Below are 46,373 nucleotides of genomic sequence, written 5' to 3'. Positions count from 1 at the left end.
TCACCGGTCCCGCGCGACCCCTCCGCCGCCCGGCCGCCGGCGGCCGGGCGGCGGAGGGGTCGCGCGGGACCGGTGACGGCCGCCGTGCCGGACCGTCACCGCGGGCAGGCGGGACCGGCTGGGGGTCGCCCGCCGGACCGGCCGCCGGCGTGGGCGGGGGCGAGGTGGTCATCGTCATCACCGCCAGGGTCGGCCAGCCGGGGGAACGTCCGGGGAGGAGCGGTTGAACGCTAACCGGTGGGACCGGTTCGCGGAGGGGACCGGGAGCCGGAACCGGTCCGTCCACCCAACGTTGGGGGTCGGCCGGGCCCCCCGGCCTGGCCGACCCGCCGCGCTACCGCCCGCGCAGCTCCCGGCGGAGGATCTTCCCGGTCACCGTCTTGGGCAGCTCCTCGACCAGTTCCACGCTGCGCGGGTACTTGTAGGCCGCCATGCGCTCCTTGCAGTGCGCGATGAGCTCCTCCGGGGTGGTGCTCGACCCCGGCTTGAGGCTGACGAACGCCTTGACGGTCTCCCCGCGCTTCTCGTCGGGGACACCGACCACCGCCGATTCGCGGACCGCCGGGTGCTCGGCCAGCACGTCCTCCACCTCGCGTGGCCAGACCTTGTATCCCGAGGCGTTGATCATGTCCTTCTTGCGGTCGACGATGAACACCCAGCCCTCGGCGTTCATGAACCCGACGTCGCCGCTCTTGAGCGCTCCGCCGGGCAGGCCGGCCGCGGTCTCCGCGGGCTTGCCCCAGTAGCCGGCGACCACCTGCGGCCCCTCGGCGACGATCTCGCCGATCTCGCCGATCGGCAGGTCGCGCCCCTCGTCGTCCTGGATGCGCACCACCGTGTTCGGCGCGGGGACGCCGACCGACAGCGCGCCCGACACGGGGTCCACCGGGGACGGCGACCCGAACGGGGTCACCGTCATCGGCGAGGTGGTCTCGGTGAGGCCGTAGGCGTTGTGCACCTGCTTGCCGGTGGCCGCCAGGAAGTTCTGCTCGGCGGTGGGCGAGATCGCCGCCCCGCCGGAGTAGATCGAGGTGAACGAGGCGAAGTGGTCCTTGCTGGACCCCGGCGCGTTGAGCAGCGCGGTGAAGGCCGTGATCGCCCCGATGGTGAAGGCCGGGCGGTGCTCGGCGAAGGCGTCCAGCACGACCTGGGGCTCGAACCGGTAGGCCAGCACGAGCGGCGCCGGCACCAGCAGGCTGACGGCGATGTGCCCGATCAGCCCGGTGATGTGGAACAGCGGGGCGACGCCGAAGATCGCGCCGTCCCGGCCCGCGTGCACCCAGTCCCGGTAGACCTGGGCGGTGAACACCACGTTCCGGTGGGTGTTCATCGCCCCCTTGGGCACGCCGGTGGTGCCCGAGGTGTAGGTCAGGAACGCCACGTCGTCCGAGCGCAGGCCGACCGGCGGCGGCGCCTGCCCCCGGTGGACGGCGACGAACTCCGCGAAGTCCGTGGTCCCCTCGTGCCGCTGCCGGGTGACGCCGGCGAACAACCGCTCGTCGTCGCGGGTCTGGAACTCCAGCTCGCTGGTGGTGAGCACCAGGCGCACGCCGGTCCCGGGGACCACCTCCCGCGCCACCTGGTCGTACAGCGTCTCCAGGGACAGCAGCACGGTGGCCCCGGAGTCCTCGAGCAGGTAGGAGAGCTCGCGGGCCCGGCTCATCGGGTTGATCGACACCATGATGCCGCCGGCCTTCCAGGCGGCGACCATGGCGATCACGAACTGCGGCACGTTCTGCAGGTAGACCGCCAGCCGGTCGCCCGGGCCGAATCCCCGGGCGAGCAGCCCGACGGCGAGGGCGTCGCTGAGCTCGTCGAGCTCCCGGCGGGTGATCGTCCCGTCGAAGTACCGCAGCGCCACGCCGTCGGGGTCGCGCTCGACGCCCGCCCGGAACATGTCCAGCGCGGTCTCGTGCTCGATGGCGTAGTCGGCCGGCTGGTCGCCGTAGAGCGCCAGCCACGGCCGGTCGTCGTAGCCGCTCACGGCGCTACTTGATGACGACGGGGTTGACGGGGGTGCCCGCGGCCTTGGCGACCTTCAGCGGGGCCGCGACGTAGAGGAAGGCGTACTGCCCGTCCCCGGCGCAGTCGGCGGCCAGCTGCTCCAGGTCGGCGATCTCGGTGAGCGTGACGCCGAGGTTGCGCATCAGCGCGTTGTGCAGCACCAGCGCCACCCCGTTGTTCGGGTCGAAGGTGACCTCGTTGGCGATCGTGTCGGTGACCAGGTTGGGGATCTCCATGTCCTGGAACCACTGCACCAGCTCGGGGGAGTAGACCAGGCCGGGCTCGTTGAAGCCCTCGTAGAAGGCCTCGCCCTGCTCGTGGAACAGCTGCAGGAAGTTGGTGCGCACGACCAGGATGTCCCGCTTCTCGATGGGCGTGCCCTGCGCCTCGGCGCAGGCGACGAGGTCCTCGTGGGTGAAGGTCTCGCCCTTGTCGAGCGTGGGCTTGCCGCGGAAGCGCGCCATGTCCAGCAGCACGGCCCGCCCGACGACGCCGCGCTGGGCGATCGGCTCCACGCTGGCCTTCTCCAGCCCGCCGACGGTCGTGCGGGCGTCGTAGCCGTTCCAGATCTTGCCGTCGTACCAGAGGTGGCCCAGCGCGTCGTACTGCGTCGAGCCCTGCAGGTAGGCGTCGATCTTGTCGTCGGCGTAGTGCAGGCCGCCGGGGTACTGCGCGCCCTTGCCGCCCTCGTCCCAGTCGCTCTCGTCGAGCACCTGGGTGCGGACGGCGGGGGTGCGACCGGGCCAGACCGGGTCGCCCTTCGGGTCGCCGATGAGCCGCTGCAGCGTGAAGACCTTGCCCGAGCGCACCAGCTTCACCGCGGCGAGCACCTGCTCCGGGCCCAGGTAGTTCAGCGCCCCGACCTCGTCGTCGGGCCCCCACTTGCCCCAGTTGGTGGGCGCGTCCTTGAGCAGGTCGCCGAGGTACGGGGCGGTCGCGGGGGTGTCGGTCACGGGTGCCTCCCGGGCTGGTCGGAGGCCCGCCCGTCGGGCGGGCGGGGCAGTCCACGGAGTGTTGCGCCGGTGTGGTGGGAGCCACAACCGGTGTGCAACATTCGGTGCAACCGCGCACCGCCGTCGCACCTGAGCAGTCCAGGGGAGAGACCGATGACCAGCAGCACCGTGCCCGGCAACCCGGAGTCCGTCTTCACCTACGGGGCGCCGCAGCTGAAGTTCGGCAACGGGGCCTCCGACGAGATCGGCTTCGACCTCAGCCGGTACGGCGTGCGCCGGGTGCTGGTCGTCACCGACCCCGGCGTGGCGGCCACCGGGCACCCGCAGCGGGTGGCCGACCAGATGGCGCAGTTCGGCATCGAGGCGCGGGTGTTCGACGGCGTGCACGTGGAGCCGACCGACGTGAGCCTGGTCGAGGCCATCGACGAGGCCCGCTCCTCGGGCCCGTGGGACGCCTTCGTCGCCGTCGGCGGGGGGTCGAGCATCGACACCGCGAAGGCGATCAACCTGCTCACCACCAACCCCGGCGAGCTCATGGACTACGTCAACGTGCCGGTCGGGAAGGGGCAGGCACCGTCGCAGCCGCTCAAGCCCCTGGTCGCCGTCCCGACGACGACCGGCACCGGCTCGGAGAGCACCACGATCTGCGTGATGGACGTGATCGCCCAGCGGGTGAAGACCGGCATCAGCCACGCCTGGCTGCGGCCCACCCTCGCCGTCATCGACCCCGACCTCACGCTGAGCCAGCCGCCCGGGGTCACGGCGGCCTCCGGCATGGACATCCTCTGCCACGCGCTGGAGAGCTACACCGCCCGCTGGTACACGACCTACGACCGCAAGAGCCCCGACCAGCGGGTGCCCTACTGCGGCTCCAACCCCATCTCGGACATGTGGTCGGAGAAGGCGATGAGCCTGCTGGCCGGCTCCTTCCGCACCGCCGTCCGGAACGGGGAGGACGCGCAGGCCCGTTCGGACATGGCGATCGCCGCCACCTTCGCCGGCATGGGCTTCGGCAACGCGGGCGTGCACATCCCGCACGCCAACGCCTACCCGATCGCCGGGCAGGTGAAGGACTTCCACCCCAAGGACTACCCGGCCGGCGAGCCGATGGTGCCGCACGGGATGTCGGTGGCGCTGACCGCACCCGAGGCGTTCCGCTTCACCTTCGAGGCATCGCCGGAGCGGCACGTCCGCGCCGCGGAGCTGCTCGCGCCCGGCGCCGACCGCCCGTCGGACGCCGCCGAGTTCCTGCCCACGGTGCTGGCCGACCTGATGCGCGACATCGACATCCCCAACGGGGTGGGCGCGGTCGGGTTCGGCGAGGGGGACATCCCCGACCTGGTCGACGGCGCGATGAAGCAGCAGCGGCTGCTGGCCACCTGTCCGCGGGCGGTCACCGAGGACGACCTCGCCGGGATCTTCCGCCGGTCGATCGCCCTGTGGTGAGGCGGCTCAGCGGGGGGCGACGACGGTCTTGGTGACCTGGCCGGTGGCCACCAGCACGCCCTCCACGGTGGCCTCCGCCCGCATGAACGCGACCGCGCGGCCGCGCCGCAGCACGGTGGCGGTGACCTCCACCTCGGCCCCGGCGCCCACCGGCCGCAGCAGCGATGCCGAGACGTCGTGGGTGACGGCGTGCTCGCCCTCGCCCAGGTGCGGGAACAGCGCGAGGAACGAGGCGACGTCGAGCAGGGCGTAGACGACGCCGCCGTGCAGCATCCCGGCCGGGTTCTGCGCGGCCGGGCCCACCGGGAACCGGATGCCGGCCGCCGGGTCGGCCTCGTCGCGCAGCCCGACACCGAGGAACCGGTGCAGCGGGATGTCGAGGACGGTCTGCACGAGGGCTCGGGGGACGGGGGCGCCGGTCACCGGGTCAGCATCCATCAACAGCCCCGACCGCTTCCCACAGCCCCCGCCCGAGCGCCGCGAGGAGGCGTCCGGCGCTCCTAGGCTCCGCCCTGGTCCGGGGACCGGGAGGAGGCTGCGGTGGGTGCGTACGGGGATCCGGAGGGCCTGGACGAGCTGGCCGCGGAGCTGGCGCAGCGCGCACGGGCGGTGCGGGCGGCGGGGGAGGAGCACCGCCTCGCGGGGGCGCGCACCCGCTGGGTCTCCGACGCGGCCACGGCCCACCGCCGTCAGCTGGCCCGCGACTGCGCGGAGGTGCAGGCCGCGGCCGACGCCCTCGAGGGGGTGGCCGGCCTGCTGCGCCGGCACGCCGACGAGGTCCGCGCCCGGCTGGCGGCGATCGACCGTGCGGAGCAGGCGGTCCGCTCGTGGCTCGCCCGGCAGGCGGCCCGGGGCGGCGACCTGCTGGACGACGTCGTCGGGGAGCTGCCCGAGGCGGGCGCGGACGCCTGGCGGGCGCTCTCGGCCCGGTTGAGCCGGGCCGGCCTCTGGTGACCGGCGCACCGGTCACCGGGATCGCGGTCCGCGGCGGCGCGGGCGGCGTGGAGGCCGACCTCGCCGACCTCGCCGCCCTGGCCGGGAGCAGCCTCGCCCTCGCCGAGGCGCTGGCGGCCACCGGCGCGGCCTGCCACGCGGTGCTCGCCGATCCCGACCTGCTCGCCTCGGCGCTGCTCGACCCGGTCGCCGTCGCGCGGTTCCAGGCGGCGCTGCTGACCGCGCTCGACGGGCCGGGCGGCCTCACGGCGCTCGCGGTGACCCTCACCGCGCGGGCGGCGACCCTGCGGGCGGCGGCCGAGGCGTACGCGGCCGCGGACGCCGCCCTCGCCGCGCTGCTCGACGACCTGCACTGGGCGGCCGGGTTCGTCCCGGAGGCCGCGGTGGGCGGGCTGCTGCTCGCCGGGGCGGGGCAGGTGGTGACCGACCCGGCGGGCGCCGTGGTGGCGGCGCGCGACCTGGCCGGCGACCCCGAGCGCTGGCTGACCGAGCACCCGGGCGTGGTGGGCCACGTCGTCAACGCCGCCCCCGGCACGGCGTCGCGGGCGGCGGTGGGCACCGGGGGGCTGCTCTCCCCGTGGCTCGGTGGGGGCGACGTCCGGTCCGCCGCCGCCCGGCTGGGCCGGCTCTGGCCGGACGGGGCGCCCGTCGTGGCCCGCCGCCCCGACGACCGGCGCCCCGCCGCCGTGCGACCGCCCCGGGGCACGGCGGATCTGCTCGCGGCGCTGCACCTGCGGTCGGCGGGGTCCGGCGCCGACCGCGACCACATCGGGGTCCGGGTGCTCACCCGCGCCGACGGCACGACCGCCTACGTCGTGGACATCCCCGGCACCGGCGACTGGGCCCTGCCGGGAGGTGAGGTGAACCCGGCCAGCAACGACCTGGGCACCAACCTGCGCGTGCTCGGCGGGGAGGTCACGACGCGGCAGCGGGCGATCGCCGAGGCGCTGCGGCGGTCCGGCGCGGGCCCCGCGGACCCGGTGCTGCTCGTCGGGCACAGCCAGGGCGGGATGGTGGCCGCGCAGGCCGCCCACGACGCCGGGACGCCCGACTTCCCCTACGACGTCCGCGGTGTGCTGGCCGCCGGCGCGCCGATCGGCCGGGTGGAGGTCCCGGCGCGGGTCCAGGTGCTGGCGCTGGAGAACGCGCACGACGTCGTCGCCCACCTCGACGGCCGCGGCAACGACGACGACCCGAACGTGACCACCGTGACCTTCGCCCGGCCGACCGGGGCCGTCGCCACCGCGCACGGGCTCCAGGGCAGCTACCTGCCCGGCGCCCGGGCCGTCGACCGCACCGACGGTCCCTCGCTCGCGGCCTTCCGCGCGAGCGCGGCGCCCTTCCTCGCCGGGCCGGGCGAGGACGTGACCGTCGTGGCCCACGTCTACGCGATCGGCCGGGGGTGAGCGCTGGCTAGGCTGCCCGCGTGGCGGCGGCGGCGGTGGTGCTGCCGGAGTTCTCGCTCATCGTCCTGGGCGTGGTGCTGCGCCGCTGGGCCTGGCGGGCGCCGGGCTTCTGGGTCGACCTCGAGCGCCTCGTCTACTTCGTGCTGTTCCCCGCCCTCCTCGTGCGGACCACGCTGGCGGCCGACCTCGCCGCGGGCGGCACCGGCAGCGCCCTGCTGGCGGCTCTCGGGGCTCTCGCCGCCGGCGCGCTGGTGGGCGCGCTCGTGCGCTGGTTCCCCGGCGTCGACCGGGTGACCGCCGCCTCGGGCTGGCAGACGGCGTTCCGCTTCAACACCTTCCTCGCCCTGGCCCTGGTCGACGACCGCGGTCCGGCCGCGCTCGCGCTCATGGGGGTGCTGCTGGGCGTCACGGTGCCCGCGGTCAACGTGCTCGCGGTGGTGGCCCTCGCCAACGGCACCGCCACGACGAGCGGTCGCGGGGCGGTGCTCGGCGCGCTCGGTGCCGTGGTCCGCAACCCGCTCATCGTCGCGACCGTCGTGGGCCTGCTCGGCAACGTCGCGGGCCTCGCGCTGCCGGACCCGGTCGACGCCACGCTCGGCCGGATCGCGGCCGCGGCGGTGCCGCTGGGGCTGCTGACCGTCGGTGCGGCGCTCCGCCTGCGGGGGATGGACCGGAGCGGCTGGCTGCTCTCCGGCTTCCTGGCGGCGGTCAAGCTGCTCGTGGTGCCGGCGACCGCCCTGGCCCTGGTGGTGCTCCTCGGGGTGGAGGGCGATCAGCGGGCGGTGGTGCTGGCGTTCGCGGTGGTCCCCCCGGCCACCGCGTCCTACGTCCTGGCGGCGCGGATGGGCGGCAACGGCGGCTTCGTGTCCGCGCACATCTCGGTGGCGACCACCGCGGCGCTGGTCACCGTGCCGCTCTGGCTGCTGCTCACCGGGTGACCGGGGGCGGTCCCGACCGCGGTCACCGCCCGCCCGGTGAGCGGCGCTGCGACATGTCGTAGCTGGCGACGACCTCGAGCAGGAAGTCCGACGCGGCCTCGGCGACCGCCGGCACCTCGTCGGGGGAGGTGGTCCGCAGCACCTCGACGAGGACGTCGTGGTGGACGCGGACCACCTCGAGCAGGCTGATGCCCCCGGCCAGCGCCTTGCGCCCCAGCTCGTACCCGGCGTGCAGCGATGACTCCTGCCGGTGGCCGAGGTGGCGCAGCAGGGCAGCGCGGTGGTCCCGGCGCAGGTCCTCGACGGGCGTCACCGGTGGGGCCCCGCCGTCGGCAGGGTGGCGCCCGCGAGGTGCTCCAGCCCCTCCTCGAGGTCGAGCGCCGTCACCAGGGAACCGGTGTCCATGCCGAGCCGGACGATCACGAACGCGACCTCGGGCTGGATGCCGACGACCACCGTCCGCGCGCCCCGCAGCCGCGCCATCTCCGCGATGTCCCGCAGCACCCGCGTGGCGAAGGAGTCGAGGACGTCCAGCGCCGCGAGGTCGATGATCACCCCGCGGGCGCGGTCGCGTCCGATGCGGTCGACGAGGTCCTCGCGGAAGCGCTCGAGCTGGGAGTCGTCCAGCGCGGTGTGGATCGAGGCGATCAGCGTCGGGCCCTGCTTGAGGATGGAGAACAGCCGTGGCCCGGAGCTCATGGCCCCATCGCCCCGTCGGGGTGCGCCGACGCGTACCCGAGCATCCGCTCGGCCTCCTCCAGCCCCCCTTGCAGGTCCCCGACGGTGTCCATCTTGCTCAGGTCGACGCCGATGGTCACCAGGGTCCGGGCGATGTCCGGTGACAACCCGGTGATGATCACGTTGGCGCCCATGAGGCGGGAGGCGTCGACGGTCTGCACGAGGTGGTTGGCCACCGTCTGGTCGATTGCGGGGACCCCGGTGATGTCGATGACGACGACCTTGGCCCGGTGCGTGCGGATGCCGTTGAGGAGCTGCACCGTGAGCTGCTTGGCGCGCTCGCTGTCGAGCACCCCGATGATGGGCAGGATGAGCAGCCGCTCCCGGACGGGCAGCACCGGCGTCGACAGCTCGAGGATCGCGTCCTGCTGCTGCCGGATGACCCGCTCGCGCTCGTCGACGAAGCTCACCGCCACGGTGTTGGCGATGCGGTTGGCGGCCGGCTCGTAGGCGTCCAGCACGCGGTTGAGCAGAGCGAAGTCGCGCTGGTACTTCTCGAACAGCGAGCGCGCCAGGACGTCCCTCAGGAGCAGGACGATGCCCACGACCTCGTGCGTCTCCACGCCCCTCGGGATGATGCGCTCCGAGAGGTCGCGCGCGTAGTGCTGCAGCGCCTCCACGCTGCCGGTCTCGAGCACCTCGACGTAGTTGTCGTAGACCGACGTGGTCTCCGCCGCGACCTCCTGGCTGGTCATGGCCTGGAGCAGGTGCGCGTCGCCGATGCGGGTGGTCCACTCCTGGCGCAGCCGGGTGCGGTGCTCGCGGAGGTGCGCGACCAGTTCCGGGAGCAGCACGTCGGCGTCCCGGGACTTCTCCGCCGGTCCGCGCCCCGTCGCGCGGCCGTCCTCGTTGCTGGTCATCGCTCACCCCACCACTTCGTCATGGTCACGGTGGTGCCGCGACCGACCTCCGACACGACCGTGAACTCGTCCATCAGGCGCCGGGCGCCCGGCAGGCCCAGGCCCAGGCCCGCGTAGGTGCTGAAGCCGTCCTGCAGGGCCTGCGCCACGTCGGGGATGCCCGGGCCGACGTCGCGCACGACGACGCGGATGCCCCGCCGCGGCTCCTCGAGCAGTTCGATCACCGCCTCCCCGGCCTCGGCGAACTTCACGACGTTGCGGGTCACCTCCGACACGGCGGTGGCGATCGCGGTGAGGTCGGTCGGCGGGAAGCCCAGGCGGGCGCCCGCCTCCCGGGCGGCCTGCCGGGCGGCCACGACGTCGGCGTCGGCCCGGACGGCGACGTGGATCTCGTCGTCCCGCGACCGGCCGCGGTCCACCAGCGGCTGGCTCAGCCCTGCGCAGAACCCGCACTCGAGCAGGTGCCGGGCGGCGTCGACCTCCCGCTGCCGGCGCCGGTCGCCGGAGGAGAGCGCGAGCAGCACCGGTCGGCAGCGGTCCGTCGGCGGGTCGGTCGCCTCCAGGGCCAGCAGGTACTCGACGCGCAGCCGCGCCCGGGTGCGGTTGAGCTGGGCCGCCACCGCACCGGCGGTGGACCCCAGCTCGGCGGCGAGCGAGCGGGTGTCCTGCCCCGCCACCTCGTGGGCCAGCAGGGTGGCGCGCTCACGCTCCCCCAGCCGGCGCAGCGCCGCGCTCACGGCGTCACGGTCCTCCCGGGCCAGCACGTCGGCGTCGGGCGCCTCGGAGGGGTGCAGGTCGACGACGCGGTGCTGGTTGCGCCGCTGCCGGTCCTGCTCCCGCCACAGCGAGGTGACGACGTTGCGCGCGGTCACGATGGCGTAGGGCTCCAGCATCCCCGGCTCGATCCGGCCGGCCGCGGCCAGCACGCGGGCCAGCGTCTCCTGCACCAGGTCGTCCACCGTGGCGGCGTCCCGGACCCGGGACGCGACGATCCGCCGGACGAGCGGCACGAGCGCCGTGATCTCCACCGATCCCGGTCGCTCCTCGGCGGAGCCAGCGGGCCCCGCGGCTGGCATGGCCGGACGCTACCGCCGGCGGGCGGGCACCGCCTCCCCTCGCGCGCGCCCGCCCCCGGACGGGTCCGCGAGCAGCCGCTCCCCGAGGGACCGCCGCCGCCCGGCGCGCTCGCGCAGCAGGGAGGCCAGCACGGGGCTGGTCGTGCGGTCGGCGCGGCGTTCGAGGAGCTCCGCGGTCGCCAGCTGCCCGGCCGCCTGCCGGGTCCGGGCGCACCGGAGGAGCTCCTCCCGGCGGTGGGGGATCCCGTCCCTCGGATCCGTGGTCATGGCCCACCTCGCATCATGTCTGCCCCGTGCGCAGGTGAGGACGCGGCGACGGGGACGGCATGACGCGGGGTGGGGCGGCCCGTCCCGAGCACCGCGCCCCGCCCCCGGGGACGGGGGGCGCACGGTTGCTTCGTGCGGCCGCGTCATGCACCGGGTCTCACCGCGTGTCAGTCGTGGCCGACCTCCCGCGCAGGGCGGGGGACCGGGCCGCGCGGAGGGCGGGGGAGCGGTGACCGAGATCCGGGTCGTGGTGGTGGACGACCACCCCTTCGTGCGGGACGCGCTCACTGACCTGCTGCAGGCAGCCGGTGGCATCTCCGTCGTGGGGCAGTGCGCGGACGGGAGCGAGGTCGCCGATGCCGTCCGGCAGCTGCACCCCGACGTGCTGCTGCTGGACCTGCAGATGCCGGTCGTGGACGGCCTGACCGCGGCGAGCGTGGTCCGCACCTCGCACCCGGAGGTGCGCATCGTGTTCCTCACCGGGGGCCTCAGCTCGGCCAGCGTGCGGCGGGCGCGGGCGATCGACGCGGCCGGCTACCTGCTCAAGGACGACGACCCGGCCGACCTCCCCGGCCACGTCCGGGCGGTCGCCGCCGGCGGCGCGGCGTGGCACCCCCGCGCCGCCGCTCTCCTCCACGACGCGGGACGCGCATGATCTCCGGCACACCCCGGCACACCCCGGCCGGTGGCCGGCGCCGGTCGCGCGGTGGGGCGGGTGGGGCTCGAACCCACGACCCAGGGATTATGAGTCCCATGCTCTGACCAGCTGAGCTACCGCCCCGGACGTACCAGCCTGCCAGACGGGACCCCACCAGCAGCGTCGCGACCCGGTACCCGAGTGGTGGACCGAGAAGGTTCGTTACCACCCTGTGACATCTGCAGGTTTGGCTTGTACCGTCTCTCGCGGCCCACCCGATGCCGCCCCCGACCCGGGGGCTCGGGCGGGCCCCGCCGAACTCCGCGGTCTGACCGCCGCGGGGACCGGGGACCCACGTTCTCTGGGGTGAATCCCGCCTGCGCCTCCACGGGCAGGCAGGTAGGGCACGTTCCGGCCCGAACCCGTCAGCTGACCTGGTAGGCGGACCGAGGAACGGAGACCGTCGCCTTGGCGACCACGCACCACCTGACGGGCGTCCTGCGGCGCCCACGCCGGGCAGCCGGCCGGGCGGCCATCGCCCTCACCGCACTGCTGTCGCTGTCCCTGCTCGGCGCGCCGGCCTCGTCGGCGGCCCCCAGCGCGGCCCAGAGCGAGCACGACCGCGTCGCCGCCGAGGTCCAGGGCCTGGAGCAGCGCGTCCGCGAGGCCGAGGAGCGGCTGCAGCAGATGACGCTGCGGGCCGAGGAGGCCAGCGGTGCCGTCCTCGCCACGCAGGCCGAGCTGGACCGCGCCCGGGAGCACGCCGACGCGATCGCCGCCGAGCTCGCCGCCGTCCGGGAGGCCGTCGGGCGCACCCAGGAGGACGTCGCCACCCTGGGCCGGGAGGCCTACATGGGCAGCGACGAGGCGTTCACCGAGCTCGAGATGGTGCTGCACGCCGAGGGGCCGGGGGAGCTGCTGCAGCAGGCGGCGACGCTGGACCTGCTCGGCGAGGACCGCGCCCGGGTGCTCGAGGAGCTGCGGGTCGCCGAGGCGCGCGAGGCGCGGCTTGACCGGGAGGCCAAGGCCGCCGTCGCCGAGCGCGACGCCGCGGCGGGCAAGGCGCGCGAAGCCCAGGCGGAGGCCGACCGCCTCCTCGGTGAGGCGCAGGCCGAGTTCGACGCCCTCACGGCGGAGAAGGCGGGGCTCGACCAGCAGCTCCGCGACGCCGAGATCCGGCTGCTCGAGGTGAAGGGCGCCGAGGACGCCGCCCGCGCGTACGACGAGGCGCAGGCCGCCGAGCGCGCCGTCATGACGGTGGCCGCCGCCCCGGGTGGCAGCGGCGCCGCGCTCACCCAGGGCCGGGTCACCTCCTGCTACGGCGCGCGCTGGGGCACCATGCACCTCGGCGTCGACATCGCCGCGCCGATCGGCACCCCGATCTACACGCCGGAGCCGGGCGTGGTGCTCCAGGCGGGGCCGGCCAGCGGCTTCGGGCTCGCCGTCGCGATCCAGCACCCCGACGGGGTCATCACCGTCTACGGCCACGTCAACCAGTTCTTCGTGTCGCCGGGCCAGGTGGTCAGCGGCGGGCAGCAGATCGCCGAGGTCGGCAACCGCGGCCAGTCGACCGGGCCGCACCTGCACTTCGAGACCCACCGGGGTGGCCTCTACGCCGACCGGGCCAACCCGGTCCCGTGGCTGGCGCAGCGCGGCATCTCCCTGGGCGGCAGCTGCAGCTGACCCGTCCGGCGCGCGCCCTGGGGCAGGATCAGGGCGTGCGGACGGCGGATCGGACAGGGCTGCGGGCAGCGGCGCTCGGCGCCCTGCTGCTCGGTGGCGGGGCGGCGGCGCTGACGTCGGACCTGCCGTCGGCGGAGCAGCTGCGGGCGGTCGTGGCCGGCGCCGGCGCCGCCGCCTGGCCGGTGCTGGTGGTCGCCGTCGCACTGGTGCTGCTGGCGCCGGTGCCGCGGTCGGTGGTCTCCGCCCTCCTCGGCGGGGTCCTCGGGTTCACCGCGGGGCTGGCGGTGTCCTTCGCCGGCGGGCTGCTGGCCGCCCTCCTCGCGTTCGGGCTCGCCCGCTGGCTGGGGCGGCCGGCGGTCGCCCGGCTGGCCGGTCCGCGCCTGGACCGGCTGGCCGATGGCCGGACGTTCGTCGTGGTGCTGGGGAGCCGGCTGGTGCCGGTCGTGCCCTTCGTCGCCGTCAACTACGGGGCGGGCCTCGCGGGCCTGCGGCCGGCGCCCTTCGCCGCGGCCACCGCCGTGGGGCTGGTCCCCAGCACGGTGGTGCAGGTGGGCGTGGGCGCCTCGGCCGGCGCGCTGCTCGCCCAGCTCGACACCTCCGTCCTCGTCCCTCTCCTCGCGGTCGCGCTCCTCGTGGTCGCGGCCGGAGCCGCGTGGTGGTGCCGGGGGCGGGCGGCGCGCGCGAGGGCCTAACCCCGGCCGAACAGCCGGCCGAGCACCCCGCCGGCGCCGCCGACGGTGCGCGCGGCGAGCTGGAGGATCGGTCCCCCCGGGATGCCCGGCACCTGCTGCACGATCGGTGCCAGCTGCAGCAGGCCGGGCACGTCGTGCACCTTCAGCCTGCGCCGGGCGGCCGCCGGGACGGGGTTGACCCGGCCCGACGCGGCGTCGAGCAGCAGGTCCGCCGCGGCCTCGACGGCCGGCCCCTCGACGACCCCCGCGGGCACCCGGCGCACCTGCCAGCCGCCGCCGGCCGAGGTGAACCCCCACCCGCCGTCCGGGGTGACCAGGCTGACCCGCCCGGGGATGCCGCTCGAGGCGGCCAGCGCGCCCGTGACGTCGGTCAGCGCGGCCAGCCCGGACTGCAGCACGGAGGCCGGTGGCGGCTCCGCGCCGCAGGAGACCAGGTCCATCCCGTGGACGGCGAGCTCGTAGGCCTGCCCGAGGACGACGCTGAGCAGCGGCAGCCGGCCCACGACGGAGACCGCCGGCGCGGTGTCCAGCGCCACGGGCTCGTCGGCCAGGTAGCGGGCGGTCGCGTCACGGTTGCGGCGCAGCCCGGCCAGCACCTCCTCGCGGGAGGCGTCGCGGTGGGCGGCGACGACCCGGGCGTTGACCGCGTCGGGGTCCGGTGGGGTTCCCGTGCCACCGGAGCGCGCCGACGTGACGAGGTCGTGCAGGGCGGCGTGGTCGTCCCAGCAGCCCAGGTGCACGCAGATCTCGCGGGCCCGCCACCCCGGCAGGCGTGAGGGGCGGTCCAGCTCCACCGACGCGGCCTGCGCCAGGAAGACGTCCCACGCCTCCAGCACCATCGGGGCGACGACGTCCCGCCCCGCCTCGGCCATCCCCTGGTGTGCACCCACGCCGCGGCCCTACCCGGTGGGCTCCCCGGGCAGGCATCGCCTCCCGTGCGCGCTGGACGCCTGAGCCTGGCCGTCGACGCCGCGTGGCCCAGGGGCGACGCAGGGTGAGCAGCTGGTCAGCTGGATGCGCTGGTCGCACCCTCCGGCGCCACGCCGCAGCCGGGGCGCCGGTCACACAGCGTCACCGAACCTCGCACGCCGCCTGACCGGTTCCGGATCGATCCGGGCCGGAGCGGCACCCGTCGATCGGGCGGACCTGTGAATACGCTGACACCGCTGGACGTGCCCGGTGACGGATGGTATTGGCCGCTGACCAGCAGCAAGACGCCGGGTGGACGCGGGATCGCCACTTTCGTCCCAGGAGTCGCACCCGGGCTGGCGCGATCGGGTCCCCATCGTGCAAACTTGTCGCGGGAGCCCTGCTCCGCCACTGCCGATGACGGCGCGTCACCGAATCGATGGGTCCGTAGGGGAAGACGAGACCGATCGAGTCGATGGAGGTGCCCGGTGCAGCGACGGTCAACCCAGGGTGTCGTCTTCGTGCACTCGTGCCCGAAGGCGCTCTGCCAGCACGTCGAGTGGGCGCTGGAACGCGTCGTCGGCGCGCCGGTCTCCCTGTCGTGGGCTGAGCAGCCCGCGGCGCACGGTGCCTACCGTGCCGAAGTGGCGTGGACGGGATCGCCCGGCACCGGCGCCAAGCTCGTCGCTGCCCTGCGGGCGTGGCCGATGCTGCGGTTCGAGGTCACCGAGGAGGCCAGCCACGGCAACGACGGCGAGCGCATGTCCTACGTGCCCGGGCACGGGGTCTTCCGCGCGCCCACCAGCGCCAACGGCGACCTCATCGTCACCGAGCAGCAGTTGCGGCACCTGGCCGCCACGGCCACCTCGATCGAGGCGTTCCGCCACGGCGTCGACGAGCTGCTCGGCGCGGCGTGGGACGCCGACCTGGAGGTCTACCGGCACGCCGGCGACGGCAGCCCGGTGACCTGGCTGCACCAGGTGGTCTGAAGGTCACGATCGGGGCACGACACCCCCGCCCCGGCGGTGCGGTCGTCGTAGCCTGGAGCGGGCCGTCCGGGCGCCGTCGGGGAAGCGGCGCCGGGACGGCCTTTCCACGTCAGAGCGGGATGTTGCCGTGGGCCCCGCGACCGTGCGGGGCGGTGGCGAGCGCCTCGACCAGCCGCTGCCGGGTGCGCACCGGCTCCACCACCTCGTCGACGACCCCGATCTGCAGTGCCCGGTTCACCCCGCCGGCGATGCGCTCGTGCTCCTCGGCCAGCTGGGCGTGCAGCGCCTCGCGCTCGCCGGGAGGGGCCGCGGCCAGCTTCTTGCGGTGCAGGATGCCGACGGCCGCCTTGGCGCCCATGACGGCGACCTCGGCGCCGGGCCACGCGAACACCGCGGTCGCGCCCAGCGAGCGCGAGTTCATCGCGATGTAGGCGCCGCCGTAGGACTTGCGGGTCACCAGCGTCACGCGCGGCACCACCGCCTCGGCGAAGGCGTGCAGCAGCTTGGCCCCCCTCCGGACGACGCCGTCCCACTCCTGGCCGACGCCGGGGAGGTAGCCGGGCACGTCGACCAGCACCACCAGGGGGACGCCGAAGGCGTCGCACATCCGCACGAACCGCGCCGCCTTCTCCGCGGACGCCGAGTCCAGGCACCCGCCCAGCCGCAGCGGGTTGTTCGCGATGACGCCGACGGTGCGCCCGGCCAGCCGGCCCAGCGTGGTCACGACGTTGGGCGCGAACCGCGGGTGCAGCTCCAGCCCCGGCTCGTCGAGCAGGGAGGAGACCAGCGGCTTCACGTCGTAGGCCCGGTTGGTCTGCTCGGGCAGCAGGGCCGCCAGGTCTGTGCCCGGCTGGTCGCCGGCCGGGCCGAAGCTGCCCTGGGCGGCGAGCAGGTCGACGGCCAGCCGCGCGGTCTCCAGCGCCGCGGGCTCGGAGTCGGTGACCACGTGGACGACGCCGCTGCGCCGGCCGTGGGTGTCCGGCCCGCCCAGGCTCTCCATGTCGACGTTCTCGCCCGTGACCGAGCGGACCACCTCCGGCCCGGTGACGAACACCCGGCCGGCCGGCCCCATGACCACCAGGTCGGTCAACGCCGGACCGTAGGCCGCACCTCCCGCGGCCGGGCCCAGCACCACCGAGATCTGCGGGATCCGGCCGGAGGCCCGCACCATGGCCGCGAACACCTCGCCGACGGCGTGCAGGGCGGTGACGCCCTCGGCCAGCCGCGCCCCGCCGGAGTGCCAGATGCCGATGACCGGCACCCGCTCGCGCAGGGCGGCGTCGATGGCGTCGACGATGTGCCGGCAGCCGTCGACGCCCATCGCCCCGCCCATCACCGTGGCGTCGGTGCAGAAGGCGATGGCGGGGCTCCCCGAGACCGTGCCGCGGGCGGCCAGCACCCCCGAGGTGTCGCGCGTGCCGAGCAGCTGCACCGAGCCCGCGTCGAAGAACCGCCGGAGCCGGTCCTCCGGATCGCGGGGGTCGGGCGCGGTCACGGTGGGCGCGGCCTGGACTGTCGTCACGGGTACCTCCGGGTCGGTGTTCAGGCGGTGGTGAACACGAGCGCGATGTTGTGCCCGCCGAAGCCGAACGAGTCGTTGACGGCCGCAGTGAGCTGGGCCTTGCGCGGCTCGCGGCGCACGATGTCGAGGGCCTGGACGGCGGCGTCGTCGTCGGGGTCGTCGAGGTTCGCCGTGGCCGGCACGACCTGCTCGCGCAACGCCAGGATGGTGAACACCGACTCCAGCGCCCCGGCCGCGCCGAGCAGGTGCCCGGTCTGGCTCTTGGTGGCGGTGACCAGCACGTGCTCACCGAGCGACGAGCGGATCGCGGCGGCCTCGGCGGTGTCGCCGACCGGGGTGGAGGTCGCGTGGGCGTTGACGTGCCCGATGTCGGTGGGGGAGAGCCCGGCGTCGCGCAGCGCGGCGGCGATGGCGCGGCCGGCGCCCTCGCCCTCGGGGTGCGGGGCGACCAGGTCGTAGCCGTCGGCGGTCGCGCCGGCGCCGGCGAGCCGGGCGTGCACCCGGGCACCGCGGGCGGCGGCCGAGTCGGCGCGCTCCAGGACCAGCGCGGCCGCGCCCTCGCCGAGCACGAAGCCGTCACGGCCCTTGTCGAACGGGCGGGAGGCGCGCTCGGGCTCGTCGTTGCGGGTGGACATGGCGCGCATGGCCGCGAAGCCGGCCATGGGGAGCGGGTGGACGCAGGCCTCGGCCCCGCCCACGAGCACGACGTCCGCGCGGTCGAGGCGCAGCAGGTCCAGGCCCCAGCGGATCGCCTCGGCGCCGGAGGCGCAGGCGCTCACGGGGGCGTGCACGCCACCCTTGGCCCCGACGGCCAGGCCGACGGCGGCGGCGGGCCCGTTGGGCATGAGCATCGGGATGGTGAAGGGGGAGACCCGCTTGGGACCCTTCTGCTCGAGCACGTCGTCCTGCCCGAGCAGCGTGAGCGCACCACCGATGCCGGTGCCGAAGACGACGGCGATGCGCTCGGGGGCGACGCCGGACCCGGCCACGCCGGACTCGGCCCAGGCCTGCTCGGCGGCGACGACCGCCACCTGCTGGCTGCGGTCCAGGCGGCGGGCGCGGACGCGGTCGATCTGCTCCGCGGGGTCGGTGGCGAGGCGGGCGACCAGCTGGGCCGGGAACTCCTGCACCCACTCCTCGGTGATCCGGCTGACGCCCGAGCGGCCGGCGAGCAGGGCGTCCCAGGTGCCGGCCACGTCCCCGCCGAGGGGCGTGGTGGCCCCGAGGCCGGTGACGACGACGTCGGTGGTGGACGGGCTCATGGGTCTCTCCTCGTGCGGACGACGGCCCGGTCGGGCCGGATCGGGGGTCGGGTCCCGCCGGCGGCCGGCCGGCGGGACCCGGGGCTCAGCCCTGGTTGCTCTCGATGAAGCTGATGGCGTCGCCGACGGTCTTGATGTTGGCGAGCTGGTCGTCGGGGATGGCGACGCCGAACTTGTCCTCGACGGCGGTCGCGATCTCGACCATCGACAGGGAGTCGACGTCGAGGTCCTCGGTGAAGGACTTCTCCGGAGTGGCGTCGGCGGGGGTCACGCCCGCCACCTCCTCCAGGATCTCGGCGAGTCCGGCCTGGATCTCCTGGGTGCTGGCCAACGCGGGGTCCTCTCTCTCGGATGGGACGGCGTCCCCGGGCGGGGGCGCCGTCGACGTCCGGGACGGGTGTCCCGGGGTTCTGGGGGGAGCGGTGGCGCTCCCGGCCGGAGGCGTCACGGCAGCACGACGACCTGCCCGGCGAAGGTCAGGCCCGCCCCGTACCCCAGCAGGAGCGCGACATCACCGCTCTTCGCCTCGCCGCTCTCCAGCAGGGCGTCCAGGGCCAGCGGGACCGAGGCCGAGGAGGTGTTGCCGGAGCGCACGATGTCGCGGGCGATGACGGTCCCCTCGGGCAGCTTCAGCCGCTTGGCCATCAGCTCGATGATCCGCAGGTTGGCCTGGTGCGGCGCGAACACGTCGATGTCCTCGGGCCCGACGCCGGCGCGGCGCATGGCCTCGACCAGGGTGTCGGTGAGCTTCGTCGTCGCCCACCGGTACACCGCCTGGCCGGCCATGCTCATGCCGGTCTCGTCCGGGGGGATCGCGATCGCCTCGTGCAGGTCGCCGTCGCTGCCCCAGACCGCCGGGCCGATGGTGGGCTCCTCGGACGCGGTGACGACGGCGGCGCCGGCGCCGTCGGCGAAGATCACCGCCGTCGCCCGGTCCTCGAGGTTGGTGTAGTCGGTGAGCCGCTCCCCGCCGATGACCAGGGCGTTGCGGGCGGTGCCGCTGCGGATCGCGTCGGAGGCGGCGCTCAGCGCGTAGCACCAGCCGGCGCAGCCGGCGTTGACGTCGAAGGCGCCGGGGCGGGGCACCCCGAGCTGGTGGGCGATCCGCGGGGCGAGCCCGGGGATCGCCTTCGGCGGGCTGGTGGTCGCCAGGAGCACCAGGTCGATCTCGCCGGCGTCCAGGCCGCTGGCCGCCAGCGCCTTCCCGCCCGCGGCCACCGACATCTCCACCAGCGTCTCGTCGGGCTCGGCCCACCGGCGCTCGGCGATGCCGACCCGTGCCTGGATCCACTCGTCGTTGGTGTCCATGCGCTCGGCGAGCTCGTCGTTGGTCACCCGTCGACGGGGGCGGTAGCTGCCGAACCCGAGGATCCGGGCGCCCGGGGCGCCCCGGTCGAGCTTCAGCGTGGTCACGCGGTCACCTCCGGGTAGAGCCGGGCGATGGGGTCGCCCGCGTCGACGAGGTCCCCGTCGTGCACGAGCCACTCGGCGAGCACGCCGTCGTAACCCGCGGAGACGTTGACCTCCTCGCGGCGGCCGCGGATGCAGCCCAGCGGGGTGCCGGCCGGCAGGTGCGTGCCCTCGGCGATCTCCGCGGGGCTGACCGTCCCGCGGGCGGGGGCCACGACCATGCGCCAGTCGGGCAGGTGCTCGGCCTCGCTGCGGCCGCGCTCGGCCTCGATCAGCTCGCGGGCGCGGTCGAGGTCGGCGGGCGTGCTGACGGCGAGCACCTCGATGCCCGCGCCCTTCCACTCCCGCTTGGCCAGCCCGGCGAGGGCCCCGGCCGGCGGCAGCTCGATGACGGCCGTGACGCCGAGCTCGCGCATCGTCGCCAGGCAGGAGTCGAAGCGCACCGGGCTGGTGACCTGGCTGACCAGGCGGGCCAGGACCTCCGTGCCGGAGTCGACGGCCGCGCCGTCGGCGTTGGAGAGCAGCAGCCGGCTGGGATCGGCCGGGCGGAGCCCGCCGACGAGGCCCTCGAGCTCCTCGCGGGCCGACGCCATGTACGCGGTGTGGAAGGCGCCGGCGACCGGCAGCGGCATGATCCGCGCCCTGGCCGGCGGCTCGGCCTTGAGCGCGGCCAGCCCGTCGAGGGGGCCGGCGGCGACGACCTGGCCGCCGCCGTTCATGTTGGCCGGGGTGAGCCCGTGCCGCTCCAGGGCGGCGAGCACCTCGCCGGGGTCGCCGCCCAGGACGGCGGACATGCCGGTGGGCGTCTGCGCGCAGGCGGCGGCCATGGCCCGGCCGCGGACGGCGGTCAGCGCGATCGCCGCCTCGACGCTCAGCACGCCCGCCAGCGCGGCGGCGGTGAGCTCGCCGACGCTGTGGCCGGTGATGACGACGTCGCGCCCGGTGTGCGGGGTGTGCGCCACCGGGCCCGGCAGCCCGCCGAGCTCGCGGGCCACGAACAGGCTCATCGCGACCACCAGCGGCTGGGTGACCGCGGTGTCCTTGATCGCCTCGGCGTCACCCGTGGTGCCCAGCGACAGCAGGTCGGCGCCGGCGATGGCGCCGGCCCAGCGGAAGAAGGGTTCGGCGCCGGGGAGGTCGAGCCAGTCGGTCAGCATCCCGGGCTTCTGCGCACCCTGACCCGGGGCGAGGACGGCGAGCACCTGCTCACCGTGCCAGTGATCACCGGTCCCGCGCGCGGCGACCGGGCACGAAAGGACACCGGTGATCTTTGTAGGATTCCTCCAAAACCCGCGCCCTCTGGGGGCCTGTGTCCGGCGATCCGTGGTGGGAACCGTACGTCCGGGTCAGTGCCAGAGGGAGCGGTCGCGGTCCAACGCGGCGAGCGCGAGGGCCACCTGGAGCGTCCAGCTGCCCCGCGGGTCGGTCGCCGAGAGCCCGGTCAGCTCGGCCGCGCGGCGCAGCCGGTACCGCACCGTGTTGGGGTGCACGAAGATCGCCCGGGCGCTCGCCTCCAGGTTGCCGCCGGTGCTCAGCACGGCCCGCACGGTCTCGAGCACGCCACCGCCGGCCGAGCGCAGCGGTGCGGCGACCTGGTCGTGCAGCGCGGTGCGGGCCAGCGGGTCGCCGGCGAGGGCGCGCTCGGCCAGCAGGGCGTCGGCGGCGACGGGGCGCGGCGCCTCGGGCCACGCGCCCGCCGCCCGCAGGCCGGCGAGCGCCGCCGCGGCGGAGTGGGCCGCCCGCCCCAGCCCGTCGACCACCGGCCCGGTGACCACCGGGCCCTCCCCGCACTCGTCGGCGACCCGCTCCGCGACCGCCTCCAGGTCGCCGGTGCCGCCCAGGACGACCACCAGCTGGTCGGCGTGCACGCCGACCAGCACGTCGCAGTCGAGCGAGCGGGCGGCCCGGCGCACGGCGCCGTGCGGGTCGTCGACCCCGGTCGGCGTCGCGCCGACCACGACCAGCGCCGGGGTGCCGGCGGCCCAGCCCAGCGCCGCGGCCCGGCCCGAGAGCTCCTCCGAGCGCTCGCCGCGGACCAGCGCGTCGACCACCAGGGCCTCGAGCCGGGCGTCCCACGCGCCCCGGCTCTCCGCGAAGCTCGCGTAGACGTGCGCGGTGGCGAAGGCGACCTCGCGGCTGAACTGCAGCACGGCCAGCCGCAGCGTCTCCTCGTCCCCGGGCTCGGCGACGGAGGTGACCCGCTCCTCCATGACCTCGACGGTGACCTTGATCAGGTCGACGGTCTGCTTCAGCGCCACCGCCCGGACCAGCTCGCGGGGTGCCGCGCCGAACACCTCGCCGGTCAGCCGCGGCGGCCGGCCGGGGTGGCGGCACCACTCGACGAGGGAGGCGATCCCCGCCTGGGCCACGAGGGTGACCCAGGAGCGCTGGTCGGCGGGCATGGCCCGGAACCAGGGCAGGTCCTCGTCCATGCGCGCGACGGCCTGCGTGGCCAACGACCCCGACGCGCGCTCCAGCCGCCGGAGCGTCGCGTCGCTCGGCGGGTGGTTGCTCACCCGGCTCACCGGGTCAGCGTGTCACGCCGCCCGGCTTCGGGGAGAGTGGCCCCGTGGACGTTCCCCCGGCCGGGGTTCCCGCGGAGGGCCCCGGCGACCCGGTGTCCCGGGTGGTGCTCGCCCCCGGCGACGGCTCGCTGGGCCCGCTGCTGCGGGTCGCCGACGACCGGCTCGCCCCCGGTCAGGGCTACGGCCGGCACGACCACCGCGCCGTCGACGTCGTCGCCGTCGTCCTGGCGGGGGAGCTGCACCACCGGTGGCGGGCCGGTGCGGACCTGGCCGCCGGCGACGTCGCCGTGCTGCGCGCGGGGGCCGGGCTGGCCCACGACGAGGTGGCCGGCGGCCGGGGGGCCCGGGTGCTGCAGTGCTACCTGCGCAGCGCCGCGCCGGCGGAGCCGGCGACGCACGCGGTCCACCGGTCGCCCGGTGGCTGGGTGGAGCTCGGGCGGGCCGACGCGCGGCTGTGGGTGGGCCGCGCGGCGCCGGGGGAGGAGCTCGTGCCACCCGCCGGCCTGGTGCTCGTCGCCGGCGACGACGGTGTCCGGCCGCACGTGGGCGGCCCGGTGCGCGCCCCCGGTGCGGTGACCGTGCTGGCCTGGCGGCTCGACGCCGGCCGGCCGAGCTGGGCGGGGTGACCGGGCTGACCGGGCGATGGGCGCGACCCCGACCCCGTGGGTGAGAGTGGGGGCATGCCGATCAGCCCCGCCGAGGTCCTCGCCGCCGCGTACTCCGACGCCGACCGCACGATCGAGCTGCGCCGGCGGCTGCACCGGCACCCGGAGATCGGGCTGCACCTGCCGAGGACGCAGGCGGCGGTGCTGGATGCGTTCGCCGAGCTGCCGCTGGAGGTCAGCACCGGCACCACGACCAGCTCGGTCGTCGGCGTGCTGCGCGGCGCCCGGCCGGGGCCGACCTTCTTGCTCCGCGGCGACATGGACGCGTTGCCGGTGCAGGAGGACAGCGCCCTGCCGTTCGCCTCGGAGGTGCCCGGGGTGATGCACGCCTGCGGGCACGACACCCACGTCGCGATGCTGGTCGGGGCGGCCCGGCTGCTCGCCGACCGCCGCGAGGAGCTCGCCGGTCAGGTGGTGTTCATGGCGCAGCCGGGGGAGGAGGGCTTCCACGGCGCCCGCTACATGCTGGACGAGGGGCTGCTCGACGCCGTCCCCGAGGCGCCGGTGAGCGGCGCGTTCGCGCTGCACGTCTCGTCGACGCTGCCCAGCGGCACGGTGAACCTCCGGCCCGGCCCGGTGATGGCCGCGGCCGACCAGTGGCGCATGACGCTGCGCGGCCGCGGGGGGCACGCCTCCGAGCCGCACGCGGCCGCCGACCCGGTCCCGGTGGCGGCCGAGATCGTGCTCGCCCTGCAGTCGATGGTCACCCGCCGCGTCGACGTCTTCGACCCGGCGGTGGTGACCGTCGCGCACATCGAGGCGGGCAGCACGAACAACGTCATCCCCGACACCGCGTTCCTGGAGGGGACGATCCGGACGCTCTCCGCCGAGCGGCGGGCCGACGTCGTCACCTCCGTGCAGCGGGTGGCCGCGCACGTCGCCGCCGCGCACGAGATGGAGCTGCACTGGGAGCACATCGAGGGCTACCCGGTCACCATGAACGACCCCGGCATGGCCGCGCACGTGCTGACGACGGCGGCCGAGCTGCTGGGCCCGGAGGCGGCCGTGCTGATGCCGGCGCCGCTCATGGGTGCCGAGGACTTCTCCTACGTGCTGCAGCGGGTGCCGGGCGTGATGGCGTGGCTCGGCGCCCGCCCGCACGGCGTGGACCCCGCCACGGCGCCCCCGAACCACTCCAACCTCGTCGTGTTCGACGAGGAGCCGCTGCCGGCCGGCGTCGCCCTCTACGCGCAGATGGCGCTGCAGGCCCTCCGCGGCTAGGCCGAGGCGCGCCGGACCAGGGCGGTGCCGCAGACGCGGGACCCGGCGGCCGCTGACCCGCCCGAGCCGATCTGCTCGAGAAGCAGGTCGATCAGCCCCCCGGTCATCTCGTCCAGGGGCTGGGCCACGGTGGTGAGCGGCGGGTCGCAGGTGGCGGCGACCTCGGCGTCGTCGAAACCCACCACCGCGACGTCCTCGGGCACCCGCCGCCCGGCCGCCCGCAGCACGCGCAGCGCGCCGACCGCCATCGGGTCGGAGGCGACGAAGACGGCGTCGAGGTCGGGCACGTCGCCGAGCAGCCGGGTCATGGCGCGGGAGCCCCCCGCCTCGGTGAAGTCGCCCTCGGCGACCAGTTCTGGACTGGCCGGCGCGCCGGCGGCGGCCAGGGCGGCGCGGTACCCGGTCAGCCGGTCGAGGCCGGCCACCATGTCCAGCGGGCCGGAGACGGTGCCGATGCGGGAGCGGCCCAGCCGCAGCAGGTGGCTGGTGGCGGCCCGGGCCCCGCCGACGTTGTCGGCGTCGACGTACGGCACCGGCCGGCCGTCGAAGGGGCGCCCGGAGAGCACGAGCGGCACGGGGGAACGGGCGAGCAGGTCGGGCAGGAGGTCGTCGCGGTGCAGGGAGATGAGGATGACGCCGTCGACGTGCCCCTGCCGGACGTACCGGGCCACCTTCTCCTGCTCCCGGCGCCCCCGGGCGGCCAGGAGGACCAGGTTCTGCTCGGTGTCGGCCAGCCGGGCGGACAGCCCGCGCACGATCCGCGCGAAGAAGGGGTCGGCGAAGATCTGGGTGTTCGACTCCGAGAGGACCAGGGCGATGGTGTCGGTGCGCCGGGTGACGAGGCTGCGGGCCATCCGGTTGGGCACGTAGCGCAGCGCCTCGACCGCGGCGTGCACGGCGTCCCGGGCCTCGGGGCTGACGCGCGGCGAGTCGTTGATGACCCGCGACACCGTGGCGCGCGAGACCCCGGCGAGCGCGGCCACCTGCTCGAGCGTGGGCGTCGGAGGGCGCGGACCGGTGGTGGTCATGTCAGCTCCTCACGGTGACGGGCGGCGACGGCTCGCGACCGCCGGGTGGTCACCGTAGTGCCGGTGCGGCCACCGCACGAGGTGTGAGAGCGTTCTCACCACGCCCGGCCGGACTCGCGCCGGCCGGCGCCCCGGACCGATCGACCGCCAAGGAGCAGCGCGCCCATGTCCTCGACCGACAGCCGTCCGGAGCTCGCCGGAGGGCTCACCTTCCCGCCCGGGTTCTTCTTCGGCGCCGCCACGGCCGCCTACCAGATCGAGGGCGCCGTCGACGTCGACGGCCGGGGCCCCTCGATCTGGGACACCTTCAGCCACACCCCGGGCCGGACCTTCCAGGGCCACACCGGCGACGTCGCCGTCGAGCACTACACCCGGTACCCCGAGGACGTCGCGCTGATGAGGGAGCTGGGCCTGTCGGCCTACCGGTTCTCCGTCGCCTGGCCGCGGGTGCTGCCCGAGGGTGCCGGCCGGGTGGAGCAGCGGGGCCTGGACTTCTACCGCCGCCTGGTCGACGAGCTGCTCGAGCAGGGCATCGACCCGTGGCTGACGCTTTACCACTGGGACCTGCCCCAGGCGCTGCAGGACCGCGGCGGCTGGACCTCCCGAGACACCTCGGCCCGCTTCGCCGACTACGCCGGGATCGTCCACGACGCGCTCGGTGACCGGGTGCGGCACTGGTCGACGCTGAACGAGCCGATGGTCAGCGCGCTCCTGGGCCACCAGTCCGGGGCGCACGCGCCGGGCGTCCGGGACGCCGTCTCGGCCTCGCGGGCGGTGCACCACCTGCTGCTCGGCCACGGCCTGGCCGCCGGCGTCCTGCGCGGGCGCGGCGTCGACCACCTGGGCATCACGCTGAACTTCACGCCGATGTCCCCGGCCAGCGACCGGCCCGAGGACGTCGACGCCGCGCGGCGGCTCGACGGCCAGCAGAACCGCATGTTCCTGGTGCCGCTGGTCACCGGCGCCTACCCCGAGGACGTCGTCGCCGACCTCGCGGCCGCCGGCGCGCCCCTGCCGGTGGAGGACGGCGACCTCGAGGTCATCGGTGCGCCGCTGGACTGGCTGGGCGTCAACTACTACTTCGAGGAGACCGTGCGGGCCGGGGTCCGCCCCGAGGGCATGCCGCCGACGTCGTTCATCGGCGGGGAGGACGTCGTCGAGCTCGACCCCGAGGGCGTCACGACCACGATGGGCTGGGGGGTGAGCCCCGAGGCGTTCACCCGGCTGCTGCGGTGGATCGGGGAGCAGGCGCCCGGACTGCCGCTGGTCATCACCGAGAACGGGTCGGCATGGGCGGACGAGGTGTCGCCCGACGGGGCCGTGCACGACCCCGAGCGGACCGACTTCCTGCTGCGGCACCTCGCGGCGCTGCGCACCGCCATGGACGAGGGCGTCGACGTCCGCGGCTACTTCGCGTGGTCGCTGCTGGACAACTACGAGTGGGCCCGGGGGTACGCCCAGCGGTTCGGGCTCGTGCACGTGGACTACGACACCCAGCGCCGCACCGTCAAGGACAGCGGCCGGGTCTACGCCGACGTCATCCGCCGCCACCGCGAGCAGGGCTGAGACGGGGAGCGGGGCCCGTCACGGGCCCCGCTCCCCGTCTCAGGTCGCCGGGCTGGGGTCGGACCGCTCGTCTGCCGGCGCGGCCTGCACGTCCCGGATCCGGTACTTCTCCACGGCCTCGCGCACCTTGGCGCGGTCGACCTGCCCCTCGTCGGCCAGCGAGGCGAGCGTGCGCACCACGATCGACTCGGCGTCGACGTGGAAGTGCCGCCGCAGCGCCGGGCGGGTGTCGGAGAGGCCGAAGCCGTCGGTGCCGAGGGTCGCCATGCCGCCGGGCACGAACGGCGCGATCAGGTCGGGCACCGCCCGCATCCAGTCCGACACCGCGACCACCGGGCCGACCGTCTCCTGCAGCCGGGAGGTCACGTACGGGGTGCGGGGCTCCTCCTCCGGGTGCAGGAGGTTGTGCTCCTGGCACTCGTCGGCCTGCCGGCGCAGCTCGTTCCACGAGGTGACCGACCAGACGTCGGCGCTCACCCCCCAGTCCTGCGCCAGCAGCTCCTGCGCCCGCAGTGCCCACGGCACGGCGACGCCGGAGGCCAGCACCTGGGCCTTGGGCCCCTCGGTGCCCGGACCCGCGGCGTAGCGGTACATGCCGGCGAGCAGGCCCTGGACGTCGAGGTCCTCGGGCTCGGCCGGCTGGTTGAACGGCTCGTTGTAGACCGTCAGGTAGTACATGACGTCGGGGGAGCGGGAGCCGCCCAGCGGGGCGCCCGGGTCCTCGCCGTACATGCGGGCCAGCGCGTCCCGGGTGATGTGCGCGACCTCGTAGGAGAACGCCGGGTCGTAGGAGACCACCGCGGGGTTGGTCTGCGCGAGCAGCAGCGAGTGCCCGTCCTCGTGCTGCAGCCCCTCGCCGTTGAGCGTCGTCCGCCCGGCCGTGGCACCCAGCATGAAGCCGCGGGTCATCTGGTCGGCGGCGGCCCAGATCGAGTCGCCGGTCCGCTGGAACCCGAACATCGAGTAGAAGATGTAGATCGGGATCATCGGCTCGCCGTGCGTCGCGTACGAGGTGCCGACGGCGGTGAACGACGCCGTCGAACCGGCCTCGTTGATGCCCTCGTGCAGGATCTGCCCCTGCTCGGACTCCTTGTAGGTGAGCATGAGCTCGCGGTCGACCGAGGTGTAGCGCTGGCCGGCCGGGTTGTAGATCTTCTGGGTCGGGAAGAGGGAGTCCATCCCGAAGGTGCGCGCCTCGTCGGGGATGATCGGCACGAACCGCGGGCCGAGCTCCTTGTCCTTGAGCAGCTCCTTGAGCAGGCGGACGAACGCCATCGTCGTCGCCACCTCCTGCTTGCCCGAGCCGCGGCGCAGGACGTCGAGCGCCTTGTCGTCGGGCGCCTTGAGCGTCTTGAACTCCGAGCGGCGGCGCGGGACGGCCCCACCGAGGGCCCGGCGCCGCTCGAGCATGTACTGCATCTCGTCGGAGTCCGGGTCGGGCCGGTAGTACGGCGGCAGGGTCTTGTCCAGCGCCGAGTCGGGGATGTCCAGGTAGAGCCGGTCGCGGAAGGCGGCGAGGTCCTCGGCGGTCAGCTTCTTCATCTGGTGGGTGGAGTTGCGGCCCTCGAAGTGGCTGCCCAGGGTCCAGCCCTTGATGGTCTTGGCGAGGATGACGGTCGGCTGGCCCTTGTGCTCCACCGCCGCCTTGAACGCCGCGTAGACCTTGCGGTAGTCGTGCCCACCCCGGGAGAGGTTCCAGATCTCCTTGTCGCTCATGTTCTCCACGAGCTTGCGGGTGCGCGCGTCCTTGCCGAAGAAGTGCTCGCGGACGAAGGCGCCGTCCTCGGCCTTGTAGGTCTGGTAGTCGCCGTCGGGCGTGGAGTTCATGATGTTGACCAGCGCGCCGTCGCGGTCGGCGGCCAGCAGCGGGTCCCACTCCCGGCCCCAGATCACCTTGACGACGTTCCAGCCGGCCCCGCGGAAGAACGACTCCAGCTCCTGGATCACCTTGCCGTTGCCCCGGACCGGGCCGTCGAGCCGCTGCAGGTTGCAGTTGACGACGAACGTGAGGTTGTCCAGCTCCTCGCGGGCGGCCAGCCCGATGACGCCCAGCGACTCGGGCTCGTCCATCTCGCCGTCGCCGAGGAACGCCCACACGTGCTGGTCGGAGGTGTCCTTGATGCCGCGCGCGTGCAGGTAGCGGTTGAACCGCGCCTGGTAGATGGCGTTGAGCGGGCCGAGCCCCATCGAGACGGTGGGGAACTCCCAGAAGTCGGGCATCAGCCGCGGGTGCGGGTAGGACGACAGCCCGCCGCCGGGGTGGCTGACCTCCTGGCGGAAACCGTCGAGCTGGTCCTCGCTGAGCCGGCCCTCGAGGAACGCGCGGGCGTAGATGCCGGGGGAGGCGTGCCCCTGGAACCAGATCTGGTCGCCGCCGCCGGGGTGGTCCTTGCCGCGGAAGAAGTGGTTGAAGCCGACCTCGTAGAGCGAGGCCGACGACGCGTAGGAGGAGATGTGCCCGCCGACGCCGATGCCCGGCCGCTGCGCGCGGTGGACCATGATCGCGGCGTTCCACCGGATGTAGGCGCGGATCCGCCGCTCGACGTGCTCGTCACCCGGGAACCAGGGCTCGCGCTCGGGCGGGATGGTGTTGATGTAGTCGGTGCTGCGCAGGGCGGGCACGCCGACCTGCTGCTCGCGGCTGCGCTGCAGCATCCGGAGCATCAGGTACCGGGCCCGTCCGCGGCCGGCGTGGTCGACGACGGCGTCGAGGGACTCCAGCCACTCCTGCGTCTCGTCGGGGTCGGTGTCGACCAGCTGGCTGGGGAGCCCGTCGGTGATGACCGCGCGGGCCTGTCCTGCGCGGGCGGGGTCGCCGTCCGGCTGCTGCGGTGCGCTCATGCCCCCATCGTCTCCCGACGACGTCGTCCGCGTCACGTCCCGACCCCATCTGCGGGCGAAGTCGTGTCGGGCGGACACGCGCGCCGCGCACCGGTGCACTCGGTGCGCGCAGGCTTGCGCCCCGCCCGCTATGCCCTACGCTTCCGCCTGCGGTGCCTCGACAGGACGGCGCCGTCCGGATGTACGGCCGCGAGGGCCGGGCGACGGGCGCTCGACGACAGCGAGAGGGGTGACATGACCGGGGTGCGGGTGGTTCTCCCGCTGGTCGTGTCGATCGCCGCCGCGTGTCGGTCCACCGCCCGCACGGTCCGTCCGTGACGCGGCCCCGCGTGGTCGCCGGCCCGGCCGGGCACCGTCCACCCCACACCAGGCCAGCAGCAGGCCGACCCATGGAGGAGCAGCAGGGATGAGCGTCGACAGCACCGGCATGGCGGCCCGGTTGGGCATCAAGCCGGGCATGGTCGTGCAGGAGCTCGGCTGGAGCGAGGACGCCGACGAGGACCTGCGCGACTCGATCGTCGAGGCCTCCGGCAGCGAGATGGTGGACGAGGACACCGACGAGGTGGCCGACGTCGTCGTCCTCTGGTGGCGGGAGGACGACGGCGACCTGTTCGACGCCCTCACCGACGCGCTGACCTCGCTGGCCGACGAGGGCGTCGTCTGGCTGCTGGTGCCCAAGTCGGGCCGGCCCGGGCACGTCGAGCCGGGTGACGTCACCGAGGTCGCCCCCACGGCCGGGCTCTCGCAGACCAGCAGCATCTCCGCGGCCAAGGACTGGTCGGGCATCCGGCTGGTCACCCCCAAGGCGGCCCGCAGCCGGCGCTGAGGCACGATCGGGGGCATGAGCCTCTCCGTCGGTGACCGCGCGCCCGAGTTCAGCCTCCCGGACCAGGACAAGCAGGTGGTGTCCCTGGCCGATCTCCGCGGCACCCCCGTGCTGCTGGTCTTCTACCCCTTCGCCTTCTCCGGCATCTGCACCGGCGAGCTCTGCCAGCTGCGCGACGAGCTGGCCAACTACACGGACGCGGGCGTGACGGTGCTGGCCATCAGCACCGACCCGGTCTTCAGCCTCAAGGCGTTCAAGGCGCAGGAGGGCTTCGACTTCCCGCTGCTCTCGGACTTCTGGCCGCACGGCACCGTGGCCCAGGCCTACGGAGTGTTCAACGAGAAGGCCGGCATGGCGCTGCGCGGCACGTTCCTGGTCGACGCCGAGGGTGCGATCGCCTTCGCCGAGGTCAACGGCCCCGGCGACGCCCGCGAGCAGTCCGGCTGGAAGGACGCCGTCGCTGCCCTCGCGGGCTGAGACGGGGCGCCCGGGGCTCCTACCCTAGGGCGCGCGGGGCGTGTAGCTCAGCGGTAGAGCTCTCGGCTTACAACCGAGCGGTCGCAGGTTCGAACCCTGTCGCGCCCACCCGTGCCGTCGCCGGTCAGGCCGCCGCGGCGTCGACCGGGCCCGTCGCGGCGGGCTCGGCGGGCTTCGGGAAGGCCGGGCGCAGGAACGCCGGCGCCTTGAACGGGGCCCACTCGCCCTCGGGCTGGGCCAGCCGGTCGGCGATCGCCCACAGCGCCGCCGGGTGGTGCCCGATGCCCAGGTGGCTCGCGGTGACCGCGATGTTCTCGCAGCGCTCGCCCGGGGTGTTCAGGCAGGTCTGCCAGTGCACGATCCCGTCGTAGTGCGAGTAGATCGAGGTCGCCGGCACCGGCAGCGGGCACCCCTCGGGCTCCAGCGGGAACTCCCGCTGCTCCACGTGCAGGTGTGCGTACCGGTCGAACGCCTTCGAGGCGCGGGTCTGGGTGTGCCGCTCGATGCGGAACGGGCTGCCCAGCGTGATCACCTGACGCACCGCGTCGGGGCACTGGCGGGCGAGGTCGCGGGCGAAGATGCCGCCCAGGCTCCAGCCGATGACCGTGAGCTCGCGGCGGTAGCGGTTGTGCAGGTAGTCCAGCTTGTCGCGCATCCCGTTGACGCAGACCGCGGTGGGGCCGATGTTGCGCCCCAGCCCCCACCCGTGCACCCGGTAGCCCAGCCGCCGCAGCGTGGCCCGGAGCACGCGGGTCGAGGTGTCGTCGGCGAGCAGGCCGGGGAGGACCAGCACGGGGTGGCCGTCGCCCTTCGGCAGCCGCTGGGCGAGCGGGCGGGCCGCCAGGTAGAGGCCGTAGTCCGCGAACGCCCGCGTCGGCTCGCTCAGGTAGAGCGGGAGCGCCGGACCATCACCCTGCAGTCGTGCCACGTCGTCCTCCTGGCTGCCGTCCGTTCGTGGAAGGGCACTACCAAGATGCGGTCTGGCTCACACCTGGCGGCCAGGACGCGCAGGCACATGTTGCCGAACTGTGTCCTGGGTCATAGCGGACGCCTTCGTCCGGATCTGCCGGGCCGGGGCGGCGCTGCGGCCGCCGGCACCACGTGCCACCGTACGGACGACGACGGAGGGAGCAGGATGCGCGAGGACGCGACGCCGGGGCGGAGCTGCACGGTCGACCTCGGGGGCCCGGTGCACTACCTGGACTTCGGGGGAGCCGACGACGGACCGCCGGTGGTGCTGGTGCACGGGCTGGGTGGTTCGCACCTCAACTGGGACCTCGTGGCCCCGGCGCTGCGGGAGCACGGTCGGGTGCTGGCGCTGGACCTGCCCGGTTTCGGCCGCAGCGAGCCCGGTGGGCGCACGGCCAGCGTGCCGGCCAACGTCGCGGTGCTGCACCGCTTCCTCACCGAGGTGGTGGGGGAGCCGGCGGTGCTCGTCGGCAACTCGATGGGCGGCATGATCTCGATCCTCGAGACCGGTGAGCACCCCGAGGCGGTCCGCGGTCTGGTGCTGCTCGACCCCGCCGTCCCCGGCGCCCGCCGGGCGCTCGACCCCCGCGTCGCGGTGATGTTCGCGCTGTACGCGATCCCCTTCGTCGGCGAGCGCTTCCTGTGGTGGCGGCGGCAGCGGACGTCGGCCCTGGCCCGCGTGCGGGAGATGCTGGAGCTCGTCGGCGTCGACCCCGGGCGGGTGCCCGCCGACGTCATCGACCGGTCGGTGTCCCTGCTGGAGGAGCGGCGCGACGTCCAGGGCATGGACCGCGCGTTCCTCGCCGCCGCCCGCTCGCTGCTGCGCGTGCTCGCCGATCCGCGCCGGTACCGGGCCGCGATGGCCTCGATCGACGTCCCGGTGCTGCTGGTCCACGGCGACCGCGACCGGCTGGTGCCCGTGGCGGCCGCCCGCGACATCGCCCGGCGGCACCCGGACTGGCGCTACGCGGAGTGGTCCGGCGTCGGGCACGTGCCGCAGCTGCAGGAGCCGGAGCGGCTGGTCGCGGAGGTGGGCGACTGGATGCGGGACGCGGAGCTCACCGGTTCCCGGGCCTGAGCGTGTCGCGCAGCGCCTCCAGCCCGGTGTAGCGCGGACGCCAGCCGAGCTCCTCGCGGGCCCGGGTGGTGTCCATGATCGCCGGCCGGCTCGCCGCCTCCACCCACTCCGCCGCGGGCGGCAGGAACGGCAGCCGGGAGAAGGCGCGGGCGGCGGCCTGCGCCGGCGCGGCCGGCAGCGGGATGGCCAGCGCGCCGAACTCCCGGGCGACGTCGGCGGCGGTCAGGACGCCCTCGCCGGCGATGTTGTAGGCGCCGGGCGGGCCGGCGCCGAGCACGCACAGGAGCAGCGCCTGCCCGACGTCGTCCTGGTGCACGAACTGCAGCGGGTGCTGCGGCACCAGCAGCGGCACGGGGACCGGCAGCCGCCGCGGCCGGCCGAAGAGCCGGCGCCCCACCGGGGCCAGCGGGCCGGGCAGCACGTCCTTCCCGCCGACGGCGTGCGGGCCCAGCACGACCGGCGGGCGGAGCAGGTACAGGTCCAGCCCCGGGGCGGCCGCGGACTCCTCGTCGAGCAGCTGCTCGAGCTCGGCCTTCTCCTGGGCGTAGAACAGCCGCGAGGCGGGGCGCACCGGCCACTCCTCGGGGATGAGCTCCGGGTTGTCGCGGTGGAAGCCGTAGGCGGCGACCGAGGAGGCGTAGACGAAGCGCCGGGCACCGACCGCGGCCGCCGCCCGGAAGACGTTCAGGGTCCCGTCGACGTTGACCGCGCGGGTCGTCTGCCGGGAGGCGTTGCCGGTGATGAGGAAGGCCAGGTGGACGACGACGTCGGCGCCGGCGAAGGCCTCGCGCAGCGCCTCGGGGTCGCGCACGTCGCCCTGCCGGTACGTCATCTTCGTCCAGCCCCGCTCGGCCGGGTCGAACGGCCGGCGGGCCATCCCGATGACGGATCCGACGCGGTCGTCCTCCTGCAGCAGCGGCACCAGGCCGGCGCCGAAGGTCCCCGTCGGCCCGGTGACGGCGACGGTCAGCCCGCGCGCGCGGCCCCCGCGCGGCTTCGCCGGGCTCACCGGGCAGCTGCCGGGGCGGTCGGCTTCCCGCCGGTGGGCCGCTCCACCGGCGGGGTCGCCTCCGCCGCCCGGGCCAGCTCGAGCAGCTCCTCGATGCCGCGGCGGATCCCGCCGGAGAGGACGTCGACGTCGGGAAAGGCGTCGAAGTCGGCGTTGATGCCGAAGGTCATCGTGTCCAGGTAGCTGAAGATCCCGATGGAGCAGCGGGTGCCGCCGGCGATGGGCACGTAGGCGTGCGCGGAGCACATCCGCTTGCCCAGCACGTACAGCGGCACGCGCGGGCCGGGGACGTTCGTCGTCACCGCCTGGCACCACATCTGGCCGGTCTGCATGGCGGCGCGCACGCCCAGGGAGAGCAGCGTCGGGGCCACGAAATCGCCCATCGCGATGATCGAGGGGACGTCGACGGCCTGCATCGCCCTCTTGTACTCGTCCATCTGGCCCCGGATCGTCCGCAGCCGGGAGGCCGGGTCCGGGTCGCCGACGGGCAGGTCGACGAAGACGGCGGAGACCCGGTTGTCCAGCGAGCCGCGCTGCTGCTGCGAGCGCACCGACACCGGCACCATCGAGCGCACCACCAGGTGCTCCGAGGAGAGCTCGCCACGGGCCTTGAGCAGGTCGCGGAACCCGCGCGTGATGGCGGTGAGGACGACGTCGTTGACCGTGCCGCCGAGCGCGGTCCGCACGGTGCGGAACTCCTCGAACCGGCCCTGGGTCCACGCCCAGCGCCGGTGGGGGCCGATGTGCCCGTTGAGCGACCGGGCGGTCGGGGTGATCGCCTGCTTGGCCAGCGAGGGCACGGTGCGGGCGAGGGTGCGGCCGGACTCGGTCAGCCCGCGAACGTTGCGGACGGCGCCGCTCACCGTCGGCAGGGAGGCGAGGGTGCGCAGCGGCTGGGTCGCCGCCTCGGTGACCGCGCCGGCGACGAGGGAGAGCGTGGAGGGGTCGCGCCGCGGCGTCCAGTCGCGGGGGTCGTCGTGGGTGGCGTCCGGGTCCAGGTCGAACATCAGCTGCATGAGGTCGGTGCCGGCGACGCCGTCGACCATGCAGTGGTGCACCTTGGAGATCAGCGCCCAGCGCCCCTCGGCCAGGCCCTCCACCAGCCACAGCTCCCAGAGCGGCTTGGCCATGTCGAGGCGCTGGCCGAGCACGCGGCCGGCCAGGTTGCGCAGCTGCTCGTCACCGCCGGGCGAGGGCACCGCGGTGTGCCGCACGTGGTAGAGGATCTGGAAGTGGGGGTCGTCGACCCACATCGGGCGGCCGAGCTGCAGCGGCACCTCCCGCACCCGCTGCCGGTACCGCGGGACCAGCGGCAGCTTGCTCAGCAGCAGCCGCACGACGTCGCCGTAGCTGGGGGCCGGGCCCTCGAAGACCGCGACCGACCCCACGTGCATGGGGGTGTTCTCGCTCTCGGCGAAGTAGAACCCGCTGTCGAGGGCACTCATCCGGTCCACGTCTCACTCCTCGGCCGTTCCGGTTCAGGAGCCGCCGACGTTAGGTGTGGTCCTGCGGGCACGCACATCGACCGTGTGGCGGCGGCCACATCGTGCCTGCCCGGGACCGCCACCGGTCAACCCGCCCGGCGCCCCTCGACCTCGACCCGGTCGAGCAGCCCGGCGAAGGCGCGGTTGACCACCTCGGTGCGGGTCAGGTTGACGCTGTGCCCGGCCCCGGGGACGACGGTCAGCTCCGCACCCACGGCCTCGGCGATCCGGCGGCCGTGCGCCTCGGGGGTGAGCCGGTCGTGGGTCGCCGCGACGACGGTGACCGGCACCCGGCGCAGCACCTCCAGCGCCTCGGCCTCGTCGTGGTCGAGGAAGGTCGCGTAGAAGGCCATCGTCACCGGCAGCGGGGTCTCCTCCAGCAGGTGCTGCACCATGCGCACGGAGCGCCGGTCGGCGTCGTCGCGCCCGAAGAGCAGCCGCCGGATGGCCCGCCGGCCGAGGAACGTGCCGCGCCGGCGTCGCCGCTCCAGCGCCGGGGCCAGTCGCTGCAGCAGCCAGAGGTACACCCGCAGCAGGTGCAGCCGGCGCAGCACCGCCACGAGGAACCCGGTGAGCCCGCCCACCAGCCCGCCCGCCGAGGTGGCGAGGAGGAACGCGCCGACGACGCGGCTGCCGAACAGCTCCGGTCGCTGCCGCGCCAGCGCCAGGATGCTCATGCCGCCCATCGAGTGGCCGGCCAGCACCACCGGCCCGGTCGGGGCGACGGCGTCGAGCACCTGGCCGAGGTCGCGGCCGGTGCGGTCGATGGTGGCCCGGGTGAGGGGCGTCCAGCCGGAGCGGCCGTGCCCGCGCTGGTCCCACAGCACGAGCCGGGCCCGGTCCCGCAGCGCCGGGCGCTGCGGCTCCCACTCCGCCAGGCGCGCCGTGAACCCGTGCGAGAGGACGACGGTGAGCGGGGCGTCCTCCCTGCCGTCGAACTCGACGTGCAGGTCCACGCCGTCGTCGGTGGTCACCGTCCGCGAGCCCGGTGGGGGCGGCCCGTCGAGCGAGGGGAGGGTCAGGATCGGGGGATCGGCGGCCACGGCGCCATCCCAGGGCCCCGCGGCGGGGGGCGCAACCGGGCGCGGCGGCTCAGTGCCCGCCACGGCGCCCGGGGGCGGCCTCGCGCACCAGCCGGCGGGCGGCGTCCACCTCGCGGGCCACCGGCGCCAGCACCCCCTCGGCGTGCAGCTCGGCGTCGTCGGGCACGCCGCGGGACCGGACGTCCTCCTCGAGCCCGCGGATCGCCCGGCGCAGCACGGCGACCTGGGCGAGGTCCGGGGCCGGCTCCCCGCGGCCGGCGATGACGGCCTCGGTGACCGCGTCGGAGGTGCGTTCCAGCTGCACGATCACCGGCCACCAGGCGGCGGCCCGTGTGCTGATCGGCGGCGGTTCGGCCAGCCGCCGCTGCAGCTGGGTCTGCAGCTCGGTGAGCGCGCGGTAGCTGCGCCGGCGGGCGCGGCGGCGCTCGGTCGGGCTGCCGGTGAACGCCGCCTCGACGAAGGCGTCCAGGGCCCGCGCGGCCTCGCGCAGCGCCTCGTCCAGCGGCGCCCGCCAGGTCTGCGGCCACAGCAGGTAGCCGAAGACCAGCACGATCGCGCAGCCGATCAGGGTGTCGAGCAGGCGCGCGCCGACCAGCCCCGGGCCGCCCGGCATCGCCAGGTCCAGCAGCAGGATGATCAGCGGCGTCTGGAACACCGAGAACAGCCCGAAGCTCGCGTCGCGGGCCCAGGGCAGCACCCCCGCCGCGCAGGCCAGCGCCAGCAGGACCCAGCCGTCGCGGGGCAGCACCGCGAGCAGCGCCGAGCCGAGCAGCACGCCGAGGAGCGTCCCGGCGCCGCGCTGCACCGCGCGGGTGAAGACCGAGCCGAAGTCGGGCTTCAGGACGATAGCGACGGTGAGCAGCACCCAGTACGGGCGCTCGATCGGCAGGTACTGGCGGGCGATCTCGGCGACGGTCATGCACAGCGCCAGGCGGACGGCGAATGCCCGGGCATCGGCGCTGGCCAGCGTGCGGTCGGCCAGGTCGTGGAGGCGGGTGCGGGCGTCCGGCCGCGGGGCCGCCGCGGCGGCGCCGGCCCGCTCCTCGGGGTCGCCGACGACGTTCCACACCAGCCGCACGCCGTGGCGGACCGCCCGGACGGCGGGGTGCCCCTGCTCCAGCGGAGGGGGCCGCTGGTCGGTGAGCTGCCCGCTGCCGGCGACCGCCGCCGCCAGGGAGTGCACCGCGGGGACGTCGCCGGGGTCGGCGGGCACCCCCGCGCGGGCGGCCGCGACCGCGCCCTCCACGAGCGGGGCCGCGGCGTTGAGGACCCCGGCCAGCTCGGAGAGCTCCCGGCTGCGCCCGGATGACCGGCTGCGGCTGCGGATCACCCGGTCGTACGCCGCGTTGAGCGCCTTCGTGAGCGCCCGGCGGGCCTCGGGCGCCGCGTCGCCGCCCACCGCTGCCAGCAGCTCGCCGATGCGGGTGAACACCGCCGCGACCGCCGCCCGGTCGGGGTCCAGCGGCTCGGTGCGGGCCTGCACCAGGGTCACGACCGTCGCCCACGCCGCCCCGCAGAGGAAGAAGCCGACCTCGGCGGCGACCGGCAGCGGCGTCTCCAGGCCCGAGGCGAGGGCGGTGTAGACCAGCAGCTGCAGCGCGCCCAGGGAGAGCGCGGCGCTCACCGCGCTGATCAGCGCGGCGGCGGCCGACAGCGCGGCGATGACGACGACCGGCCCCCAGCCGCCACCGCTGGCGTACTGGCCCACCAGCAGGCCGAGCGTGCCGAACGAGGTGGCGGCGAAGGTCCGGCGCAGCCGCTCGCGCAGCGGTCCGGGTTGCGGTGCGAGGCTCGCCGCCAGCGCGCCGATCGTGCCGAACACCCCGGCGCCGAGCGCTCCGCCGGCGTCGAGCCCGCCGCCCACCGCGAGGGCGAGGGCCAGGGGCGCGGGGACCGAGACGGCGAACCGGGCGACGTCGCGCCACGGCACCGGTGGGGGAGTGGTGCGCACCAGCTCCTCCAGCCAGGCCGGGGCCCGCAGCGACCGCTCCCGACGCCGCCGCTCTCCCACGGCGGAAGCTTGGCATTCCGGCGGACCGGCGGCGGCGCGGCCCGCCTACGCTGACCAGCCGTGACCGTGCAGCTCGGGAAGGTCCTCGCCGCCCTCGACGCCCGCTACGACCCCGCGCTCGCCGAGGGGTGGGACGCCGTCGGCCTGGTCTGCGGGGATCCCGCCGAGCCGGTGCGCTCGGTGCTGTTCGCGGTGGACCCGACGGCCGCCGTCGTCGACGAGGTGGTCGCGACCGGCGCGCAGCTGCTCGTCACCCACCACCCGCTGTTCCTGACGCCGGTGCACGGCGTGCCCGCCGACGACCCGCGGGGGCGGCTGGTGCACCGGCTGGTCCGGGCCGGGGCCGCGCTGTTCGTCGCGCACACCAACGCCGACCGGGCCCCGGGGTGCGGGGTCAACGACGCGCTGGCCGGCGCGCTCGGGCTCGAGGACGCCGTGCCGCTGGAGCCCTCGCCCGCGGACCCGCGGGCGGGCCTCGGCCGGGTCGGCCGGCTGCCGGAGCCGATGACGCTGCGGGCCTTCGCCGAGCACGCGGCCGCGGCCCTGCCGGCCACGGCCGGGGGCGTGCGGGCCGCCGGGGACCCCGACCGGAGGATCGCCACCGTCGCGGTGTGCGGCGGCAGCGGCGGCTCGCTGCTGGGCGCGGCCGCCGCGGCCGGCGCCGACGTGCTGCTCACCAGCGACCTGAAGCACCACCCGGTCTCCGACGCGCGCGAGGTGACCGGGCCGGCGCTGTGCGACGTCGCGCACTGGGCGTCGGAGTGGCCGTGGCTGCCGGTGGCCGCGGACCGGCTGCGCCGGGACCTGGACGACGCCGTGGCGGTCGCCGTCGCCGCCACGCGGACCGACCCCTGGACCTCCCGCGCGGGCTGACCCGGCGGCTGCGGCTCAGCCGTGGCCGGCCGCGCGCAGGGCCTGCACGCAGGTGCGCTCGAGCGAGCGCTGCCGGCGGATCCGCGCCAGCAGGCCGGGTACCGGCTCCAGCTGCCGGGTCGCGGCCGGGCGGACCCCGCTCAGCCGGCCGCCGGCGTAGCGGCCCGTGGTGGTGTGCACGGTCCAGCGCTCGACGTCGGGTACCGAGAGCTCCTGCCCGACCAGCACCGCCGGGCCGGCCACCCCGGCCGGTCCGCCCCGCAGCTCCAGCGGCTCGGCGTCCCAGCCGGCGACCCGCACGGTGCGCACGTGCAGCCCGCCGTCGTCGACCCCCAGGACGGCGTCGGCCGGCCCCTCGCGCCGGTCGACCGGGACGACGGACTCCGCGTCGAGGACCAGCACCAGGCGCGGCAGGTACCACCAGTGCTCGCGGCGGAGCATGTGCGAGTCGGCGAGCGCCCGCGACGGCGGGTGCTTGCGGAGCTCCTGGTCGAGCAGCTCCTCGGCGAACAGCTCCCCGGTGCCGTCCTCGACCAGGGTGAGCCGCCCGGTGAGGGCCAGGGGGGACCACCGCGACCCGGTGAGGCGCGGGTCGGAGAGCACCAGCGCGGCGGAACCGGCGGCCGCGGCCGCGCGGGCGGTGGCCACCTGGGCCCAGGGCAGCGCGACGGCCGCCCGGCCGCCGAGCACGAGCGGGACGACGCCGGCGGCGCCCGGCGCGCCGCCGGGCACGGTCCACAACAGTTCGGCCACGCCTGCGGCGTGGACGGAGGCCAGACTTGTGGTGTCCATCGCCTGGATGTCTACTCCCTCCGACGGCGGCGACGTGGCCGCCCGTGGACCTGGGGGTTCGCCGTGCCCGCGTTCGTCGTGGCCGCCGTGGTCGGGGTGCTGTTCTTCCTCGGCTACCGGTACTACTCCAGCTACCTGGCCCGGAAGGTGTACGCCCTCGACCCGGCGTTCGTCACCCCGGCCCACCAGTTCAACGACGGCAACGACTTCGTGCCGACGAACAAGCACGTGCTCTTCGGCCACCACTTCACCTCGGTGGCCGGGGCGGCGCCGATCGTCGGGCCGGCGATCGCGGTGTTCTGGGGCTGGGGCCCGGCACTGACCTGGATCGTCCTGGGCACCATCTTCGCCGCCGGCGTCCACGACTTCGGCGCCCTGGCGGTGTCGGTCCGGCACAAGGCCAAGAGCATCGGCACCCTGGCCGGGGAGGTCATCAACGGCCGGGCGCGCAAGCTGTTCCTGGCGATCATCTTCTTCCTGCTGACGCTGGTGAACGCGGTGTTCGCCGTCGTCATCGGCAACCTGTTCGTCGCCAACCCGGGCGCGGTCATCCCGATCGTGCTGGAGATCCCGCTGGCGATCGCGATCGGCGTCTACATCTACCGGACCCGCTCCTCGGCGCTGCTGCCCTCGATCGTCGGCGTGCTGGTGCTCTACGCGCTGATCCTCGTCGGCAACGAGTTCCCGATCTCCCTCGACGGGCTCGCCGACGCGCTCGGCGTGGAGCAGACGCGCAACGTCTGGGTGGTCCTGCTCTTCGCGTACACCTGGATCGCCTCGCGCATCCCGGTGTGGGTGCTGCTCCAGCCGCGCGACTACATCAACAGCCACCAGCTGTTCATCGCCCTCGGCGTGATCGCGCTCGGCGTCATCGTCGGCATGAACACCATCGCGGCCCCGGTGGTCAACGACGTGCCCGAGGGGTCGCCGAGCTTCTTCCCGTTCCTCTTCATCACCATCGCCTGCGGGGCGATCTCCGGGTTCCACTCGCTGGTCTCGTCGGGGACGACGTCCAAGCAGCTGGACAAGGAGCCCGACGCCCGGTACGTCGGCTACATGGGTGCCGTCGGCGAGGGCTCCCTGGCCACCGGCGCGGTCCTGGCCGCCACGGCGGGGGTCGCGGCCTCGCAGGCCGACTGGGAGGCGCTCTACCCGGACTTCGCGACGGCGTCGAGCGGTGCGACCGGCAACTTCGTCAACGGCGTCGCCGCCTTCGCCAACAACCTGGCCGTCCCGCTCGACCTGGCGACGATCTTCGCCGCCGTCGTCGTCATCAGCTTCGCGGCGACGACGATGGACACCGGCGTCCGGCTGCAGCGCTACGTCGTCCAGGAGATCGGCGAGCTGATCGGGGTGCGGGCGCTGTCGCGCAACCTCACGCTGGCGACCACCGTCGCGGTGCTCATCCCGCTGGGCATGGCGCTGCTGCCCGGCGGCGGCGAGGCCGGTTACACCTTCGGTGTCCTGTGGCAGCTGTTCGGCACGACCAACCAGCTCACGGCGGGGCTCGCGCTCTCGGTGATCGCGGTGTGGATCACCCGGCGCGGCCGCAACCCGATCGCGGCGCTCGTCCCGCTGGTGTTCCTGCTGGCGATGACCACCTGGGCGCTGGTCGTGAACCTGCGCAACTTCGTCCGGGACGACCAGTGGGTGCTCGCGCCGCTGGACGCGCTGATCTTCGTGCTGGCGGTGTGGCTGATCGTCGAGGCGGCGATCGCGCTCCTCGCGGCGCGGCGGGAGCGGCCGGCCACCGTGGACGCCGGCGGGACCGGGGGCGGCCGGGAATCGGTCGTGGCCCGGGCCAACCCCGACGACGCGGTGTCCGACCGGCCGGTCGGTGGGCCGGACCGGGACGGCCGCGGGTGACCCGGGTCGTCCTCGTCCGGGGGCCGCGCGCGGCCTCCGGGTCGGGCGGCTGCTGCGGTGGCGAGGTCCGGCCCTTCGACGAGGGCGGCTCGCACCGCCACGTCCCGCCGGCGGACGCGGTCGGCGACGTGTACCGCGCGCTGCGCGCCCGGCTGCCGGACGACGTCGCCATCGAGGTGGTGTCGCCGTCGAACTGGCTGTGGCTGGTGCCGGAGCTGGTCCGGGCCGGGCGCCGCCGCGGGTTGCGGGGTGCCGCGCTGCGCCGCTCGGTGCGCGCGGGCATGGCCGTGGAGTCCCTCGTCGTGGACGGCGTGGTGGTCGCCTCGGGCGGGTTGCCCGAGCCGGGGGCCGCCGTCGCCGCGGTGGAGGCCGAGCTGGCGTTGCGCTGACCGGGCCGCAGGTAGGTTGACCTCGTGAAGGTGGACCATTTCGAGCAGCAGAAGCTCCTGGAGCTCGCGGCGGAGGACGTCGCGCTGACCCAGCTCGCCCACCGGCGCCGGACCCTGCCGGAGGCGGCGGCCGCGGAGGCCGCGGCGGAGACCGAGCGGACGCTCGCCGACGACGTCGTCCGGGCCGAGACCGAGGTGCGCGACCTGCAGCGCGAGGTCGCCCGCCTGGAGGCCGACGTCGAGACGGTCCGGCAGCGCGCGGCGCGCGACCAGCAGCGCCTGGACGCCGGCGGGGTCACCGCCCGGGAGACGACGAGCCTGCAGCTGGAGCTGGAGTCGCTGGCCCGGCGGCAGTCGACCCTGGAGGACCAGGAGCTCGAGCTGATGGAGCGGCTGGAGACCGCCGAGGCGACGCTGCGGGCGGCCCAGGAGGCGCGGGAGCAGGCGCGCGGCGAGCTGGAGCGTGCCCAGCAGCTGCGCGACGACGCGCTCGCCGACATCGCCGACGGCACCAGCCGGCACGAGAGCGCCCGCGCCGCGGTCGCCGGTGGCCTGCCCGCGCCGCTGCTGGCGCTGTACGACCGGGTGCGCGCGCAGACCGGCACGACCGGCGCGGCGATGCTCCGCGCCCGCCAGTGCCAGGGGTGCCGCATCGAGCTCAACGGCCGGGAGCTGGCGGCGGTCCGCAACGCCGACCCGCACGAGGTGGTCCGGTGCGAGAACTGCGGGCGGATCCTGGTCCGCACCGCCGAGAGCGGCCTGTGAGCCGCCGGTTCGTCGTGGAGGCCGACGGCGGTTCGCGGGGCAACCCGGGGCCGGCCGGCTACGGCGCCCTCGTGCGGGACGCGGACACCGGGCGGGTGCTGGCCGAGCGCGCCGCGTCGGTGGGCCGCGCGACCAACAACGTCGCCGAGTACGGCGGGCTGGTCGCCGGGCTGCAGGCGGCGCTGGACCTCGACGCCTCGGCCGAGGTCGAGGTGCGCATGGACTCCAAGCTGGTCGTCGAGCAGATGTCGGGGCGCTGGAAGATCAAGCACCCCGACATGCAGCAGCTGGCGTTGCAGGCCCGCGCGATCGCCCGGAAGCTGGGCGGCGTCCGCTACACGTGGGTGCCGCGCGCGCAGAACGGCGCCGCCGACGCCCTGGCCAACAGCGCGATGGACGGCCGGCCGGTGCACCGGGACGCCGCCGCGGAGCCCACCGTGAGCGAGGACGACGTCCAGCCGACCGCGGAGCCGGCGCCCGTCGTCACCACCGTCACGCACCTGCTGCGCCACGGGCAGACCGAGCACACCCCCGAGCGCCGGTTCAGCGGCCGCAACGAGCTGCCGCTGTCGCGGACCGGCCGGGCCGAGGCGGAGGCGGCGGGGGAGCGGGCCGCGCAGCTCGGCATCGACGTCGTCGTCGCCTCGCCGCTGCGCCGCACCCGGGAGACCGCCGAGATCGTGGCCGCGCGGCTGGGCCTCCTGGTCGAGTTCGACGACGACCTGGTCGAGCTGGACTTCGGCGACCTCGAGGGGCTCACCGCCGACGAGGCGCGGGCCCGGCACCCCCTGGGCGTGCGCCGGTTCATGGCCGACGTGACGGTGGCCGCTCCCGGTGGGGAGTCGATCGCCGACGTCGCCCGCCGGGTGGCCGCCGCGCGGCAGCGGGTCCTCAGCCGGCACGCGGGGCGGACCGTCCTGGTCGTCAGCCACGTCACGCCGATCAAGCTGCTGCTCGCCGCCGGGCTCGGTGCGGGCGACGACGTCGTCCACCGGGTGTTCCTGGAGGCGGCGTCGCTGTGCACCGTGACCTGGTCCTCCGACGGGCGCTCGTCGGTGCGGCTGCTGAACGACACCGCGCACCTGCGCTGAGGTCCCGGGCGCCGGCGGGCCGGCGTTGCCGGGCGGCGGCCGGGTCAGATGCGGAGGAACAGGTAGACCGAGACGGCGAGCCCGAAGACGACGATGAACGCGCGCAGCGGCGTGACGGGGATGCGGGTGGCGATCCGGGCCCCGAGGAACCCGCCGACGAGACCGGCCGGGGCGGCCACGGCCACCGCCACCCAGTGCACGTCGCCGAAGAGGCCGAAGACGACGAGGGTGACCGTGGCGGTGACCGCGGAGAGCGCCGACTTCAGGGCGTTGGCCAGCTTGAGCCGCCCCAGCCCCAGGCCGAGGACGGCGACCAGGATCACGCCCAGCGCACCGCCGAAGTAGCCCCCGTAGATCGTCGCGGCGAGCAGGGCGAGGTAGAGCCACCAGGGGTTGTGCGTCCCGTCACCCCCGGGGCGGACGCCCAGCTTCCTCGTGAGGACCTGCTGCACGGCCAGCAGCAGGCTGGCCAGCAGCACCAGCAGGGGAACGACCACGTCGAACGCGGACGACGGCAGGACCAGCAGCAGGATGCTGCCGATCGTCCCGCCGACGACGGCGACCAGCGAGAACAGCAGCAGCCGCCGGAACTGCCCCCGGTACTCGCGGCGGAAGCCCACCACGCCGCCGAGGTAGCCGGGCCACTGGGCGACGGAGTTGGTCACGTTTGCCTCGACGGTGCCCAGCCCGAGCGCCACCAGCGTGGGGAAGAGGATCAACGACCCGCCACCGGCGACGGAGTTCACGCCCCCGGCGAGGAGGGCCACGCCGGCCACCACCAGCAGGTCGACGGCGCTCACGGCGGGTCACCCTACGGTGGTCGGGTGCGGAAGCCGGGGAGCGCGACGTGGCTGGCAGTCCTGCTGGGCGGGTCGGGGGTGCTGCACCTGGTGCGCCCGCGCACGTACGAGTGGCTGGTGCCGCCGGAGCTCGGGCAGGCGCGCGCCTGGGTGCTGGCCAGCGGGGCCGCCGAGATCGGCACCGCGGCCCTCCTCGCCGCCCCGCGCAGCCGGCGGGCCGGTGGCTGGGCGGCCGCGGCGCTGCTGGTGGCGTTCGTGCCCGCGCACCTGCACCACCTGCGGCTCGGGCGCGGGAGACCGCCGGTGCTGGCCGCGGCCGCGGTGCGGCTGCCCCTGCAGGTCCCGCTGGTGGCGGCAGCGTTCCGGGTGGCCCGCGGACGCTGACCCGGGGGCAGACTCGGCACATGCCGCCCACCCGCATGCCCGACGACTGGCAGCGCGCCCTCGTCGTGGCCGCCCACCCCGACGACATCGAGTACGGCCTCGCCGCCGCCGTCGCCACCTGGACGGCCGGGGGCAAGGAGGTGCACTACCTCCTGGCTACCCGCGGCGAGGCGGGGATGGCCGGCGTCCCACCGGCGGAGGCAGGGCCGATCCGCGAGCAGGAGGAGCGGCGGTCGGCGGCGGTCGTCGGGGTCACCGAGGTGGAGTTCCTCGACCACCGGGACGGCGTGCTGGTCGCCGGGCCCGAGCTGCGCCGCGATCTCGCCGCGGCCATCCGGCGGCACCGGCCCGAGCTCGTCGTCACCGGGTACTTCGGGCCGACGTGGACCCCGCCGGGGGTGTCACCGGCCTACCTCAACTCCGCCGACCACCAGGCCCTCGGGCAGTCGGTGCTGGACGCCGTCGCCGATGCGGGCAACGAGTGGATCTTCCCGGAGCTCACCGAGGAGCGGTGGTCCGGCGTCCAGTACATCGCGGTCGGCGAGCTGACCGACCCGCCGCACGAGGTGGACGTCAGCGACCAGGTCGAGACGGCGGTCGCGTCGCTGGCCGAGCACCGGCGCTACCTGGAACTCCTCTCGGACGACCCGGTTGACGTGCAGGCCCGGCAGATCGTCGACATGTCCACGTTGACCGAGGACGGCCGGCGACGCGTGGGCTTCCGGCTCTACTGGGGGTAGGCCTCGTCGCCTGCTCGGCCTGCATGCCGGCAACCGCGGGCCCCGCCCACCCGGTCAGCACGGCTCGGGTCGCGCTGACCGGGTGGGTCAGAAGGGTGGTGGGTCGTCGTCGGGATCGGGTGTCCGGTCGGCCGGGTCCGGTGGTGGTTGGGGTGGTGTGGTGAGGACGCGGTAGCCCGGTGGG

45 protein-coding genes, 2 tRNA genes and 1 riboswitch are annotated in these 46,373 nt (G+C 75.3%); of the genes, 22 read left to right on the top strand and 25 right to left on the bottom strand.

Going from position 1 to position 46,373, the window contains the following annotated elements; all coding sequences use genetic code 11:
* Positions 1 to 334: 334 nt before the first annotated feature.
* Both E9565_RS10210 and E9565_RS10205 read right to left on the bottom strand, forming a co-directional pair.
* On the bottom strand, positions 335 to 1,984 hold the full coding sequence (locus tag E9565_RS10210; protein WP_236834902.1) for an AMP-binding protein: 1,650 nt from the start codon (positions 1,982 to 1,984) through the stop codon (positions 335 to 337).
* Positions 1,985 to 1,988: 4 nt separating this feature from the next.
* Positions 1,989 to 2,957, bottom strand: a complete 969-nt coding sequence (locus E9565_RS10205; RefSeq protein WP_236834900.1) for a cyclase family protein — start codon at positions 2,955 to 2,957, stop codon at positions 1,989 to 1,991.
* Between the two features lie 153 nt (positions 2,958 to 3,110).
* Here E9565_RS10205 and E9565_RS10200 point away from each other — a divergent pair, with 153 nt between their 5' ends.
* Complete coding sequence (locus E9565_RS10200) at positions 3,111 to 4,403, top strand: hydroxyacid-oxoacid transhydrogenase (protein WP_236834898.1); 1,293 nt, start codon at positions 3,111 to 3,113, stop codon at positions 4,401 to 4,403.
* A gap of 6 nt (positions 4,404 to 4,409) precedes the next feature.
* Here the strand turns inward: E9565_RS10200 and E9565_RS10195 are convergent, their stop codons facing one another.
* On the bottom strand, positions 4,410 to 4,826 hold the full coding sequence (locus E9565_RS10195; protein ID WP_236834896.1) for a PaaI family thioesterase: 417 nt from the start codon (positions 4,824 to 4,826) through the stop codon (positions 4,410 to 4,412).
* Positions 4,827 to 4,943: 117 nt separating this feature from the next.
* Here E9565_RS10195 and E9565_RS10190 point away from each other — a divergent pair, with 117 nt between their 5' ends.
* From E9565_RS10190 to E9565_RS23185, 3 genes are read left to right on the top strand one after another with little or no spacing between them, the layout of a single operon-like run.
* Positions 4,944 to 5,357: a hypothetical protein gene (locus E9565_RS10190; protein WP_236825700.1), complete on the top strand. Its 414-nt coding sequence runs from the start codon at positions 4,944 to 4,946 to the stop codon at positions 5,355 to 5,357.
* Positions 5,354 to 6,763 (top strand): hypothetical protein, encoded by a 1,410-nt coding sequence (locus E9565_RS10185; protein ID WP_236834894.1) that lies wholly within the window; start codon positions 5,354 to 5,356, stop codon positions 6,761 to 6,763. The genes E9565_RS10190 and E9565_RS10185 overlap by 4 nt, the downstream gene beginning before the upstream one ends.
* Before the next feature lie 20 nt (positions 6,764 to 6,783).
* Positions 6,784 to 7,701: an AEC family transporter gene (locus E9565_RS23185; RefSeq protein ID WP_236825702.1), complete on the top strand. Its 918-nt coding sequence runs from the start codon at positions 6,784 to 6,786 to the stop codon at positions 7,699 to 7,701.
* 22 nt (positions 7,702 to 7,723) lie between these two features.
* Here the strand turns inward: E9565_RS23185 and E9565_RS10175 are convergent, their stop codons facing one another.
* From E9565_RS10175 to E9565_RS10155, 5 genes are read right to left on the bottom strand one after another with little or no spacing between them, the layout of a single operon-like run.
* The gene (locus E9565_RS10175; RefSeq protein WP_236834892.1) at positions 7,724 to 8,014 is read right to left on the bottom strand and encodes a phosphatase RsbU N-terminal domain-containing protein; all 291 of its coding nucleotides are present in this window, start codon (positions 8,012 to 8,014) and stop codon (positions 7,724 to 7,726) included.
* A complete protein-coding gene (locus E9565_RS10170) occupies positions 8,011 to 8,400 on the bottom strand; it encodes an STAS domain-containing protein (RefSeq protein WP_236834890.1) in 390 nt (129 codons plus the stop codon). The genes E9565_RS10175 and E9565_RS10170 overlap by 4 nt, the downstream gene beginning before the upstream one ends.
* Positions 8,397 to 9,299: an STAS domain-containing protein gene (locus E9565_RS10165; RefSeq protein ID WP_236825705.1), complete on the bottom strand. Its 903-nt coding sequence runs from the start codon at positions 9,297 to 9,299 to the stop codon at positions 8,397 to 8,399. The genes E9565_RS10170 and E9565_RS10165 overlap by 4 nt, the downstream gene beginning before the upstream one ends.
* The gene (locus E9565_RS10160) at positions 9,296 to 10,375 is read right to left on the bottom strand and encodes a sigma-70 family RNA polymerase sigma factor (RefSeq protein ID WP_236825706.1); all 1,080 of its coding nucleotides are present in this window, start codon (positions 10,373 to 10,375) and stop codon (positions 9,296 to 9,298) included. The genes E9565_RS10165 and E9565_RS10160 overlap by 4 nt, the downstream gene beginning before the upstream one ends.
* 9 nt (positions 10,376 to 10,384) lie before the next feature.
* On the bottom strand, positions 10,385 to 10,642 hold the full coding sequence (locus E9565_RS10155) for a hypothetical protein (protein WP_236825707.1): 258 nt from the start codon (positions 10,640 to 10,642) through the stop codon (positions 10,385 to 10,387).
* Positions 10,643 to 10,871: 229 nt separating this feature from the next.
* Between E9565_RS10155 and E9565_RS10150 the strand changes: the two genes are divergently transcribed.
* Entirely contained in the window at positions 10,872 to 11,297 is a 426-nt protein-coding gene (locus E9565_RS10150) for a response regulator transcription factor (RefSeq protein ID WP_236825708.1), read from the top strand.
* Positions 11,298 to 11,349: 52 nt separating this feature from the next.
* Here E9565_RS10150 and E9565_RS10145 read toward each other — a convergent pair.
* Positions 11,350 to 11,423: transfer RNA gene (locus E9565_RS10145), tRNA-Ile, on the bottom strand.
* Positions 11,424 to 11,591: 168 nt separating this feature from the next.
* Positions 11,592 to 11,723, top strand: a riboswitch (cyclic di-AMP (ydaO/yuaA leader).
* Between the two features lie 24 nt (positions 11,724 to 11,747).
* Between E9565_RS10145 and E9565_RS10140 the strand changes: the two genes are divergently transcribed.
* Both E9565_RS10140 and E9565_RS10135 read left to right on the top strand, forming a co-directional pair.
* Positions 11,748 to 12,962, top strand: a complete 1,215-nt coding sequence (locus E9565_RS10140) for a M23 family metallopeptidase (protein ID WP_236825724.1) — start codon at positions 11,748 to 11,750, stop codon at positions 12,960 to 12,962.
* 35 nt (positions 12,963 to 12,997) lie between these two features.
* Positions 12,998 to 13,654 carry a TVP38/TMEM64 family protein gene (locus E9565_RS10135; protein WP_236825725.1) on the top strand — a complete coding sequence of 219 codons (657 nt, stop codon included), beginning with the start codon at positions 12,998 to 13,000 and terminating at the stop codon, positions 13,652 to 13,654.
* Here the strand turns inward: E9565_RS10135 and E9565_RS10130 are convergent.
* A complete protein-coding gene (locus E9565_RS10130; RefSeq protein ID WP_236834888.1) occupies positions 13,651 to 14,544 on the bottom strand; it encodes a maleylpyruvate isomerase N-terminal domain-containing protein in 894 nt (297 codons plus the stop codon). The two genes, E9565_RS10135 and E9565_RS10130, sit on opposite strands and share 4 nt — an antisense overlap.
* A gap of 507 nt (positions 14,545 to 15,051) precedes the next feature.
* Between E9565_RS10130 and E9565_RS10125 the strand changes: the two genes are divergently transcribed.
* On the top strand, positions 15,052 to 15,552 hold the full coding sequence (locus E9565_RS10125; protein WP_091934603.1) for a DUF3145 domain-containing protein: 501 nt from the start codon (positions 15,052 to 15,054) through the stop codon (positions 15,550 to 15,552).
* 109 nt (positions 15,553 to 15,661) lie between these two features.
* On the opposite strand, the gene E9565_RS10120 is transcribed toward E9565_RS10125, so the two are convergent.
* The 6 genes from E9565_RS10120 to E9565_RS10095 form a co-directional block, all read right to left on the bottom strand.
* Positions 15,662 to 17,074 (bottom strand): carboxyl transferase domain-containing protein, encoded by a 1,413-nt coding sequence (locus E9565_RS10120; protein WP_236825727.1) that lies wholly within the window; start codon positions 17,072 to 17,074, stop codon positions 15,662 to 15,664.
* A 20-nt stretch (positions 17,075 to 17,094) separates the two neighbouring features.
* Complete coding sequence (locus E9565_RS10115; protein WP_236834886.1) at positions 17,095 to 18,336, bottom strand: beta-ketoacyl synthase; 1,242 nt, start codon at positions 18,334 to 18,336, stop codon at positions 17,095 to 17,097.
* Positions 18,337 to 18,421: 85 nt separating this feature from the next.
* Entirely contained in the window at positions 18,422 to 18,667 is a 246-nt protein-coding gene (locus E9565_RS10110; RefSeq protein ID WP_236825729.1) for an acyl carrier protein, read from the bottom strand.
* 113 nt (positions 18,668 to 18,780) lie between these two features.
* Positions 18,781 to 19,749, bottom strand: coding sequence for a beta-ketoacyl-ACP synthase III (locus E9565_RS10105; RefSeq protein ID WP_236825730.1), 969 nt, complete (start codon positions 19,747 to 19,749; stop codon positions 18,781 to 18,783).
* Entirely contained in the window at positions 19,746 to 20,948 is a 1,203-nt protein-coding gene (locus E9565_RS10100) for an acyltransferase domain-containing protein (protein WP_236834884.1), read from the bottom strand. Before E9565_RS10100 ends, E9565_RS10105 begins: the two co-directional genes overlap by 4 nt.
* 144 nt (positions 20,949 to 21,092) lie before the next feature.
* Entirely contained in the window at positions 21,093 to 22,271 is a 1,179-nt protein-coding gene (locus E9565_RS10095; RefSeq protein WP_236825732.1) for a CdaR family transcriptional regulator, read from the bottom strand.
* Between the two features lie 44 nt (positions 22,272 to 22,315).
* Between E9565_RS10095 and E9565_RS10090 the strand changes: the two genes are divergently transcribed.
* Positions 22,316 to 22,897 carry a pirin family protein gene (locus E9565_RS10090; RefSeq protein ID WP_236834882.1) on the top strand — a complete coding sequence of 194 codons (582 nt, stop codon included), beginning with the start codon at positions 22,316 to 22,318 and terminating at the stop codon, positions 22,895 to 22,897.
* Between the two features lie 54 nt (positions 22,898 to 22,951).
* Entirely contained in the window at positions 22,952 to 24,157 is a 1,206-nt protein-coding gene (locus tag E9565_RS10085; protein WP_236825734.1) for a M20 family metallopeptidase, read from the top strand.
* Here the strand turns inward: E9565_RS10085 and E9565_RS10080 are convergent.
* On the bottom strand, positions 24,154 to 25,185 hold the full coding sequence (locus tag E9565_RS10080) for a LacI family DNA-binding transcriptional regulator (RefSeq protein ID WP_236834880.1): 1,032 nt from the start codon (positions 25,183 to 25,185) through the stop codon (positions 24,154 to 24,156). The two genes, E9565_RS10085 and E9565_RS10080, sit on opposite strands and share 4 nt — an antisense overlap.
* A gap of 165 nt (positions 25,186 to 25,350) precedes the next feature.
* On the opposite strand from E9565_RS10080, the gene E9565_RS10075 reads away from it, so the two are divergent.
* A complete protein-coding gene (locus tag E9565_RS10075) occupies positions 25,351 to 26,751 on the top strand; it encodes a GH1 family beta-glucosidase (protein WP_236834878.1) in 1,401 nt (466 codons plus the stop codon).
* 39 nt (positions 26,752 to 26,790) lie between these two features.
* Here E9565_RS10075 and aceE read toward each other — a convergent pair whose 3' ends face one another.
* Positions 26,791 to 29,592: a pyruvate dehydrogenase (acetyl-transferring), homodimeric type gene (gene aceE, locus E9565_RS10070; RefSeq protein WP_236825737.1), complete on the bottom strand. Its 2,802-nt coding sequence runs from the start codon at positions 29,590 to 29,592 to the stop codon at positions 26,791 to 26,793.
* A 406-nt stretch (positions 29,593 to 29,998) separates the two neighbouring features.
* On the opposite strand from aceE, the gene E9565_RS10065 reads away from it, so the two are divergent.
* The 3 genes from E9565_RS10065 to E9565_RS10055 all read left to right on the top strand — a co-directional run bounded on the left by E9565_RS10065 (position 29,999) and on the right by E9565_RS10055 (position 31,003).
* On the top strand, positions 29,999 to 30,418 hold the full coding sequence (locus tag E9565_RS10065; protein ID WP_091934642.1) for a DUF3052 domain-containing protein: 420 nt from the start codon (positions 29,999 to 30,001) through the stop codon (positions 30,416 to 30,418).
* A gap of 15 nt (positions 30,419 to 30,433) precedes the next feature.
* Complete coding sequence (locus E9565_RS10060; protein WP_236825738.1) at positions 30,434 to 30,895, top strand: peroxiredoxin; 462 nt, start codon at positions 30,434 to 30,436, stop codon at positions 30,893 to 30,895.
* Positions 30,896 to 30,931: 36 nt separating this feature from the next.
* Positions 30,932 to 31,003 (top strand) — tRNA-Val (locus E9565_RS10055).
* A gap of 16 nt (positions 31,004 to 31,019) precedes the next feature.
* Here E9565_RS10055 and E9565_RS10050 read toward each other — a convergent pair.
* Positions 31,020 to 31,823, bottom strand: coding sequence for a triacylglycerol lipase (locus tag E9565_RS10050; RefSeq protein WP_236825739.1), 804 nt, complete (start codon positions 31,821 to 31,823; stop codon positions 31,020 to 31,022).
* A gap of 207 nt (positions 31,824 to 32,030) precedes the next feature.
* Here E9565_RS10050 and E9565_RS10045 point away from each other — a divergent pair, with 207 nt between their 5' ends.
* Positions 32,031 to 32,942 (top strand): alpha/beta fold hydrolase, encoded by a 912-nt coding sequence (locus E9565_RS10045; RefSeq protein ID WP_236825740.1) that lies wholly within the window; start codon positions 32,031 to 32,033, stop codon positions 32,940 to 32,942.
* On the opposite strand, the gene E9565_RS10040 is transcribed toward E9565_RS10045, so the two are convergent.
* The 4 genes from E9565_RS10040 to E9565_RS10025 form a co-directional block, all read right to left on the bottom strand.
* The gene (locus tag E9565_RS10040) at positions 32,923 to 33,951 is read right to left on the bottom strand and encodes an NAD-dependent epimerase/dehydratase family protein (RefSeq protein WP_236834876.1); all 1,029 of its coding nucleotides are present in this window, start codon (positions 33,949 to 33,951) and stop codon (positions 32,923 to 32,925) included. The two genes, E9565_RS10045 and E9565_RS10040, sit on opposite strands and share 20 nt — an antisense overlap.
* On the bottom strand, positions 33,948 to 35,396 hold the full coding sequence (locus E9565_RS10035; RefSeq protein ID WP_236834904.1) for a wax ester/triacylglycerol synthase family O-acyltransferase: 1,449 nt from the start codon (positions 35,394 to 35,396) through the stop codon (positions 33,948 to 33,950). The genes E9565_RS10040 and E9565_RS10035 overlap by 4 nt, the downstream gene beginning before the upstream one ends.
* A 125-nt stretch (positions 35,397 to 35,521) precedes the next feature.
* The gene (locus E9565_RS10030) at positions 35,522 to 36,478 is read right to left on the bottom strand and encodes an alpha/beta fold hydrolase (RefSeq protein WP_236825742.1); all 957 of its coding nucleotides are present in this window, start codon (positions 36,476 to 36,478) and stop codon (positions 35,522 to 35,524) included.
* A gap of 49 nt (positions 36,479 to 36,527) precedes the next feature.
* Complete coding sequence (locus tag E9565_RS10025; protein ID WP_236825743.1) at positions 36,528 to 38,489, bottom strand: FUSC family protein; 1,962 nt, start codon at positions 38,487 to 38,489, stop codon at positions 36,528 to 36,530.
* A gap of 60 nt (positions 38,490 to 38,549) precedes the next feature.
* On the opposite strand from E9565_RS10025, the gene E9565_RS10020 reads away from it, so the two are divergent.
* Positions 38,550 to 39,362: a Nif3-like dinuclear metal center hexameric protein gene (locus E9565_RS10020; protein ID WP_236825744.1), complete on the top strand. Its 813-nt coding sequence runs from the start codon at positions 38,550 to 38,552 to the stop codon at positions 39,360 to 39,362.
* A 15-nt stretch (positions 39,363 to 39,377) separates the two neighbouring features.
* Here the strand turns inward: E9565_RS10020 and E9565_RS10015 are convergent, their stop codons facing one another.
* Positions 39,378 to 40,154, bottom strand: coding sequence for a hypothetical protein (locus E9565_RS10015; protein WP_236834874.1), 777 nt, complete (start codon positions 40,152 to 40,154; stop codon positions 39,378 to 39,380).
* 63 nt (positions 40,155 to 40,217) lie between these two features.
* Between E9565_RS10015 and E9565_RS10010 the strand changes: the two genes are divergently transcribed.
* From E9565_RS10010 to E9565_RS09995, 4 genes are read left to right on the top strand one after another with little or no spacing between them, the layout of a single operon-like run.
* On the top strand, positions 40,218 to 42,020 hold the full coding sequence (locus E9565_RS10010; RefSeq protein ID WP_236825746.1) for a carbon starvation protein A: 1,803 nt from the start codon (positions 40,218 to 40,220) through the stop codon (positions 42,018 to 42,020).
* On the top strand, positions 42,017 to 42,409 hold the full coding sequence (locus tag E9565_RS10005) for a hypothetical protein (protein WP_236825747.1): 393 nt from the start codon (positions 42,017 to 42,019) through the stop codon (positions 42,407 to 42,409). The genes E9565_RS10010 and E9565_RS10005 overlap by 4 nt, the downstream gene beginning before the upstream one ends.
* Positions 42,410 to 42,433: 24 nt before the next feature.
* On the top strand, positions 42,434 to 43,174 hold the full coding sequence (locus E9565_RS10000; protein WP_236828808.1) for a zinc ribbon domain-containing protein: 741 nt from the start codon (positions 42,434 to 42,436) through the stop codon (positions 43,172 to 43,174).
* Complete coding sequence (locus E9565_RS09995; RefSeq protein WP_236834872.1) at positions 43,171 to 44,265, top strand: bifunctional RNase H/acid phosphatase; 1,095 nt, start codon at positions 43,171 to 43,173, stop codon at positions 44,263 to 44,265. The genes E9565_RS10000 and E9565_RS09995 overlap by 4 nt, the downstream gene beginning before the upstream one ends.
* A gap of 44 nt (positions 44,266 to 44,309) precedes the next feature.
* Here the strand turns inward: E9565_RS09995 and E9565_RS09990 are convergent, their stop codons facing one another.
* Positions 44,310 to 45,065: a sulfite exporter TauE/SafE family protein gene (locus E9565_RS09990; RefSeq protein WP_236834870.1), complete on the bottom strand. Its 756-nt coding sequence runs from the start codon at positions 45,063 to 45,065 to the stop codon at positions 44,310 to 44,312.
* Between the two features lie 24 nt (positions 45,066 to 45,089).
* Between E9565_RS09990 and E9565_RS09985 the strand changes: the two genes are divergently transcribed.
* Positions 45,090 to 45,449 (top strand): hypothetical protein, encoded by a 360-nt coding sequence (locus E9565_RS09985; RefSeq protein WP_236828805.1) that lies wholly within the window; start codon positions 45,090 to 45,092, stop codon positions 45,447 to 45,449.
* 20 nt (positions 45,450 to 45,469) lie between these two features.
* Positions 45,470 to 46,189, top strand: a complete 720-nt coding sequence (locus tag E9565_RS09980) for a PIG-L deacetylase family protein (protein ID WP_236828804.1) — start codon at positions 45,470 to 45,472, stop codon at positions 46,187 to 46,189.
* Positions 46,190 to 46,373 lie beyond the last annotated feature (184 nt).

It is taken from the genome of Blastococcus sp. KM273129 (assembly GCF_021698995.1).
Lineage (GTDB): Bacteria > Actinomycetota > Actinomycetes > Mycobacteriales > Geodermatophilaceae > Blastococcus.
Note: the sequence above shows the minus strand (reverse complement) of the source record. Positions and strands in the feature narration are given on the sequence as shown.

Bases quoted from the DNA above. Each gene is read 5' to 3' on its own strand.
- E9565_RS10200 (WP_236834898.1), top strand. From the start codon at position 3,111: ATGACCAGCAGCACCGTGCCCGGCAACCCGGAGTCCGTCTTCACCTAC.
- E9565_RS10170 (WP_236834890.1), bottom strand. From the start codon at position 8,400: ATGAGCTCCGGGCCACGGCTGTTCTCCATCCTCAAGCAGGGCCCGACG.
- E9565_RS10165 (WP_236825705.1), bottom strand. From the start codon at position 9,299: ATGACCAGCAACGAGGACGGCCGCGCGACGGGGCGCGGACCGGCGGAG.
- E9565_RS10160 (WP_236825706.1), bottom strand. From the start codon at position 10,375: ATGCCAGCCGCGGGGCCCGCTGGCTCCGCCGAGGAGCGACCGGGATCG.
- E9565_RS10155 (WP_236825707.1), bottom strand. From the start codon at position 10,642: ATGACCACGGATCCGAGGGACGGGATCCCCCACCGCCGGGAGGAGCTC.
- E9565_RS10115 (WP_236834886.1), bottom strand. From the start codon at position 18,336: ATGAGCCCGTCCACCACCGACGTCGTCGTCACCGGCCTCGGGGCCACC.
- E9565_RS10085 (WP_236825734.1), top strand. From the start codon at position 22,952: ATGCCGATCAGCCCCGCCGAGGTCCTCGCCGCCGCGTACTCCGACGCC.
- E9565_RS10080 (WP_236834880.1), bottom strand. From the start codon at position 25,185: ATGACCACCACCGGTCCGCGCCCTCCGACGCCCACGCTCGAGCAGGTG.
- E9565_RS10075 (WP_236834878.1), top strand. From the start codon at position 25,351: ATGTCCTCGACCGACAGCCGTCCGGAGCTCGCCGGAGGGCTCACCTTC.
- aceE (WP_236825737.1), bottom strand. From the start codon at position 29,592: ATGAGCGCACCGCAGCAGCCGGACGGCGACCCCGCCCGCGCAGGACAG.
- E9565_RS10065 (WP_091934642.1), top strand. From the start codon at position 29,999: ATGAGCGTCGACAGCACCGGCATGGCGGCCCGGTTGGGCATCAAGCCG.
- E9565_RS10060 (WP_236825738.1), top strand. From the start codon at position 30,434: ATGAGCCTCTCCGTCGGTGACCGCGCGCCCGAGTTCAGCCTCCCGGAC.
- E9565_RS10045 (WP_236825740.1), top strand. From the start codon at position 32,031: ATGCGCGAGGACGCGACGCCGGGGCGGAGCTGCACGGTCGACCTCGGG.
- E9565_RS10035 (WP_236834904.1), bottom strand. From the start codon at position 35,396: ATGAGTGCCCTCGACAGCGGGTTCTACTTCGCCGAGAGCGAGAACACC.
- E9565_RS10015 (WP_236834874.1), bottom strand. From the start codon at position 40,154: ATGGACACCACAAGTCTGGCCTCCGTCCACGCCGCAGGCGTGGCCGAA.
- E9565_RS09980 (WP_236828804.1), top strand. From the start codon at position 45,470: ATGCCGCCCACCCGCATGCCCGACGACTGGCAGCGCGCCCTCGTCGTG.